At 70.0% G+C, this 56,673-nt stretch carries 47 protein-coding genes (2 of these 47 only partly in view); 27 read left to right on the top strand and 20 right to left on the bottom strand.

Annotation, left to right across the window (positions count from 1 at the left end):
• Both glnL and ntrC read left to right on the top strand, forming a co-directional pair.
• A protein-coding gene (glnL, locus tag V8Z80_RS00475; RefSeq protein ID WP_155195570.1) for a nitrogen regulation protein NR(II) crosses the window boundary here: on the top strand, positions 1–118 show its 3' portion. It extends 935 nt beyond the left edge of the window; the window shows 118 of its 1,053 coding nt (coding positions 936–1,053); its start codon lies beyond the left edge, outside the window; its stop codon occupies positions 116–118.
• Positions 115–1,587, top strand: a complete 1,473-nt coding sequence (gene ntrC, locus V8Z80_RS00470) for a nitrogen regulation protein NR(I) (protein ID WP_155195571.1) — start codon at positions 115–117, stop codon at positions 1,585–1,587. Before glnL ends, ntrC begins: the two co-directional genes overlap by 4 nt.
• A gap of 4 nt (positions 1,588–1,591) precedes the next feature.
• Here ntrC and V8Z80_RS00465 read toward each other — a convergent pair whose 3' ends face one another.
• Positions 1,592–2,512, bottom strand: coding sequence for a LysR family transcriptional regulator (locus V8Z80_RS00465; RefSeq protein ID WP_155195572.1), 921 nt, complete (start codon positions 2,510–2,512; stop codon positions 1,592–1,594).
• Between the two features lie 142 nt (positions 2,513–2,654).
• Here V8Z80_RS00465 and V8Z80_RS00460 point away from each other — a divergent pair, with 142 nt between their 5' ends.
• The gene (locus V8Z80_RS00460) at positions 2,655–3,353 is read left to right on the top strand and encodes a pirin family protein (protein ID WP_155195573.1); all 699 of its coding nucleotides are present in this window, start codon (positions 2,655–2,657) and stop codon (positions 3,351–3,353) included.
• A gap of 99 nt (positions 3,354–3,452) precedes the next feature.
• Positions 3,453–4,367, top strand: a complete 915-nt coding sequence (locus V8Z80_RS00455; RefSeq protein ID WP_336060664.1) for a pirin family protein — start codon at positions 3,453–3,455, stop codon at positions 4,365–4,367.
• A 760-nt stretch (positions 4,368–5,127) separates the two neighbouring features.
• Here V8Z80_RS00455 and V8Z80_RS00450 read toward each other — a convergent pair.
• From V8Z80_RS00450 to V8Z80_RS00440, 3 genes are all read right to left on the bottom strand, one after another.
• Complete coding sequence (locus tag V8Z80_RS00450; RefSeq protein WP_442951921.1) at positions 5,128–5,892, bottom strand: ABC transporter ATP-binding protein; 765 nt, start codon at positions 5,890–5,892, stop codon at positions 5,128–5,130.
• An 87-nt stretch (positions 5,893–5,979) separates the two neighbouring features.
• Positions 5,980–7,653 (bottom strand): ABC transporter permease, encoded by a 1,674-nt coding sequence (locus V8Z80_RS00445; protein ID WP_336060663.1) that lies wholly within the window; start codon positions 7,651–7,653, stop codon positions 5,980–5,982.
• Between the two features lie 50 nt (positions 7,654–7,703).
• Entirely contained in the window at positions 7,704–8,750 is a 1,047-nt protein-coding gene (locus V8Z80_RS00440) for a Fe(3+) ABC transporter substrate-binding protein (protein WP_336060662.1), read from the bottom strand.
• 347 nt (positions 8,751–9,097) lie between these two features.
• Between V8Z80_RS00440 and V8Z80_RS00435 the strand changes: the two genes are divergently transcribed.
• Both V8Z80_RS00435 and V8Z80_RS00430 read left to right on the top strand, forming a co-directional pair.
• Positions 9,098–9,874: a ferredoxin--NADP reductase gene (locus V8Z80_RS00435; RefSeq protein ID WP_155193779.1), complete on the top strand. Its 777-nt coding sequence runs from the start codon at positions 9,098–9,100 to the stop codon at positions 9,872–9,874.
• 165 nt (positions 9,875–10,039) lie between these two features.
• Entirely contained in the window at positions 10,040–11,185 is a 1,146-nt protein-coding gene (locus tag V8Z80_RS00430) for an iron-containing alcohol dehydrogenase (protein WP_155193778.1), read from the top strand.
• 38 nt (positions 11,186–11,223) lie between these two features.
• Here the strand turns inward: V8Z80_RS00430 and V8Z80_RS00425 are convergent, their stop codons facing one another.
• The 3 genes from V8Z80_RS00425 to V8Z80_RS00415 all read right to left on the bottom strand — a co-directional run bounded on the left by V8Z80_RS00425 (position 11,224) and on the right by V8Z80_RS00415 (position 14,020).
• Complete coding sequence (locus tag V8Z80_RS00425) at positions 11,224–12,195, bottom strand: Bug family tripartite tricarboxylate transporter substrate binding protein (RefSeq protein ID WP_336060661.1); 972 nt, start codon at positions 12,193–12,195, stop codon at positions 11,224–11,226.
• 69 nt (positions 12,196–12,264) lie between these two features.
• Positions 12,265–12,663: an AtuA-related protein gene (locus V8Z80_RS00420; protein ID WP_155193775.1), complete on the bottom strand. Its 399-nt coding sequence runs from the start codon at positions 12,661–12,663 to the stop codon at positions 12,265–12,267.
• Positions 12,664–12,673: 10 nt separating this feature from the next.
• Complete coding sequence (locus tag V8Z80_RS00415) at positions 12,674–14,020, bottom strand: acyclic terpene utilization AtuA family protein (protein ID WP_336060660.1); 1,347 nt, start codon at positions 14,018–14,020, stop codon at positions 12,674–12,676.
• Between the two features lie 122 nt (positions 14,021–14,142).
• On the opposite strand from V8Z80_RS00415, the gene V8Z80_RS00410 reads away from it, so the two are divergent.
• The 5 genes from V8Z80_RS00410 (at position 14,143) to V8Z80_RS00390 (ending at position 19,383) form a co-directional block, all read left to right on the top strand.
• Complete coding sequence (locus V8Z80_RS00410) at positions 14,143–15,042, top strand: LysR family transcriptional regulator (RefSeq protein WP_336060658.1); 900 nt, start codon at positions 14,143–14,145, stop codon at positions 15,040–15,042.
• Between the two features lie 127 nt (positions 15,043–15,169).
• Positions 15,170–15,553, top strand: coding sequence for a Rid family detoxifying hydrolase (locus V8Z80_RS00405; protein ID WP_155193769.1), 384 nt, complete (start codon positions 15,170–15,172; stop codon positions 15,551–15,553).
• A 36-nt stretch (positions 15,554–15,589) separates the two neighbouring features.
• Complete coding sequence (recG, locus tag V8Z80_RS00400; protein WP_336060657.1) at positions 15,590–17,740, top strand: ATP-dependent DNA helicase RecG; 2,151 nt, start codon at positions 15,590–15,592, stop codon at positions 17,738–17,740.
• A 41-nt stretch (positions 17,741–17,781) separates the two neighbouring features.
• Positions 17,782–18,735: a LysR substrate-binding domain-containing protein gene (locus tag V8Z80_RS00395; protein ID WP_155193766.1), complete on the top strand. Its 954-nt coding sequence runs from the start codon at positions 17,782–17,784 to the stop codon at positions 18,733–18,735.
• Between the two features lie 132 nt (positions 18,736–18,867).
• Complete coding sequence (locus V8Z80_RS00390; RefSeq protein WP_155193764.1) at positions 18,868–19,383, top strand: Dps family protein; 516 nt, start codon at positions 18,868–18,870, stop codon at positions 19,381–19,383.
• Positions 19,384–19,405: 22 nt separating this feature from the next.
• On the opposite strand, the gene V8Z80_RS00385 is transcribed toward V8Z80_RS00390, so the two are convergent.
• The 6 genes from V8Z80_RS00385 to V8Z80_RS00360 form a co-directional block, all read right to left on the bottom strand.
• Positions 19,406–20,749 carry an aminotransferase class I/II-fold pyridoxal phosphate-dependent enzyme gene (locus V8Z80_RS00385; protein WP_336060656.1) on the bottom strand — a complete coding sequence of 448 codons (1,344 nt, stop codon included), beginning with the start codon at positions 20,747–20,749 and terminating at the stop codon, positions 19,406–19,408.
• Positions 20,750–20,762: 13 nt separating this feature from the next.
• Positions 20,763–28,400 carry an SDR family NAD(P)-dependent oxidoreductase gene (locus tag V8Z80_RS00380; protein ID WP_336060655.1) on the bottom strand — a complete coding sequence of 2,546 codons (7,638 nt, stop codon included), beginning with the start codon at positions 28,398–28,400 and terminating at the stop codon, positions 20,763–20,765.
• Positions 28,401–28,763: 363 nt separating this feature from the next.
• The gene (gene cysW, locus V8Z80_RS00375) at positions 28,764–29,591 is read right to left on the bottom strand and encodes a sulfate ABC transporter permease subunit CysW (RefSeq protein WP_336060654.1); all 828 of its coding nucleotides are present in this window, start codon (positions 29,589–29,591) and stop codon (positions 28,764–28,766) included.
• Positions 29,592–29,673: 82 nt separating this feature from the next.
• On the bottom strand, positions 29,674–30,513 hold the full coding sequence (cysT, locus tag V8Z80_RS00370) for a sulfate ABC transporter permease subunit CysT (protein WP_336060653.1): 840 nt from the start codon (positions 30,511–30,513) through the stop codon (positions 29,674–29,676).
• A gap of 174 nt (positions 30,514–30,687) precedes the next feature.
• Positions 30,688–31,698, bottom strand: coding sequence for a thiosulfate ABC transporter substrate-binding protein CysP (gene cysP / locus V8Z80_RS00365; RefSeq protein WP_155193758.1), 1,011 nt, complete (start codon positions 31,696–31,698; stop codon positions 30,688–30,690).
• Between the two features lie 56 nt (positions 31,699–31,754).
• Entirely contained in the window at positions 31,755–32,351 is a 597-nt protein-coding gene (locus V8Z80_RS00360) for an RBBP9/YdeN family alpha/beta hydrolase (protein WP_155193756.1), read from the bottom strand.
• Positions 32,352–32,523: 172 nt separating this feature from the next.
• On the opposite strand from V8Z80_RS00360, the gene V8Z80_RS00355 reads away from it, so the two are divergent.
• Positions 32,524–33,639, top strand: a complete 1,116-nt coding sequence (locus tag V8Z80_RS00355) for a branched-chain amino acid ABC transporter substrate-binding protein (RefSeq protein WP_336060652.1) — start codon at positions 32,524–32,526, stop codon at positions 33,637–33,639.
• A gap of 661 nt (positions 33,640–34,300) precedes the next feature.
• Here the strand turns inward: V8Z80_RS00355 and V8Z80_RS00350 are convergent.
• The 4 genes from V8Z80_RS00350 to ugpB form a co-directional block, all read right to left on the bottom strand.
• The gene (locus tag V8Z80_RS00350; RefSeq protein WP_336060651.1) at positions 34,301–35,383 is read right to left on the bottom strand and encodes a sn-glycerol-3-phosphate import ATP-binding protein UgpC; all 1,083 of its coding nucleotides are present in this window, start codon (positions 35,381–35,383) and stop codon (positions 34,301–34,303) included.
• Positions 35,384–35,388: 5 nt separating this feature from the next.
• A complete protein-coding gene (gene ugpE, locus V8Z80_RS00345; RefSeq protein ID WP_336060650.1) occupies positions 35,389–36,240 on the bottom strand; it encodes a sn-glycerol-3-phosphate ABC transporter permease UgpE in 852 nt (283 codons plus the stop codon).
• Positions 36,241–36,310: 70 nt separating this feature from the next.
• Positions 36,311–37,192 (bottom strand): sn-glycerol-3-phosphate ABC transporter permease UgpA, encoded by an 882-nt coding sequence (gene ugpA / locus V8Z80_RS00340; RefSeq protein ID WP_155193749.1) that lies wholly within the window; start codon positions 37,190–37,192, stop codon positions 36,311–36,313.
• A gap of 10 nt (positions 37,193–37,202) precedes the next feature.
• Positions 37,203–38,540, bottom strand: a complete 1,338-nt coding sequence (gene ugpB / locus V8Z80_RS00335) for a sn-glycerol-3-phosphate ABC transporter substrate-binding protein UgpB (protein WP_155193747.1) — start codon at positions 38,538–38,540, stop codon at positions 37,203–37,205.
• A 217-nt stretch (positions 38,541–38,757) separates the two neighbouring features.
• On the opposite strand from ugpB, the gene ubiA reads away from it, so the two are divergent.
• The 8 genes from ubiA (at position 38,758) to V8Z80_RS00295 (ending at position 46,367) form a co-directional block, all read left to right on the top strand.
• On the top strand, positions 38,758–39,651 hold the full coding sequence (gene ubiA / locus V8Z80_RS00330; protein ID WP_155193746.1) for a 4-hydroxybenzoate octaprenyltransferase: 894 nt from the start codon (positions 38,758–38,760) through the stop codon (positions 39,649–39,651).
• 4 nt (positions 39,652–39,655) lie between these two features.
• On the top strand, positions 39,656–40,489 hold the full coding sequence (proC, locus tag V8Z80_RS00325) for a pyrroline-5-carboxylate reductase (protein WP_155193744.1): 834 nt from the start codon (positions 39,656–39,658) through the stop codon (positions 40,487–40,489).
• Positions 40,486–41,043, top strand: coding sequence for a VUT family protein (locus V8Z80_RS00320; RefSeq protein ID WP_155193742.1), 558 nt, complete (start codon positions 40,486–40,488; stop codon positions 41,041–41,043). Before proC ends, V8Z80_RS00320 begins: the two co-directional genes overlap by 4 nt.
• A 376-nt stretch (positions 41,044–41,419) precedes the next feature.
• On the top strand, positions 41,420–42,535 hold the full coding sequence (locus V8Z80_RS00315) for a high-affinity branched-chain amino acid ABC transporter substrate-binding protein (protein WP_336060649.1): 1,116 nt from the start codon (positions 41,420–41,422) through the stop codon (positions 42,533–42,535).
• Positions 42,536–42,740: 205 nt separating this feature from the next.
• The gene (gene livH, locus V8Z80_RS00310; protein ID WP_155193739.1) at positions 42,741–43,667 is read left to right on the top strand and encodes a high-affinity branched-chain amino acid ABC transporter permease LivH; all 927 of its coding nucleotides are present in this window, start codon (positions 42,741–42,743) and stop codon (positions 43,665–43,667) included.
• A gap of 5 nt (positions 43,668–43,672) precedes the next feature.
• Complete coding sequence (locus V8Z80_RS00305) at positions 43,673–44,902, top strand: high-affinity branched-chain amino acid ABC transporter permease LivM (RefSeq protein WP_155193737.1); 1,230 nt, start codon at positions 43,673–43,675, stop codon at positions 44,900–44,902.
• The gene (gene livG / locus V8Z80_RS00300; RefSeq protein WP_155193735.1) at positions 44,899–45,666 is read left to right on the top strand and encodes a high-affinity branched-chain amino acid ABC transporter ATP-binding protein LivG; all 768 of its coding nucleotides are present in this window, start codon (positions 44,899–44,901) and stop codon (positions 45,664–45,666) included. The genes V8Z80_RS00305 and livG overlap by 4 nt, the downstream gene beginning before the upstream one ends.
• Positions 45,666–46,367, top strand: a complete 702-nt coding sequence (locus V8Z80_RS00295; RefSeq protein WP_336060827.1) for an ABC transporter ATP-binding protein — start codon at positions 45,666–45,668, stop codon at positions 46,365–46,367. The genes livG and V8Z80_RS00295 overlap by 1 nt, the downstream gene beginning before the upstream one ends.
• A gap of 36 nt (positions 46,368–46,403) precedes the next feature.
• On the opposite strand, the gene V8Z80_RS00290 is transcribed toward V8Z80_RS00295, so the two are convergent.
• Positions 46,404–47,111 carry a glutathione S-transferase gene (locus V8Z80_RS00290; RefSeq protein ID WP_155193732.1) on the bottom strand — a complete coding sequence of 236 codons (708 nt, stop codon included), beginning with the start codon at positions 47,109–47,111 and terminating at the stop codon, positions 46,404–46,406.
• 222 nt (positions 47,112–47,333) lie between these two features.
• Here V8Z80_RS00290 and V8Z80_RS00285 point away from each other — a divergent pair, with 222 nt between their 5' ends.
• A complete protein-coding gene (locus V8Z80_RS00285; protein ID WP_336060648.1) occupies positions 47,334–48,455 on the top strand; it encodes a PQQ-dependent sugar dehydrogenase in 1,122 nt (373 codons plus the stop codon).
• 22 nt (positions 48,456–48,477) lie between these two features.
• Here V8Z80_RS00285 and V8Z80_RS00280 read toward each other — a convergent pair whose 3' ends face one another.
• Positions 48,478–49,392: a DMT family transporter gene (locus V8Z80_RS00280; RefSeq protein ID WP_336060647.1), complete on the bottom strand. Its 915-nt coding sequence runs from the start codon at positions 49,390–49,392 to the stop codon at positions 48,478–48,480.
• 189 nt (positions 49,393–49,581) lie between these two features.
• Between V8Z80_RS00280 and epsC the strand changes: the two genes are divergently transcribed.
• Positions 49,582–50,574 carry a serine O-acetyltransferase EpsC gene (epsC, locus tag V8Z80_RS00275; protein ID WP_155193727.1) on the top strand — a complete coding sequence of 331 codons (993 nt, stop codon included), beginning with the start codon at positions 49,582–49,584 and terminating at the stop codon, positions 50,572–50,574.
• Here epsC and V8Z80_RS00270 read toward each other — a convergent pair.
• On the bottom strand, positions 50,558–51,370 hold the full coding sequence (locus V8Z80_RS00270; RefSeq protein ID WP_155193725.1) for an AraC family transcriptional regulator: 813 nt from the start codon (positions 51,368–51,370) through the stop codon (positions 50,558–50,560). The two genes, epsC and V8Z80_RS00270, sit on opposite strands and share 17 nt — an antisense overlap.
• A gap of 132 nt (positions 51,371–51,502) precedes the next feature.
• Here V8Z80_RS00270 and V8Z80_RS00265 point away from each other — a divergent pair, with 132 nt between their 5' ends.
• From V8Z80_RS00265 to V8Z80_RS00245, 5 genes are all read left to right on the top strand, one after another.
• Positions 51,503–52,336: a sulfite exporter TauE/SafE family protein gene (locus V8Z80_RS00265; RefSeq protein WP_155193796.1), complete on the top strand. Its 834-nt coding sequence runs from the start codon at positions 51,503–51,505 to the stop codon at positions 52,334–52,336.
• 307 nt (positions 52,337–52,643) lie between these two features.
• The gene (gene nirB, locus V8Z80_RS00260; RefSeq protein WP_336060646.1) at positions 52,644–55,190 is read left to right on the top strand and encodes a nitrite reductase large subunit NirB; all 2,547 of its coding nucleotides are present in this window, start codon (positions 52,644–52,646) and stop codon (positions 55,188–55,190) included.
• Positions 55,190–55,609, top strand: coding sequence for a nitrite reductase small subunit NirD (gene nirD / locus V8Z80_RS00255; RefSeq protein WP_336060645.1), 420 nt, complete (start codon positions 55,190–55,192; stop codon positions 55,607–55,609). The genes nirB and nirD overlap by 1 nt, the downstream gene beginning before the upstream one ends.
• A gap of 13 nt (positions 55,610–55,622) precedes the next feature.
• Positions 55,623–56,387: a uroporphyrinogen-III C-methyltransferase gene (gene cobA, locus V8Z80_RS00250; RefSeq protein WP_155193721.1), complete on the top strand. Its 765-nt coding sequence runs from the start codon at positions 55,623–55,625 to the stop codon at positions 56,385–56,387.
• A 13-nt stretch (positions 56,388–56,400) separates the two neighbouring features.
• Positions 56,401–56,673: the 5' end (the start) of a nitrate regulatory protein gene (locus tag V8Z80_RS00245; RefSeq protein ID WP_336060644.1), read on the top strand. 1,014 nt of this gene lie beyond the right edge of the window; the window shows 273 of its 1,287 coding nt (coding positions 1–273); it begins with the start codon at positions 56,401–56,403; the stop codon falls past the right edge of the window.

The raw sequence follows: 56,673 nt of genomic DNA, 5'->3' as shown, positions 1-56,673 counted from the left end.
CGGCCTGGGCCTGAGCCTGGCGCAGGACTTCGTGCAGCAGCACGGGGGCATCATCGAATTCGAATCCCGTCCCGGGCACACCGAGTTTCGCCTGGTATTGCCCATGGAGCCCGCATGAAACCCGTATGGATAGTAGACGACGATCAAGCCATACGCTGGGTGCTGGAAAAAGCCCTGGCCCGCGCCGGCATCGCCACGCGCACCTTTTCGCAGGCCCCCGAGGTCCTGCAGGCGCTGCAAAGCGATACGCCGGCCGCGCTGGTATCGGACATCCGCATGCCAGGCGGCAACGGCCTGGAGCTGCTGCGCCAGATCAAGGAGCGCCACCCGCACCTGCCGGTGATCGTCATGACCGCGTTCGCCGATCTGGACAGCACCGTATCGGCCTTCCAGGGCGGCGCCTTCGACTACCTGGCCAAGCCTTTCGACATCAACGAGGCGGTGGCGCTGATCCAGCGCGCGGCCAGGGACACCGAGCCGCCCGAGCCCCCGGCGGCCGAGCCCGTGCCGGCCGCCGAGCGGTGGATGATGACCCAGTCGGCGTCCACCTCCATGCAGGAAGTGTTCCGCGCCATCGGCCGGCTGGCCCAGTCCAAGGTCACGGTGCTGATCACGGGCGAGTCGGGCACCGGCAAGGAGCTGGTGGCGCGGGCCCTGCACGGGCACGGCGCGCGGGCCAACGGTCCTTTCGTGGCGCTCAACGCCGCCGCCATCCCGCGCGACCTGCTGGAAGCCGAGTTGTTCGGCCATGAACGCGGCGCCTTCACCGGCGCCAGCAACCTGCGGCGCGGGCGCTTCGAGGAGGCGCATGGCGGCACGCTGTTCCTGGACGAGATCGGCGACATGCCGCTGGAGCTGCAGACCCGCCTGCTGCGCGTGCTGGCCGAGGGCAGCTTCTACCGCGTGGGCGGCGCCCAGCCCGTGCGCGTGGACGTGCGCATCGTGGCCGCCACCCACCAGCCGCTGGAGCAGCGCGTGCAGCAAGGGCTGTTTCGCGAAGACCTGTTCCATCGCCTGAACGTGATCCGCCTGCGCCTGCCGCCGCTGCGCGAACGGCGCGAGGACATCCCGGCACTGGCCAATCATTTCCTGGCCGCCAGCGCGCGCGCGCTGGGCGTGCCGGCCAAGCGTCTCACGCCCGAGGCGCTTTCCACCTTCGTGCGCTTCGATTTCCCGGGCAACGTGCGCCAGCTGGAGAACTTCTGCCACTGGCTGACCGTGATGGCGCCGGGCCAGACCATCGACCGCAGCGACCTGCCGCCCGAGATCCGCGCGCTGGACGACCCGGCCCTGGCCGCGCAGGCCGCCAGCCCCGCCGCCGGCGAAAGCGGGCAGGGCGGGGCCGGCGCGGCCCCGGCCAGCGCCCCGGCCGACTGGAGCGAGGCGCTGCTGCGCGATGCCCAGGCGCGCCTGGCGCGCGGCGAACCGGCCGTCATGGCCACCCTGACGCGCCAGTTCGAGCGCATCCTGCTGCAGACCGCGCTCGATGCCTGCCGCGGCCGGCGCGTGGAAGCGGCCACGCGCCTGGGCATCGGCCGCAACACCATCACGCGCAAGCTGCGCGAGCTGGGCATGGAAGAGGAGTAGGCGCTCAGGCTCCCAGGCCAAGCAGGCTTTCGCACAGCCTGGGCGAGCGCAGCTTCTCCAGCCACCAGGCCAGTCCCGCGCCGGGCTTGCGCGCCTGCCAGGCATACACCACGTTCTCGTCCAGCATCACGCCGGCTTCGGTGGCGCAAGCCACCAGGCTGCCTTGCGTCAGGTAGGGCGCGGCCAGCGTCAGCGGCAGGTAGCCGCAGCCCAGCCCGCGCAGCTGCGCCTGCAGCTTGCCCTGCATGTCGGGCATCACGATCATGGGCTGCTGCCTGAGCAGGCCGCGCGTGCGCGTGGGCAGCTCGCGCGAGGTATCGGCCACTACCACCGCGCAGTGCGCCGCGATGTCGGCAGCGCCCAGCGGCTGCGGCGCGCGGGCCAGGGGATGGTGGGGCGCCACGCAGAAGGCGAACTGGGTGCGTCCCATGGCCTGCGAGCGGAAGGCGCCCGCGGGCGCGCCGGCCGCGTCCGCGCCGATCACCAGGTCGGCGCGGCCCGCCGCCAGGGCATCCCACAGGCCGCTGAGCACCTCGGTGGAAAAGCGCAGCGTGGTGCCGGGCCCGGCCGCGCGGAACTCCTCGATCACCTCGTACAGCGGCTGCCAGGGCAGCACGGCGCTGACGGCGATGCGCAGCTCCACCTCCCAGCCGGTGGCCACGCGCTTGACGCGGTAGGCCAGTTCGTCCAGCGACTGCAGCAGATGGCGCCCGTCGCGCAGCAGCACCTGGCCGGCCGGCGTCAGCTGCGCGCGATGGCCGCTGCGGTCGAACAGCAGCACGTCCAGGCCATCCTCGAGCTTGCGCATCGCATAGGTCACGGCCGAGGGCACCTTGCCCAGTTCGCGTGCCGCGCGCGCAAAGCTGCCGTGGCGGGCAATGGCATCGACCATGGCCAGCAGTTCCGGGGTGATGGGCTGCGCCATGCGGGCCTCCAGTCATTCAAATAAATTGAATGATTCCATCAAAGCGGCTCAGCCACAAGCCTTCCCCCGGACCCCACAATGCATGGCATGGAAGGAATGCGTAGGCATTTGCCGGCATTCGCAAATTTCAAAGGAGTGTTCCATGATTGCTCTGCGACGCAGCGCCGAACGCGGCCACGCCAATCACGGCTGGCTCGATACCTATCACACCTTTTCCTTCGCCAGCTACTACGATCCGGCGCACATGGGCTTCGGCCCGCTGCGGGTGATCAACGACGACCGCATCGCGGCGGGCCGCGGCTTCGGCACGCACGGCCACCGCGACATGGAGATCATCACCTACGTGCTCGAGGGCGCGGTCGCCCACAAGGACAGCCTGGGCAGCGGCTCGACCATCCTGCCCGGCGACGTGCAGCGCATGAGCGCCGGGCGCGGCGTGCTGCATTCGGAGTTCAACCCCTTGCCCGACCAGGCCACGCACCTGCTGCAGATCTGGATCGAGCCGGACGTGCAGGGCATCGAACCCGAGTACGAGGAAAAGCGCTACCCCGACGCGGAAAAGCGCGGCCGGCTGCGCCTGGTGATCTCGCCCGACGGCCAGGACGGCTCGATGCGCATCCACCAGGACGCCCGGCTCTACGTGGGCTTGTTCGACGGCCAGGAATCGGCCCGGCTGGCGCTGGCGCCCGGACGCCGCGCCTGGGTGCACGTGGCGCGCGGCCAGGTCACGGTCAATGGCCAGGCCCTGTCGGGCGGGGACGCGCTTGCGCTGACGGACGAAGCGGCGGTAGAACTGTCGCAGGGCCAGGGCGCCGAGGTGCTGGTCTTCGATCTTCCGTAAACCGCGATCCGTGCCCGTTGCCGGGCACGGGCGGCCGGCGCGGCTGCGCGCTGCCCGGCCGCGTCCCGCCCGTCCTTTCCCCCGCCCCAGGAGCCTGCCATGTCCACTTTTTCCGCCGCTTCGAACCCCGGCCCCGACGGGCTGCTGCAAACGCTGGTCGTGCCCCGCAGCAGCGACATCGGCGGCTTCGAAGTCCGCCGCGCCTTGCCCTCGGCGCAACGCCGCAGCGTCGGGCCGTTCGTCTTCCTGGACGAGATGGGTCCGGCGCTGCTGCCGGCCGGCAGCGGCCTGGACGTGCGGCCGCACCCGCACATCGGCCTGGCCACCGTCACCTACCTGTTCGACGGCGCGATCGTGCACCGCGACGGCGCCGGGCACACCCAGACCATCCTGCCCGGCGAGGTCAACTGGATGACCGCCGGGCGCGGCATCGTGCATTCGGAACGCTCCTCGCCCGAAAGCCGCGCGGCGGACCAGCGCATCTGGGGCCTGCAGATGTGGGTGGGGCTGCCGCGCGCCCACGAGGAAACCGATCCGGGTTTCGTGCATTACGACCGGCATGCCCAGCCGGTGGTCGAAGGCGAGGGCGTGCGCGCGCAGGTCGTGGCCGGCTCGCTGTTCGGCCAAACCTCGTCGGTGCGCACCCTCTCGCCGCTGTTCTACGGCGACATCGTGCTGCAGCCCGGCGCCACCGTGGTGCTGCCCGCCGAGCACGAGGAGCGCGCCGCCTACCTGGCCGAAGGCAGCGTGCAAGTCGAGGGCCAGACCCACGCCGCCGGCCGGCTGCTGGTGTTCGCGCCGGGCCGGCCGGTCACGCTGGCCAATCCCGGCAGCGCGCCGGCGCGCTTCGCGGTCGTGGGCGGCGAGCCGCTGGACGGGCCGCGCTACGTATGGTGGAACTTCGTGTCCAGCAGCAGGGAACGCATCGAGCAGGCCAAGCAGGATTGGATGCGGGATCGGTTCGGGCAGACGGTGCCGGGGGATGAAACGGAGTTCATTCCGCTGCCGCAGTAGAAGGGGCGGTTGGGTTGGTGGGGGCGTAGAGACCGCTGGCTTGACGGCCGCCGTGGCCGGTGGCAGTGGCGGGCTCATGATCGCCCGCTACTGCCCCCGGCCCCGACGGCCTTCGGAGTCGTCGATCGTCCTACCGCCGAGGGGCTTGGCCGTTCTTGCATCCTTCTCCCCGCCGGGGTGAGAGAGAAAGACTCTGCAGGGCCGTTCAAGAGGGGTTGCGCAGGCAACCCCTCTTGAACATTCGACCGCCGCTTTCGAGAGGTAGGGTGGCGAGGCAGGGCCGAAGATTTCAGTGGCAGATGACCGCCGATGGCGTGGCGTAATCGGGTGCTTCAGGCCTGCGATTGGCTGTGCAACGCCTGGCCAACGCGCAGGGATAAGACCCCAAACGACACCACGCCATCCGCGGTCATCCGCCCCTGAAATCTTCGGCCCTGCTGCGCTGCCCCACCTCTCAAAAGCGGCGGTCGAATGTTCACGAGGGGTTGCCTGCGCAACCCCTCGTGAACGGCCCTGCAAAATCTTTCTCTCCCACCCCGGCGGGGCAGAAGCATGCAAGAACGACTCCGGCCGCAGCGCCGGAACACATCTAGACCCCGCAGTCCGTCGAGGCCGGGCGGGGTGGCGGGCGATTTCTGGCGCCGGGCGCGGCGCGAGCGCGCCGCACGGCGACGGCATCGCCCGACGCCCCGACCGGCCTCGACGGACGTGTCATCCCAGAGCCCCTAACATGCCCCCAAAAATGCCCCCATAAACAAACTCAAGCCCCCCGGCTATAAGCCTGCCTGCGCTGCTCCGCCAAATCCTCCCGCCGCACGAAGTCCCGCACGAAGGCATCGGCCGGCTTGTGCCGCAGGTTATAGGGCGTATCCCATTGCGCCAGCGTCCCGCCGGACATGACCCCGATGCGGTCGGCGATGGCGAAGGCCTCGGCCTGGTTGTGGGTGACCAGGATGGCGGTATGGCCGGTGGCCTTGAGGATGTCGCGCACTTCGAAGGCCAGCCGTTCGCGCGTGTCCACGTCCAGGTTGGAGAACGGCTCGTCCAGCAGGAGCAGGTCGGGCGAGGGCGCCAGGGCGCGGGCCAGCGCCACGCGCTGCTGCTGCCCGCCGGACAGTTCGTGCGGATAGCTCTCGCCCGCGCCGGCCAGGCCCACCAGTTCCAACAATTCTTCCACCCGCCGGCGCCGGGCCGCGCGATCGAGGCGGCGCAGCCCGAAGGCGATGTTGCCCGCCACGCTCAGGTGCGGAAACAGGGCGTAGTCCTGGAACATCATGCCCACGCGCCGGCGTTCGGGTTCGACCTGCTCGTGCGGCGAGGAAAGCGTCTTGCCTCCCAGGCGGATGGCGCCGGCGCGCACCGGTTCGAACCCGGCGATGGCGCGCAGCACCGTGGTCTTGCCGCAGCCCGAGGCGCCCAGCAGGCAGCCCACGCTGCCGCCCTCGAGCGCAAGGGAAAGATCCTGCACGACCGTGCGCAAGCCCTGCGGCGTGTCGTAGCCCAGCGTCAGTCCTTCGAGCGTCAGCGTCTGCTCGGCCAGGGCCGGGGCCGAAGCAGCGGCGGGCGCGGTCCGTGGCGTCAGCGGAATGGGAGAGGCGTATTCAGGCACAGCTCAATGTCCGATCTTCAGGTTCGTGCGCGCCAGCAGGATGACCGGCAGCAAGCCGGCCAGCACGATGGCCAGCGCGGCGACCGCGCCTTCCTCGTAGGTGCCGCGGGCGGCTTCGGCGTACAGCCAGGTGGCGAGCGTGTCGAAGTTCATGGGACGCAGCAGCAGCGTGGCCGGTAGCTCCTTCATGGCATCGACGAACACCAGCAGGGCGCCGGCGGCGATGGCCGGGCGCAGCAGCGGCAGGTGCACGCGCCGCAGCGTGCCGCCGGCGGTCTCGCCCAGCAGGCGCGAAGCCTGCTCCATGGAGGCGGGAATGCGCGCCAGGCCGGCTTCGACGCTGCCGGTGGAAATGGCAAGAAAACGCATGGTGTAGGCGCAGACCAGCGCCGCGCTCGAACCCATCAGCACCAGGCCCGAAAAACCGAACAGGCTGCCCAGGGCGCGGTCCAGCAGGGTCAGCGGCGCCAGCAGGCCGATGGCCAGCACGGTGCCCGGCACCGCGTAGCCCAGGCTGGCGATGCGCGCGCACAGCCGCGCCGGATTCAAGCGCGCGCTTTCGCGCACGGTGCGCCCGGCCCAGGCAACCACCAGCCCGCACAGCACGGTCACCACCGTGGCCGCCACCGCGATCCACACCGTGTTGGCCAGGCCCGACAGCAACTGCTGCGAGACGCCGCCGACCAGGTGCAGCCGCTTGTAGGTTTCGGCCACCAGGTAGGCGGCCGGGGCCACGAAACCGACCAGCACCGGGATCGCGCCCAGGCCGGCGGCCAGCCAGGCGCTCGCCCCGCGCAGGCGCTGCGGCTGCATGGGCCGCATGCGCTGCACGTTGGCAAAGCGCTGGCGCTTGCGCCCGTGGCGCTCGAGCAGGATCAGGCCCACCACCAGCAGCAGCATGGTCAGGGCGATCTGCGCGGCGCCGGCCAGGTCCGAACGCGTGACCCAGGTGGTGTAGACCGACACGGTCAGCGTCTGCACGCCCAGGAATTCGGAGGCGCCGATGTCGTTGAGCGTCTCGAGCAGCGCCAGGCTCACGCCCACGGCGATGGCCGGGCGCGCCAGGGGCAGGGCCACCCGGAAGAACACGCCGGCGCGCCCGGCGCCCAGCGTGCGGCCGGCCTCGAGCAGGCTGGCGGCCTGGGTCATGAACATGACGCGCGTGCTCAGGTATACGTAGGGATAGAGCACGAAACCCAGCACGAAGATCGCCCCCTGCAGCGAACGCAGGTCGGGCAGGCGGAACTGGCGCGGGCTGTCAAAGCCCAGCGCGGTGCGCAGCGCCGTCTGGATGGGGCCGATGGGATGCAGCAGGTCCAGGTAGGCGAAGGCGATGATATAGGTGGGCACCGCCAGCGGCAGCAGCAGGGCCCAGGTCAGCATGCGCCGGCCCGGGAAATCGTAGGCCGTGACCAGCCAGGCGCTGCCGGTGCCCAGCAGGGTCACCAGCACGCCGACCCCGGTCAGCAGCATCAGGGTATTGAGCGCGGCCTGCGGCAGGACGTTGCGGGCCAGATGGGCCCAATGGGCCAGGTCCGAGTCGAGCGCGGCGGTGGCCAGCGAAACCAGCGGCGCCAGCACGGCCAGCGCGATCAGCATGGCCGCAATGAGCCAACCCCGGCCGGCGCCGGGGTTGCGCAGCCAGGCCAGGCGCAAGGGCAGGGTAGCGGAGTGCATCGAAGGGGCGCCGCGCCCGGGGGCGGCTTACCCCCGGACAGCGGACGGGCTCAGTTGTCGAAGCCCACCTTGTCGACCAGCTCGCTGGCCTGCTTGCGGTGCTTGGCGATCTCGGTCAGGGGCAGCGGATCGACCTTGAGCGGGCCGAAGCTCTCGACCACGGCATCGAGCTTGACGCCGCTGCGCACCGGATACTCGTAGTTGGCGCGGGCGTAAAGCGCCTGGGCCTGTTCGGACACCAGGTATTCGAGCAGCTTGACGGCATTGTCCTTGTTGGGCGCATGGGCGGCCACCGCGGCGCCGCTCACGTTCACGTGCGTGCCGCCGCTTTTCTCGCTGGCGAAGGTGGGCCGGATGACCTTGATGGCGTCGCCCCACTTGCGTGCGTCGGTGCCCGGCTCGGCGTTCTTCATGTGGCCCACGTAGTAGGCGTTGGCGATGCCGATGTCGCAGATGCCGCCCAGGATGTCGCGCGCCACGTCGCGATCGCCGCCGGCGGCCTTGCGGGCCTGGTTGGCCTTGACGCCGCGCAGCCACTTCTCGGCGGCCTCGGGGCCGTCATGAGCGATCAGCGCGGCCACCAGCGCGGTGTTGTAGGGGTGCTGGCCCGAGCGGATGCAGACCTTGCCCTTCCATTTGGGATCGGCCAGCTCCTCGTAGGTGAACTGCTCGATCGGCAGGTCCTTTTCCGCGTACAGCACGCGGTCGCGCAGCGACAGGGCATACCAGTGGCCGTCGCTGCCGCGCAGGTTGGCCGGGATGACCGCTTCGAGCGTCTCGGACTTGATCGGCTGGGTCACGCCGGCGCCGACCAGGTCGATCAGGTTGCCGATGTCCACCGTCATCAGCACGTCGGCCGGCGATTTGTCGCCTTCGGCGCGCACCCGCTCGAGCAGCCCGTCCTTGACGAACACCGTGTTGACCTTGATGCCGCTGTCCTTGGTGAAGGCCTCGAGCAGGGGCTGGATGAGCTTGGGCTCGCGGGTGGTGTAGAGGCTGACCTCGCCGGCGGCGAAGGCCTGGGCCGAGAAGGCGGCGGCGCCGGCCAGGGCCAGCGTGCGCAGCAGGGGCAGGACAGAGGAAGGCTTGGCAATCATGATGGGCTCCAACCTTGGACGGCGGGCGCGGCAGTCGGGGGCGGGCCGCGCCTGACTGACAACGCCAGCGGTTCTTGTTACGCTAACGAAAACCATTATCAAATGAGCGGCGAGCATAACAGGGGTGCGCCTTACATTCAACTGAAACACGAGACGCGGCCAGGGGCATTGCGCACCAGGGGTATTGCGGGCAGCTCATGGCTGGCCTTATGGCAGGGCGCAATAAGGTTATGCGGTTTTAATGAGAACATTTATCAACAAGGGCGCTAGAATAATGGGTTTGACCCGCAACAGCCGGGTTGCCCATCAACCGGCGCTGCGCGCCGCAACATCTACCCGCGAACCCGATGGCTGCTTTTAACACCGAGCGCGTGCTGAGCGTTCACCACTGGAACGACACGCTGTTCTCCTTCAAGACCACCCGCGACGCGGGGCTGCGCTTTCACAACGGCCACTTCGTGATGATAGGCCTGGAGGTCGACGGCAAGCCGCTGATGCGCGCCTACAGCATCGCCAGCGCCAACTACGAGGAAAACCTCGAATTCCTGAGCATCAAGGTGCAGGACGGCCCGCTGACCTCGCGGCTGCAGCACCTGAAAGAGGGCGACGCCATCCTGGTGAGCAAAAAGCCCGTGGGCACGCTGGTGGTGGACGACCTCACGCCGGGCAAGCACCTGTACCTGTTCGGCACGGGCACGGGCCTGGCGCCGTTCATGAGCATCATCAAGGACCCCGAGGTCTACGAGCGCTTCGAGAAGGTCGTGCTGCTGCACGGCGTGCGCTGGGTCAGCGAACTGGCCTATGCCGACTACATCCAGAACGAGCTGCCCGCCAACGAGCATTTCGGCGACCTGGTGCGCGAGAAGCTGATCTACTATCCCACGGTCACGCGCGAGCCTTTCCGCAACCAGGGGCGCATCACCGAGCTGGTCGAAAGCGGCAAGCTGTTCGCCGACATCGGGCTGCCGCCGCTCGATCCCGAGACCGACCGGGCCATGATCTGCGGCAGCCCCCACATGCTGGCCGACATCAGCGCCATGCTGGACGCGCGCGGCTTCGTGGTCTCGCCCGGCACCGGGCAGCCCGGCCATTACGTGGTCGAGCGCGCCTTCGTCGAAAAATAGGCGCGCGGGGCCGCGGGCCCCGCCCTGCGGGACGATGACGGAAACTTATTGCCCGATGCGGCACTGTCATTGTTCCTGCCCTGCGCTTTTCCGTAGATTAGCGTCTGGGCCGGCACGCAATCCGGCGTGCCCGGCGCAGCACGATAACCAGGAAAGGAGACACGCATGGCATTGATCCAATACCTGACGCAGGTGCAGTTCGGCTATGGAGCCCTGCAGACGCTGGGCCAGGAGCTCGAGCGCCTGGGCATCGGCCGTCCGCTGGTGGTCACCGACACGGGCGTGCGCCGCGCCGGGCTGCTGCAGGCCTTGCACGAGGCCCTGCCGCAGGCGGATCCGGCCGCGGTCTTCGACGCCACTCCGCCCAACCCCAACGAGCAGGCGGTACGCCTGGCCGAGCGCCAGTACCGCGAGGGCGGCCACGACGGCATCGTGGCGCTGGGCGGCGGCTCTTCCATAGACCTGGCCAAGGGGCTGGCCGTGTGCGCCACCCACGAAGGGCCGCTCAAGTCCTTTGCCGCCATCGAAGGCGGGCAGGCCCGCATCACGGCCGCCACCGCGCCCGTGGTCGCCATCCCCACCACCGCCGGCACCGGCAGCGAAGTCGGCCGAGGCGCGATCCTGATCCTGGACGACGGCCGCAAGGTGGGCGTGCTGTCGCCGCACCTCATTCCCAAGGCGGCGATCTGCGATCCGGCGCTTACGCTGGGCCTGCCGCCCATGCTGACGGCGGCGACCGGGATGGACGCCATCGCGCATTGCATGGAAACCTTCATGTCGCCGGCCTTCAACCCGCCGGCCGACGGCATCGCCCTGGACGGCCTGCGGCGCGCCTGGGCGCACATCGGCACGGCCACGGCGCAGCCGCAGGACCGCCAGGCCCGGCTCAACATGATGAGCGCCTCGATGCAGGGCGCCATGGCTTTCCAGAAGGGCCTGGGTTGCGTGCACAGCCTGAGCCACGCCCTGGGCGGGCTGGACCCGCGCCTGCATCACGGCACGCTCAATGCGATCCTGCTGCCGGCGGTGATCGCCTTCAACGCCCAGGCGCCCAGCATGCGCGAGGAGGACAAGCTGGCCCGCATGGCGCAGGCCATGGCGCTGCCGGACGCAGGCGCCGGCGCGCTGGCCCAGGCGGTGCGGGCGCGCACCGCCGAACTGGGGCTGCCCACCCGGCTGAGCGAAGTGGGCGTGACCGAGGACATGTTCGCCGACATCGTGCGCGGGGCGCTGGCCGACCATAGCCACCGGACCAATCCGCGCCAGGCCAGCGCCCAGGACTACCTGGATATGCTGGCCCGTTCGCTATAGGCATTGCGCATGCGGCTGCACGGCCGCATGCGGCCCGCTTACTCGGGTTGGATGCCGGCCGACTTGATGATCCGCCCCCACTTCTTGGATTCCTCGGCCTGGAAGGCTGCCAGTTCCTGCGGCGTGGAGGTTTCCTTGGCGGTACCGGTCTGCCGGTAGAACGACTCGGCGGCCTTGGAGTCGGCGGCCTTGCGCAGCAGCTCATGCAGGCGTGCCACCACCGGCTCGGGCGTGCCGGCCGGCGCATAGGCGGCGAACCAGTAGCCCATCTCGTAGCCCGGCACCCCGGCTTCGGCGATGGTGGGAATCTCTGGCGCCAGGGCAGAGCGCTCGCTGCCGGTGACGCCCAGCGCGCGCAGCTTGCCGGCGCTCACCTGCGGCAGGCCGGTGGCCGTGTCGGTGATCATGGTGTCGATCTGGCCGCCCAGCAGGTCGGTAATGCCCAGCGGATTGCTCTTGTAGGGCACGTGCAACAACTCGATGCCCGCCATCTGCTGCAGCAGTTCGCCGGCGATGCGGCTGCTGGAGCTGCCGCTGCCGAAGCTGAGCCTGCCCGGCTGCTTCCTGGCCTGCTCGATGAATTCGCCCACCGTCTTGGCCGGCGCGTCGGGGTGCACCACCATGATCTGGCCGCCCTTGCCCAGCAGGGTGATGGGCGCGAAGTCCTTGACCGGGTCGTAGGCCAGGGACTTGTACAGGTGCTCGTTGGCCGCGTGCGTGGTGTTGGTCGTGATCAGCACCGTATAGCCGTCGGGCGCGGCGCGGGCGGCGGTCTGCGCGCCGATCATCGCGCTGGCCCCGGGCCGGTTCTCGATCACCACGGGCTGGCCGGTCTGCTCGGTCACGCCCTGGCCGATCGCGCGCCCGATCTGGTCGGTGGCGCTGCCGGCGGCAAAGGGCACGATGAAGGTAATGGGTTTGTTGGGGAAATCCTGCGCCAGGGCAGGGGCGCACAGCGCGGCGCCCAGCGTCAGGGCGGCGAACAGGCGGGTGCGGGAAAACAGGGGCATGGCAGTCTCCTTTGTTGGTTTGCCGCCGGGCAAGCCCGCGGCGTTTGGCTTGCAGGGGATAAGGTCGTTTCAGCCCGGGGCCGGGGCCAGATCGGGCAGGCGGCCGGCCAGCTCCGGCCGGACCGGCACCGTCATCTCCAGCAGGTGGAAAGACAGGGCCTTGCCGTGGGCATCCAGGTTCAGCGCGTCGTTCACGCCGCCGTCCAGGGCCCGCTCGATCACCAGGTTCATGGCCTGCAGGCCGGGCAGCAGGTAGCGCGTCACGCGGCTGGGCGCGCGATAGGCGAACCAGCTGGCCACGCGCGCCTCGGTGACCTCGCGCACCAGCACCTCGTAGGCCTCGGGGCTCCAGGCGACCAGGCTCATGTTCGATACGTCGCCCTTGTCGCCGGTGCGGCTGTGCGCCAGGCGCCAGAGCGGCACCTGCACGGCCGCATCGGCCGGCTTGTCCGGGGAGATCTCTTGCATCGGCGACTCCTCAATCCAGCATCGTCCAGCGGGCCGGCACGGCCTCGCGGGCGATGGTGCAGGAAACCATGTTCAGCCGCGGCCGCAGCGCCGTGCGCACGCCGCCGCCGCCGGCCGGACCGCAGGTGTACAGGGCGGTGACCTCGCGCAGCACCCGTTCGGCCAGCGCGCGATCGGCGTGGCTGGCGGCCACGCGCAGCCGCACGTCGCGCGCATCGCCCGGCCCGCGCGCGGCGGCCAGGCTGCCGGCATCGTCGTCGAGCACGCTGGTCACGCCGATCAGGTCCAGCCGCAGCGCCAGCGCCGGGCCGATGCGCTTGCGCACGATCTCGCCGGCCAGGCGTGCCCGCGCCTCGGCCTGCAGCCCCGCATAGGAGATCTCGGCCTCGGCCAGCCAGCCGCCGCGATGGCACAGGTTGACCTTGAGTTCATCGGGACGGGGGTGCCCGCGCACGCCGTGCACCTGCACGCGGTCCGGGCCGGTCTGCACGGCGCGGGCCTGGCTCAGGTCCGCCACCACGTCCGGGGTCAGGTAGCGGGCCGGGTCGTGCACCTCGTAAAGCAGCTGCTCCTTGACGGTGCGCAGGTCCACGCAGCCGCCCGTGCCGTCGGCCTTGCCGATCTCCATGGCGCCGTCGGCCTGCAGCGAGAGAACCGGATACCCGGCGGCATGCAGGTCCGGCACTTCCTTCAGGCCCGGCACGCAGAAATAGCCGCCGGTCACCTGCAGGCCGCATTCGAGCAGGTGGCCGGCGATGGTGGCCCGGCCCAGCCTGTCCCAGTCGTCCAGCGACCAGCCGAAATGGGCCAGGGCAGGGCCCACGGCCAGCGAGGGATCGGCCACGCGGCCGGCCACGACGATCTGCGCGCCGGCCTGCAGGGCCTGGGCGATCTGCCCGGCGCCCAGGTAGGCGGTGGCGCTGACGATATCCAGGCTGTCGTAGAACGACGCTCCCAGCCGTTCACGCAGCAGGGCGCGCTGGTGCGGCGCATCCAGCGCATCGCCCTCTATCACCGCGATGCGCGGCGCCGGCAGGCCCTGCTCGCGGGCCAGCTGCGCGATGCGCCGTGCCGCGCCGGCCGGATTGGCCGCGCCGAAATTGCTGACGATGCGGATGCCGTGCGCCACGCAGCGCCCCAGCACCGGTCCCACCAGCTCGTCCAGCAGCGGCTCGTAGCCGGCCTGGGGATCGCGATCGCGCGCCAGCTGCGCCAGCGCGAGCGTGCGCTCGGCCAGCGTCTCGAAGATCAGGGTGCCGCCGCCGCGGGCGATCAGGGTATCGACCACGGCGCTGGCGCCGTCGGTACGGTCCCCCGAGAAACCCGCGGCGCAGCCGATATGCAGGGCAGTCTGCATGACTTGCTTGCGTCTCCGTCGTTATAGGGCGGCCCGCCGGGCGGGCCTGTTGCGACGGACTATAGGGGGCGGCGCAATGATAAGTAAAATAGAAATAAAAGATGGATTGATAGAAAACCAGGATGAATCTATCCACCCGCCAACTGCGCGCCTTCATCGCCCTGGCCGACGAGCGCCACTTCACGCGCGCGGCCCGGCGCTGCCATTTGACCCAGCCGGCCTTCAGCGCCTTGATCCGCGGCATCGAGGAGGAGGCGGGCGTGCGGCTTTTTCATCGCAGCACCCGGCACGTGGAGCTCACCCCCGAAGGCCAGGTGCTCGATGCCTCGGCACGCCGGCTGCTGGCCGATTTCGACCTGGTCGCCGAAGACCTGCAGGACTACGCCGCCAAGCGGCGCGGCCACGTGGCGGTGGCGGCGCTGCCGTCGCTGGCGGCCGGCTGGCTGCCGGCCATCCTGGCCGACTTCCGCAGCCGGCATCCGGGCATCGCCATGCAGTTGCGCGACGCGCTGCTGGACGCCTGCCTGGACATGGTGCAGCAGGGCACCGTCGACTTCGCGGTGGCCGCCCGGCGCGCCGACATGACCGGCCTGGACAGCCAGTTCCTGCAGGCCGACCGCTATCACCTGGTCTGCCCGCAGGACCACCCGCTGGCGCGGGCCCGGCGCCTGCGGCTGCAGGACGTGCTGGACCATCCCATGATCCAGCTGGCGCGCAGTAGCAGCGTGCGGCAGGTGCTCGAGCAAGCCGCCGGCGCGCCGCTGCCCGCGCCGGTCCTCGAGGTCGAGCACCTGGCCACCGTCACGGGACTGGTGCAGGCCGGCCTGGGCGTGAGCGTGGTGCCGGCCATGACGCTGTTCCATTTCCGCCGTCCCGGGCTGGCCATCCGGCCCTTGGGCGGCAAGGGGCTGGCCCGGCCGCTGTACCTGGTCAAGCGGCGCGGCCGCACGCTCTCGGTGGCCGCCCAGGCGCTGTACGACGAACTGCTGCGCCGGCGCGCGGAACTGGAGGCCGCGGCATAAGGACACCGCCCGGGCGGCGGGCCTGCCCCGGCCGCACCGCCCGGGCGCGGCAAGGCTTTCTCTATGGGCTATTGCTGATTACACTTCGATAGTCGTTTCTAAACCGCAGGAAACCAGGACTACGCCCATGAGCAAAAAGATCATCCACACCGACGCCGCTCCCGCCGCCGTCGGCCCCTATTCGCAAGCGGTGGCCGCCAGCGGCCAGACGGTGTTCCTTTCGGGCCAGATCGGCCTGGAGCCGGGCACCGGCGAGCTGGTTTCCGAGAACTTCGACGCGCAGGTGCGCCAGGCCTTCGCCAACATGCAGGCCGTCATCGCGGCGGCCGGCGGCACCACCGCCAACATCGTCAAGCTGACCCTGTTCCTGACCGACCTGTCCAAGTTCGCCGCGGCCAACGCCATCATGGCCGAGGTGATTCCCGAGCCATACCCGGCGCGCTCGACCATCGGGGTGGCCAGCCTGCCCAAGGGCGCCCAGTTCGAGGTCGAAGCGGTCCTGGTGCTCTAGCGCTTGCGTAGCGCGTCCGGCCGGATCCGCCCGTCCATGTCTGCCACGGCCGCCGGCCGCAAGCCCCGCGCCCCCGCCGGCACGTCCGCCGCGGGCACGTCCGAGGCCGCCGCCAAACCCGGGGCGGCCGGCAAGTCCGCCGCGGCTGGCAAGTCCCAGGCCGCGGCCGGCCACGAACGGCGCCTGAAGGCGCTGGGGCTGGAGACGCCCATGGATTTCGTGCTGCACCTGCCCTTGCGCTACGAGGACGAGACGCGGGTGGTGCCCATCGGCCAGCTGCATCCGGGCATGAGCGCCCAGGTGCAGGGCGAGATCCTGCGCAGCGAGGTGCTGTACCGCCCGCGCCGGCAGCTGACCGCCGTGCTGGCCGACGAAACCGGCGAGCTGCAGCTGCGCTGGCTCAATTTCTATCCCAGCCAGCAAAAGCAGGTCAGCCCGGGCGCGCGGCTGCGCGCCCGCGGCGAGGTGCGCGGCGGCCTGTTCGGCCGCGAAATGGTGCATCCGCGCCTGAGCCGCGCCGACGCGCCGCTGGCTACCTCTCTGACGCCCGTCTACCCCAGCACCGAGGGCCTGCCCCAGCCGGTGCTGCGGCGCGCCGTGGCCCAGGCCCTGGCGCAGGTGGCCTGGGACGACACCTTGCCCGAAGCGCTGCGCCAGCGCTATGGCCTGATGGATTTCGAGCAGGCCTTGCGGACCCTGCATACCCCGCCCGCCGCGGTGTCGGGCTACACGCTGGGCGAGGCGGATCATCCGGCCTGGAACCGCATCAAGTTCGACGAGCTGCTGGCCCAGCAGCTCTCGCTGGCCGCCGCGCGGGCGGCGCGCCGGCGCAAGCGCGCCGAGCCGCTGCCGCCCGATGACAGCGAGCAGGGGCTGGTGCGGCGCCTGTACCGGGCCCTGCCTTTTGCGCTGACCGGTGCGCAGGCGCGCGTGGTCCAGGAGATCTCCCAGGACCTGGGGCGCGACTTTCCCATGCATCGCCTGCTGCAAGGCGACGTGGGCAGCGGCAAGACGGTGGTGGCCGCCCTGGCCGCCGCACAGGCCGTGGCCAACGGTGCGCAAGTGGCGCTGATGGCGCCCACCGAGATCCTGGCCGAGCAGCATTTCCGCAAGCTGGGCGACTGGCTCGAGCCGCTGGGCGTGCAGGTGGCCTGGCTGACGGGCAGCCTGTCGGCCCGGGCGCGCAAGGCCGCGCTGGCCGCGGCCCAGGACGGCGGCGCCCAGCTGGTGGTGGGCACGCAGGCGGTGATCCAGGAACACGTGCGGTTTCACCGGCTCGGGCTGGTCATCGTCGACGAGCAGCATCGTTTCGGCGTGGGCCAGCGCCTGGCCCTGAGCAAGAAGGGCGAAGGCCAGGACGAGCACGTGCCGCACCAGTTGAACATGAGCGCCACGCCCATCCCGCGCACGCTGGCCATGACCTTCTTTGCCGACCTGGACGTGTCGGTGATCGACGAACTGCCGCCGGGCCGCACGCCGGTGGTCACCAAGCTGGCCGAGGACGGCCGGCGCGGCGAAGTCATCGCGCTGGTGGCCCAGGAAGTGCGGCGCGGGCGCCAGGCCTACTGGGTCTGTCCGCTGGTCGAGGAAAGCGAGGCGCTGCAGCTGCAGACGGCCGTCGATACCTGGGAGGCGCTGCGCCAGAGCCTGCCGGACCTGCGCATCGGCCTGGTGCACGGGCGCCTGCCGCAAGCGGACAAGGCCCAGGTGATGCAGTCCTTTCGCGACGGCGCGCTGGACCTGCTGGTGGCCACCACCGTCATCGAGGTCGGGGTGGACGTGCCCAACGCCTCGATGATGGTCATCGAGCACGCCGAACGCTTCGGCCTGGCGCAGCTGCACCAGTTGCGCGGCCGGGTGGGGCGCGGCAGCGCCGCCTCGTTCTGCGTGCTGCTCTACCAGACCCCGCTCTCGCCCCTGGCGCGCGAGCGCCTGCGGGCCATGTTCGAGACGGCGGACGGCTTCGAGATCGCCCGCCGCGACCTGGCCCAGCGCGGCCCCGGCGAATTCCTGGGCACGCGCCAGTCCGGCATGGCGCTGCTGCGATTCGCCGACCCCGAGGCCGACGCGGCGCTGGCCGAGCAGGCGCGCGAGGCCGCCGACTGGCTGCGCAGCCACGACCGCCAGGCGGCCCAGGCCCACCTGGCGCGCTGGATGCGCGGCCGCGAAGAATTCCTCAGGACCTAGCCGCGCCGGCCCCGGCCGCCGCACTGCACGGAAGACATGCCATGACGCTCACCGAACTGAAATACATCGTCGCCGTCGCCCGCGAACGGCACTTCGGCCGCGCGGCCGAAGCCTGTTTCGTCAGCCAGCCCACCTTGTCGGTGGCCATCCGCAAGCTCGAGGACGAACTGGGCGTGACGCTGTTCGAGCGCGGCGGCACCGAAGTGGGCGTCACCCCCATCGGCCAGCGCGTGGTCGCGCAGGCGCAAAAGGTGCTGGAGGAAAGCGCCAATCTCAAGGAGATCGCGCGCCAGGGCCACGACCCGTTGGCCGGCCCCTTGCGCGTGGGCGTGATCCACACCATCGGGCCCTACCTGCTGCCGCGCCTGGTGCCCACGCAGATCGCCCGCACGCCGCAGATGCCGCTGCTGCTGCAGGAGAACTTCACCGTGCGCCTGGTCGAGCTGCTGCGCCAGGGCGAGATCGACTGCGCCATCATGGCGCTGCCGCTGCCCGAGGCCGGGCTGGTCACGCGGCCGCTGTACGACGAACCCTTCATGGTGGCGGTGCCGCGCGAGCATCCCTGGGCCGCCCAGAAGGAGATCGATGCGCAGGCGCTCAAGCAGGAGACCATGCTGCTGCTGGGCAGCGGCCATTGCTTTCGCGACCAGGTGCTGGAGGTCTGTCCGGAGCTCTCGCGCTTTTCGGCGGCCAGCGACGGCATCCAGCGCACCTTCGAAGGCTCGTCGCTGGAGACCATCCGCCACATGGTGGCCGCGGGCATCGGCGTGACCGTCATGCCCGTGACCTCGGTGCCCCGCGAGCCCGGGAAAGATCCTTTGCTCAAGTACATTCCCTTCGCCAGCCCGGTGCCCGACCGGCGCGTGGTGCTGGCCTGGCGCAAGAGCTTTCCGCGGCTGGCGGCCATCGAGGCGCTGTCGGCCGCGGTGTTCGCCTGCGGCCTGGAAGGCGTGCGCATGCTGGCCGAGGAAAAAGTGGCCTTGCAAAGCGATTGAAGCGGGCGGACCTGGCAGGCGGGCGGCTTGATATGGAACAATCCTATCGTCCGGCTGGCCTTCCGGCGTGGCCGCGCCGTCCCGGCACGGTGTATTCTTATCCCACGCTGTTTTCCTCACAGGAGAAAAAACATGGCCAAAGCCTCCAAGTCCAAGGCCCCCAAGAGCGACCAGTCGGTGCCGCGCATCAACATCGGCATTCCCGAGGCCGCCCGCGCCGCCATCGCGGCCGAGCTGTCCAAGACCCTGGCCGATTCGTACACCTTGTACCTGATGACGCACAATTTCCACTGGAACGTGACGGGCCCGCTGTTCAACACGCTGCATGCCATGTTCATGACGCAGTACACCGAGGAATGGAACGCGCTGGACGACATCGCCGAGCGCATCCGCGCGCTGGGCCACTACGCGCCGGGCACCTACCGCGAGTACGCGCAGCTCTCGTCCATCGCCGAGCCCGAGGGCATTCCCGACGCGCTCGAGATGGTGCGCCTGCTGGTCAAGGGCAACGAAGCCGTGGCCCAGACCGCGCGCAACGCCTTCACCAAGGCCGACGAAGCCAACGACCAGCCCACCGCCGACCTGCTGACGCAGCGGCTGGACGTGCACGAAAAGAACGCCTGGATGCTGCGCAGCCTGCTGCAATGATCCCCTGGGCGGCGCCGGGCCCTCAGGCCAGCGCCGCCTTCAGGCAGGCCAGCGTCTGGTCGAACTGCGCCGGTTCGTGCTCGCACGAAATAAAAAAGCGCAGGCGCGCCGAGTTCTCCGGCACGGCGGGGTACAGGATGGGCTGCACGTTGATGCCCTGGTCGAACAGCGCGGCCGACAGCCGCGCGGCCCGGGCCGAGCCGCCGACAATCGCCGGAACCACGGCATGGCCGGTGCTGGCGCCGGTATCGATGCCCAGCGCCCGGGCCTTGTCCAGAAAGCTGCGGCCCAGCGCCTGCAGCCGCGCCACGCGCTCGGGCAGGGCCTGCATCCGGCGCAGCGCCGCCAGCGAGGCGGCCGCAACGGGCGGGGGCATGCCCACGCTGTACAGAAACCCCGGCGCCAGGCATTTCAGGTGCTCGACCAGCACGCTCGGGCCGGCGATGTAGCCGCCGCAGCCGGCCAGCGCCTTGCTCAGCGTTCCCATCCAGATATCGACGTCGCTGCCGGCCAGCCCAAAATGCTCGCGGATGCCGTAGCCGCGCCGGCCCATCACGCCCAGCGAATGCGCCTCGTCCACCATCAGCAAGGCCTGGTGGCGCCGCTTGACCTCGATGAAGCGGGGCAGGTCGGGATAGTCGCCGTCCATGCTGTAGATGCCCTCGAGCACGATCAGCACGCGCTGGAACTGGCCGCGCCGCTCGCGCAGCAGCTGGTCCAGCGCCTGCCAGTCGTTGTGCGCAAAGGACAGGCGGTGCGCGCCCGACAGCTGCACGCCCTGCAGCACGCTGTTGTGGATCAGCTCGTCGTGCACGACTAGGTCGCGGCTGCCAAACAGGTAGCCGATGGTCGATACGTTGGTGGCATGCCCGCTGACGAAGGTGACGGCGTCCTCGACCTCGTAGAGCTCGGCCAGCGCGCGCTCCAGTTCGCGGTGCACCGGCCGTTCGCCCGAGACCAGGCGGCTGGCCGATACCGAGGTGCCGTAGCGGTCGATGGCGTCCTTGGCCGCCTGCGCCACCACCGGATCGCCCGACATGCCCAGGTAGTTGTAGCTGGCGTAGTTGATGTACCGCCGCTGGCCGATCTGCGTGCCGGCGCCGGCCGTGCCCTCGTGCAGCTTGAAAAACGGGCTGGGCACGCCCAGGCGCGCCGCGCCCTCGTTCAGGATGCGCAGCTGCTGGTAGCCCGGGTGCGTATCGAAGCGGGTGTACTCCTCGGGCACCCGGCCGCCCGCCTGCGCGGCCGGCGCCAGCGCGGGCGCAGGGGCCTCGGCCTGCCTGAGCTTGCGGGCCAGGGCCTGCTGGATCAGCTTTTGCTTCAGGCCCGCGCTCAGGCCGGGCAGGCCGCTTTTCTTGTCGTTCACGATAGGGGGCAACTCAATCCGAAATCAGGCGCCGCCCGTTGCCGTTGCGTTCCTGGGCGGCCAGTTCGCTGGCCATCTCCTCGGCGGGCAGCGCCGGGTCCTCTTGCACGCCGTGGCGCTGCATCATGTCCTGGACCTGCGCGGCCAGCGGCTCGTCGGCCTGCGCCGCGTCGCCGCGCAGCAGCCGCAACAGGCGCAGCGACAGCTTGGCGATGTTCGCGTCCTCGTTCAAGGCCATCACCGGCAGCCGCACGCCGAAGCGGTTCTCCAGCGCCACCACCAGCTCCACGCCCATCAGCGAGTCCAGGCCCATGTCGTAGACCGATTGCTCGCGGTCTATGCGCTCGGGCGGCACGCGCAGGATCTCGCCGATCTCGGCGCACAGCATGTCCTGCAGCACCGGCAGCAAGGCCTCGTCGTCCAGCTCGGCCAGCATGCGGGCCAGGTCCTGGCCGCCGTCGTCCGGGCCGCCCGCATCGCCCGCGCGCGCGGCCACGGCCGAGAACTTGGGCGTGTCGGCGGTGGGCAGGAAGCGGGCGAGCGCGCGCCAATCCAGCTCCATCACCCCCATGCCGCCGTCGCCGGCCCGCAGCATGTCCTCGAGCGCCTGCAAGGCCACCGCCGAGGCCAGCGGGGCGCCGCCCATGCGGCTTTGCAGGGCCTCCTTGACGGCCGTGTTGCGCGCCAGGTAGCCCACGTCGTCGATGGCGCCCCAACGCACGCAGGTGGCCGGCAGGCCGCGCGCGCGCCGCGCCTGGGCCAGGCGCTCGAGCCAGGCGTTGGCGGCCACGTAGCTGGCCTGGCCCGGATTGCCGAACAGCGTGGTGGCCGACGAATACAGCACGAAGAAGTCCAGCGCCAGCCCCGCGCATGCCCGGTCCAGGTGCAGGGCGCCCAGCACCTTGGGCGCGAGCACGCGCGAGATCTGCGCGGCGTCGGCATGCTGGGCCAGGCCGTCGTCGATCACCATGGCGGCATGCACGACGCCCTTTAGCGCAGGCAGGCTGCTTGCGATCTGCTCGAACAGCTCGGCCACGGCCGCGCCGTCGGTGATGTCGCAGGCAGCCGCGTGCACGCGCACGCCGCGCGCCTGCAATTGTCCGATGGCCTGGCGGGCCTCTTCGGAAACCGGGCCGCTACGGCTGACCAGCACCAGGTGGCGTGCGCCCCGCTCGGCCAGCCACATCGCGGTACGCAGGCCGAAACCGCCCAGCCCGCCCGTGACCAGGTAGCAAGCCTGGGCCGACAGGGACAGCGGCTGGGCCGGACGCGGCAGGGCCTTGCGCGCATGGATGCCTTGCTCGTAGGTGACCACGATCTTGCCGATCTGGCGGGCCTGCTGCATGTGGCGGAAAGCCTCGACCACGTCGTTGGCATCGAAGCTGCGGTAGGGCAGGGGATGCAGCACCCCTTGCTCGAACAGCGCCATCATCTCGCCGAACAGCCGGCGCGTCAGGTCGGGGCGCTCGCGCATCAGCTGGTCGGCGTCGATGCCGAAATAGCTGATGTTGTTGCGGAAAGGCCGCAGGCCGATGCGGGTGTTCTCGTAGAAATCGCGCTTGCCCAGCTCCAGGAAGCGGCCGAAGGGCCGCAGCACGCGCAGGTTGCGGTTGATGGCTTCGCCAGCCAGCGAATTGAGCACCACGTCCACGCCCTGGCCGTCGGTGCAGGCCAGGATCTCGTCGGCAAAGGAAAGCGAACGCGAATCGAAGATGTGCTGCACGCCCATCAGGCGCAGGTAGTCGCGCTTTTCGTCCGAGCCGGCGGTGGCGTAGATCTGCGCGCCCAGGTATTGGGCCATCTGGATGGCCGCGATGCCCACCCCGCCGGCCGCGCCGTGGATCAGGATGCGCTCGCCGGGCGCCAGCCGCGCCAGGTGGTGCAGGGCGTAGTACACCGTGAAGAAGGTGCTGGGGATGGTGGCCGCCGCCTCGAAGCCGCAGCCGCGCGGCAGGTGCGCCACCGCCTCGGTGCCCACCTGCACGCGGTCGCTGAAGCTGGCCGGGCCAAAACCCACCACCGCATCGCCCGGCGCGTAGCCGTGCACCCGCGCGCCGGTGCGCAGCACCACGCCGGAGAACTCCAGCCCCAGCGTCGGGCCGGCGTAGCCGTTCTCGATGGCTTCGTCCGAAAGCAGGCCCAGGGCGTACATGACGTCGCGGAAATTCAGGCCCGTGGCCTGCACGCGCACTTCGATCTGGTCCTCGCCCAGCGTGCCCGCCGGCTGCTCCATCCACTGCAGGTTGCGCAGCTGGCCGGGAAAATCGAAGCCCAGACGCAGGCAGGTGTCGGCCTGCGGCCCGGCCGGCGCCGCTTGCGGGCGGGGCAGCACGGCCAGCCGCGGGGCATGCCGCGCCCCATCGGGATCCAGCAGGATTTCCTGTTCGGCATCGGGCGCCAGCAGCTCGCGCACCAAGGCCTGCAGGGCCTGCGCATGAGGCTGCCCGGGCACCTCGGCCAGCCTGACGGCATGGCCCGACGCCTCGTTCATGAGGGTGCGGCCAAAGCCCCACAGCGCCGCGTCATTGGCGGGGTGGGCGTCCTGCGCGTCGCGGGGCTGACCGGCCTGGCCGCCCGGCCATGCGCCGGCCGTCAGCAGCCACAGGTCGGGCGCCGGCGCCTGCTGCACGCAGGCGCGCGCCAGCGCGGCGGCCAGCGCGCAGCGGCGCACCTGCACCGCCAGGCGCGCGGGCGGATCGGCATCCTGCCCGGGGCCGCCGGCCAGGCCGTCCAGGTGGATCACCCCCTCGAGCGTACCGAGCTCGGCGCGCGCCTGCGCAAGCAGGCCGGCCAGTCCATCGGGATCGGCCTGTTCGTGCAGCGCCACGCGCTGGCCCGCGGCCCGCAAGGCCTGCGCCAGCGCCTGGGCCCAGCGTGCGCCCGGGCCGGCGGCGTCGGCCAGCAGCAGCCAGCCCGCCTGGGCGGCCGGCACCGGCTCGGCCGGCGCCGCTGCCGCGGGGCAACGGGCGGCCAGCAGATAGGGGCCGCTTTGCGCCTGGCCGGCGTAGTCGTATTGGCGCACGTCCTCCAGCCCTTGCTGCGACAGCGCCGCCTGCCAGTAGCTGGCCGCGCGCTGGCTGGAAGCCTTGCCGGCATCGACGGTGTCTATCCACCAGTCGGGCGCCGCACCGAATACGAAATCGGCCCAGGCCGCCGGATGGGTGCCGCGCAGCACCAGCATGCCGCCGGGCTTGAGGCGCCGGCAGGCGATGCGCAGCGCCGCCAGGCCGTCCTGCAAGGCGTCGAAATCGGCGTGCAGCAGCACCAGGTCGGCGGGCGTGCCCTGGTCGGCCTGGGGATCGGCCAGGTCCTCGATGCGGGCATCGGGATAACGTTCGCGCACCGTGCCCGCCGCTTCCTGTGCCGCCTGGCCAAAGGTCGCGTAGCTGTAGTCCGCGACGTGAAAATCCAGCACGGCGCAGCAGGCCGGCGCGGCCAGCGGCGGCAGCGCGCCGATTTCGAGCACGGCCAGGCGCCGGCCGGCAGGCAGGCGCTGCTGGCTTTCGCGCAGCAGGCCGGCCAGGGCGCTTGCCAGGCCCCGCAGCGCGCCATCGCCCCAGCTGCACAGGCCCAGCGCCGCCGCGCTGGCCGCGCGCGGCAGCACCTGCGCCAGGGCAAGCTGGCCGCCCAGCAAGGCCGGCGCATGCATGCCCAGCCGGCCGGCCGCATGGGCCAGGGGAAAGCTTTGGGGATATTCGCGCGCCAGGGCGTTCCAGATATCCGTGGCGCCCGGCGCATCGTCCGGATCCGGAACCAGGCGCCAGCCGTGCGGCGCGGGCACCAGGCAGCCCGCCGCCTGGGCCCGCGCGGCCAGGTGGGCCACCCACGGCTGCAAAGCGGGCGCCACGCCGTCGAGCACGGCCTGCGGCAAGTCCTGGGCATCATTGCACAGCGCGCGCAGGGCCGCCGCCGCGTAGCGGTCGCACAGCGTCTCGAGCAGCGGCTCGATCTCGCCCAGCTGGACGCTGTGCAGGCCTTGTTCCTGCGCCTGGCGCACGGCGTCCTGCAAAACGCCGTGCACGGCCTCGGGCGCCACGGTGGCGGGCGGACGGCCGACGGGCCGCGGGGTGCTCGCGTAATCCAGGAAATCCAGCGCATCGGCCGGCGCGCGGTGCAGGCGCACCGCCCGAAAGCGCGCTTCGTGCACGGCGGCCACCTGCCGGCCCTGGCCGTCGAACAGCTCGATGGCCAGCGTCAGCGAATGCGGGGAACGGCGGCACAGGCGCACGCGGGCGGCCTGGGGGGCGCCGGCATCCAGGCGCAGGGCCAGGCGGCCCAGCCTGGCCGGCACGAAGGCCAGACCGGCCGCCGCGGCCTGCCGGACCTCGTGCAGCAGCGGCACGGCCAGCTGGAAGGCGTTATCGAGCAGGGCCGGATGCAGCAGGGCGGCCTGCAGCTCGGCCGGGGGCGCCACGTCCGGGCGCAACTGGGCCACGACCGTATGCGCATCCTCGCGCCAGCCCTGCACGATGGCCTGGAATGCCGGCCCGTAAGCCAGGCCGGCCGCGGCGCAGGCGGCATAATGCGCGGCCCCGTCGAAATCGGCCGGCCGCGCCGGCCACTGTGGCGCCGTCCCGCCCAGCAGGCTGGCGCCGGGCTCGCGCAGCAGGCGGCCGGCCGCATAGTTCGTCCAGCCCTGGGCGCTGCCCGCGTCCTTGGCCTTGATGTAAAAACGCCCGTCGGCCGGATCCAGGGTCAGCCGGCTGATCTTGCTGGGCTGGGCGGCAAGCAGCAAGGGCGCAAGGATCTCGAGTTCCTCGATTTCCAGGCACTGGGCCTGCGGCTGCCATTGCCGGCCGGCGGCCAGGCCCATCTCGGCATAGCCGGCGCCGGGAAAGACGACGGCCCCGCCCACCACATGATCGGCCAGCAGCGGCTGCAGATGCGTATCGAGATGGTTCTCCCAGCAATGCTCGATGTGGCCCAGCGGATAGCCCAGCAGCGGATGCACCTTGCGGCGCTCGAGCATGCCCATCGAATCGCCGGTGACCGGATGCCAGTGGCGTTCGCGCTGCCACGGATAGCCGGGCAGGTCCAGGTGCCGGCCGGGCTGCGGCAGCAGCGCCTGCCAGTCGAAGGCCGCACCGCTGAGCGCCACCTGGCCGGCGGCGTGATCGATCCGCGCCGGCGCGTCGTCCTCGCGCACCGCGCAGGCCAGCACGCGGCCCTGGCATCCGGCCGTCTTGAAGGCCTCGCTGACGTAGCCGCGCAGCACGGTGTGCGGGCCGACCTCGACGAACACGTTGTGCCCGGCCTGCACGAGGGCCTGCACGGCGCCTTCGAACTGCACCGGCAGGCGCACGTTGCGCCACCAATATCCGGCATCGAGCTGCGCGCCATCGAGCCGGGCGCCGGTCACGGTGGAGTAGTAGGGCAGCCGGCCCGGCTGCGGGCGCAGGCCTTCGAGCGCCTGCAGCAGCTCGTCCTTGATCGGGTCCATGGCCGGGCTGTGGAACGCGTAGTCCAGGTCCAGGCGGCGCTGGAACACCCGGCGCGCCTCCAGCGCCTGCTCGACTTGCGCCAGCGCCTGCGGATCGCCGGCCAGGGTGGCGCCGCGCCGGCTGTTCAATCCCGCCACGCAGACCGCGTGCGCCAGGCCCGATTCGGCCAGCAGCGCCTCGGCCTGGGCGCCGTCCAGGCCCACCGCGCTCATCGCGCCCACGCCCTTGGTGCGGCCTTGCAGCCGGCTGCGATGGAAAATGACCTTGACCGCATCGGGCAGCGACAGGGCGCCGCAGGCCCACGCCGCGGCGATCTCGCCCACGCTGTGCCCGGCCACGGCGGCCGGCACGATGCCGCGCTGCGCCAGCATGCGGGTCATGCCCAGCTGCACGGCGAACAGGGCAGGCTGGGCATGCTCGGTGCGCACATACTGGCCGGCCTGGGGCTCGGCTTGCAGCAGGTCCAGCAGGCGCCAGCCCGCCAGGGGCTCGAACAGCGCGTCGACCTCGCGCACGGCGGCCAGGAACACCGGGTCGGCCAGCAGCGCGCGGCCCATGCCGGGCCACTGCGAACCGTTGCCCGAATAGACAAAAACCGGGCCCTGCGCCTGCTGCAGCGCCGTGCCGCAGGCCAGGGCGCGAGGCAGCGCCTGCTCGCCGGCGCCCAGGGGCGCCAGCAGGGCCGCGGCCTCTTGCGGCGTGCGGGCGTAGGCCAGCGCGCGATGCTCGTGCCATTCGCGCCGCCGCAGGCTTTGCCAGGCGGCATCGTAAAGGCGGTCCGGCGCCAGCCCCGCCAGCGCGGCCGCCATCTGCGCGGCCGCCGCCTGCAGGGCCTGCGCGCTCTTGCCCGACACCAGCACGGGCAGGGCGGGATCGGCGCCGTGCGCCTGGTCCTGCCGGGGCGCGGGGGCCGGCGCCGGCGCGCCGGGCGGCTCATGGGATTGAAGGATGACGTGCGCGTTGGCGCCGCCAAAGCCGAAGGAATTGACCCCCACCGTCAGCACGCCCTCGGGCCGCAGCGGGCGGTTTTCGGTCACCACCTGCAGGTTCAGGCCCTGGAAATCGATATTGGGATTGAGCGTCTTGATGCCGATGGTGGCCGGCACGGTGCGGTGCTGCAAGGCATGGATGGCCTTGACCAGGCCGGCCACGCCCGAGGCGGCCTCCAGGTGGCCCATATTGCTCTTGACCGAGCCGATGGGCAGGGGCTGGCCCGGGGCGCGGCGCTGGCCCAGGGCCTGTCCGATGGCGCGGGTCTCGATAGGATCGCCCACGGCGGTGCCCGTGCCGTGCGCCTCCAGGTAGTCCAGCTGCGCCGGGTCGATGCCGGCCTGTGCATAGGCGCGCTGCATCAGCGCGCACTGCGCCTGGGCGCTGGGCACGGTCAGGCCGTTCTTGCGCCCGTCGGTATTGACCGCCGAGCCGGCCACCACGGCCAGGATGCGGTCGCCGTCGGCGACCGCGCGGTCGTAGTCCTTGAGCAGGAACAAGCCGCCGCCCTCGGCGCGCACGTAGCCGTCGCCGGACGCATCGAACACGTTGCAGCGCCCGCGCGGCGAGAGCATGGACGCCTTGGAAAAAATAATGAAGCCGAACGGATGCAGGTGCAGGCTGATGCCGCCGGCCAGGGCCTGGCTGATCTCGCCCGAGGCGATCGCCTGGCAGGCCTGGTGAAACGCCACCAGCGAGGACGAGCAGGCCGTGTCGATGGCCAGGCTGGGGCCGTGCAGGTCGAACAGGTAGGAGATGCGGTTGGCCGCCACGCTCAGCGTGTTGCCGGTGGCGATGGAAGCGTCGATGGCCCCCAGGTCGTCGGAGAACCGGTGCGAGTATTCGGTGCCGGCCACGCCCAGGTATACGCCGCAATCGCTGCCGCGCAGCGCCGAGGGCGGCACGCCGGCATGCTCCAGGGTTTCCCAGGCGAGTTCGAGCAGCACGCGCTGCTGCGGGTCCATGAGCGCGGCCTCGCGCGGCGAGATGCCGAAAAAGCCGGCGTCGAAACCGGACACGTCGCCGATCGAGCCCGCCGCGAAGGTGTAGCTCGTGCCGGGATGGGCCTTCTCGGGGTGCAGATAGGCATCTTGCGCCCAGCGCTCGGCCTGGACCTCGGTGACCAGATCACGGCCTTGCAGCAGGTCGGTCCAATAGCGGGCCTTGCTGGTGCCGGGAAATCGGAAGGCCAATCCGACGACTGCTACACGTACTGCCATGCATTCATTCCTTCTTTAGCGCGACGGGATGGAGGTTACTGCGATTCATCGGGATCGCTCTAAAGCGCTGGCGAAATATTGCAAATACAAGTCGAAGCAAGACACGAACGCATAAAAGCTAAAACAGCCCGACAGTTTATTGAGGGCACCGGCGCACTGTTGCGAGTCAAGGTGTTCAAATGTTTCAAAATACGCAAGGCTTGCGATAAGCGCGCCGTACGGATATGCCAATGTGTGGGGCATATGGCTCGACCCACCGCCCATCACCCAGGCAAACGGCTAAATTTTATCCGGGTTTAACATGGCCGGCCGGCTTGGGCAAGGCGGCCCGCGCCGCCGGTCCGCCCCCCGGGTGGGACCGGCTCAATGCGACGGGCGCGTCAACAGGCCTTCCTGGCGCCGCTCCATCACGGTCTTGACCACCAGCGTCAGCAGCGCCATGCAGGCCAGCAGTGCGGCGGCGGTGAACGCGGCAACGGCCTTGTTGTCGTCGTTGAGCTGCTCGATCAGCAAGGGCAGGGTAAGCGTCTGCCCGCGTATGGCGCCGGCCACGACCGAGACCGCGCCGAACTCGCCCACCGCGCGGGCATTGGTGATGACCACGCCGTACAGCAGGCCCCACTTGATATTGGGCAGGGTGATCAGGCGGAAGATCTGCCAGCCGTTGGCGCCCAGCGTCAGGGCGGCGTGTTCCTCTTCGCTGCCCTGCACCTGCATGAGCGGGATCAGGATGCGCGCCACGAAGGGCGAGGTCACGAAGATCGTCACCATGACGATGCCCGGCCAGGCGAACATCAGCTGGATGTCCCGTTCGTAGAGCCAGCCGCCGAAGGCGCTTTCCATGCCGTAGACCACCAGGTAGCACAGGCCGGCGACCACCGGCGAGGTGGCGTAGGGGATATCGATCAGGGTGATCAGCAGCTTGCGGCCGCGAAACGCGTAGCGGGTCACGCACCAGGCCAGCAGGACGCCAAAGACCACGTTGACCGGCACCGTCAGCGCCGCGGCCAGCAGCGTCAGGCCGATGGCATGCCGCATCTCGCCGTCGGCCAGGTTAGCGGCCAGCATTTCCCAGCCGCCGGACAGCGCGCGCACGAAGATCAGGCTCAGCGGCAGCACCAGCAGCAGCAAGGCCAGCAGCACCGCCGCGCCGACCAGAGTCCATTGCTTCCAGTTGGAGGGTTTTTTCATTGCCGGGCCGTCCCAAAATGAAAAAGCGGCCCCCCCGGGGGGCAGCAAGCCGAAGGCGCAGCGTGGGGGGATTTCTTCACGTTCAGCCTCCGGTGCGTTGCCAGGGCAGCAAGCGCCCCTGCAGCACCTGCAGCAGGAACAGCAGCAGCAGCGAGGCTATCAGCACCACGCTGGCGATCGCCGAAGCGGCGGGATAGTCGTATTCGTTCAGGCGGGTAAAGATCATCAGCGAGGTGATCTCGGTCTGGTAGGGAATGTTGCCGGCGATCATGACCACGGCGCCGAACTCGCCCAGGCTGCGGATGAAGGACTGCGAGGCGCCCGTGGTCAGCGCCGGCACCAGGGCCGGCAGCAGTACCCGCCAGAGCGTCTGCCAGTCGTTGGCGCCTAGCGTATGGGCCGCTTCTTCGTACTCGGGCCCGAGCTCGGCCAGCACCGGTTGCACCGAACGGACCACGAAAGGCAGGCTGGTGAACACCATGGCCACCACCAGGCCGGGATAGGCATAGGCCACTTTCCAGCCCAGCGGCGCGAGAAACTGGCCGACCCAGCCGCCTGGCGAGAGCAGCACCGACAGCGTCAGGCCGGCCACGGCCGTGGGCAGGGCAAAAGGCAGGTCCACCAGCGCATCGAGCAGGCGGCGCCCGGGAAACTCGTAGCGCACCAGCACCCAGGCCAGCAGCAGGCCGATGAGCGTGGCCAGCAAGGTGGCCCACGCCGCGCCGCTCAGGGTCACGCGGTAGCTGGCCACCACGCGCGGATCGCTGATCGCGCGCCAGTACTGCGCCCAGCTCATGTCGCTGACGTAAAGGAACAAGGCGGTGATCGGCAGCAGAATCACCAGCGAGATATAGAGAACGCTGACACCGAAGCTCAAGCCGAAGCCGGGCAGAGTCGGATGGCGGGTGAAGAAATTCGGCATGGGCGGGAGGATACATTATTCGCCACGCCCGAACGCCGCGGCCCCAGGGGGCGGCGCCGGCGGCCCGGCCCCTGGCCGGGCGCCAGCCCGCGCCCGGCCGTCCGGCCGGCCGGACCGGGCCGCGCCGCAGGAGGGGGCCGCGCCGCCGGAGAGGGCCCGAGGCGCGCGGGATGCCTAGCGGCCCTTGGCCAGCAGCTCGTCCAACACGCCGCCCGAGGCGAAGTGGGTCTTGGTGATGTCGGCCCAGCTGCCCAGTTTTTCGGTGGGGTTGATCAGGCGGACTTCGGGAAAGCGGCTGGCGTTGGCCTTGACCACCTCGGGATCGTGCACGCGGTAGTTAAAGCCCGCCAGCAGCGCCTGGATCTCGGGCGTGTACTGGAACTTCAGGTACTCCTCGGCCAGCTTGCGGGTTTTCTTTTCGTCGGCCACCCGGTCGACCACGGCCACGGGGAACTCGGCCAGCACGCTGACCGGCGGCACCACGATCTCGAAGCCCTGGGCCTTGAACTCGTCGCTGTTGGCGATGTTATTGACTTCCGACTCGAAGGTCAGCACCGCGTCGCCCTGGTTGTTCTGGGCGAAGGCGACCGTCGCGCCGCGCCCGCCGGTGGGGAAGCTCTCGACGTTGGCAAGCAGCTTGCCCACGAATTCGCGCACCTTGGCCTGGTCGCCGCCGAATTTCTCGTCGGCGTACAGCCATGCGCCCAGATAGGTGTAGCGCGCGTTGCCCGAGGTCTTGGGATTGGGGAAGACCACCTTCACGTCATCGCGCACCAGGTCGTCCCAGGTCTTGATGTTCTTGGGATTGCCCTTGCGCACCAGGAAGGCGATGGTGCTGTAGTAGGGCGAGCTGTTGTTCGGAAAGCGCTGCTGCCAGTCCTTGCCCACCAGGCCGCGGTTGGCCAGGATCTCGACGTCGGGCACCTGGTTGAAGGTGACCGTGTCGGCCTTCAGGCCCTGCAGGATGGCCTGGGCCTGCCTGGAAGTGCCGCCGAAGGACTGGTCGATCTTGATCGTCTCGCCGGTGGTCTGCTTCCAGTGCTCGACGAACTTGGGATTGATCTCGGTGAACAGCTCGCGGGCGATGTCGTAGGAGGTGTTCAACAAGGTCTGCTGGGCGTGCGCGGGCGCGGCGGCGCCGGCGGCGAGCAGGGCGGTGAGGGCGAAAAGACGCTGGAGCTTCATGGTGGATTCCGTAAGGTCGGGACTGGAAGAAAAACCTGCAAAGATATCAAGGAGGGTCAGCTGCCCGCCGCCCCGGGCACCGGCGGGATGCGCGGGCCGGGCGGCGACACGCGCCAGACCGCGCGCCGGCGCAGCGCCGCCAGCAGCTTCAGGCCTTCAGGCCAGGAGCCGTGCCCTGATTCGGCGTTGATGTGGCCGGCCTGCTGCAGCACCACCAGCCGGCTGCCCCAATCATGGGCAAAAACGCGCGCGCGCTCGAGGCGGCAGCAGGGATCGTCGTCGCTGGCGACCACCACGCTTTGAAAGCCCAGCGGCTGGTCGGGCACGGGCGCAAAGCCGCGCAGGGCGGCCGGGGCGTCCGTGCGTTCGACATCGGCCGGGGCCACCAGCAATGCGCCGGCCACCCGATGGCGCAGGGCCACCGGCAGGCGCGCCACCGCCAGGCAGCCCAGGCTGTGGGCGATCAGCAGGGCGGGGCAGCTTGCCGCATCGACGGCCTGGGCCACGCCAGCGGTCCAGCGCACCGGGTCGGGCTGCTCCCAGTCGTGCTGCTGGACCCGCACGGCGTTGGGCAAGCGGTCCATCCAGAGGCTTTGCCAATGGTCCGGTCCGGAATTGCGCCAGCCAGGGACGATGATCGGTTGAAATCGCATGCGAGGATGATGCCGCCGGCCTTACCTAACTCAAAATAATAATTTTCCGTTTGCATATACGAATTCGGATATATAAAACCCGCTGGGCCAAGGCGGCGCATCGTGTATCCTTGGCTCGCATCCGGGGCTCGCACGCACCCGGTCCACGAACAATCCCCCCAAGGAGCGAACTATGAAACTGGCAACCCCCCTGGCCCCGCTCGCCGTGGCCCTTGGCATGGCCCTGGCCCCCGCCGCCCAGGCAGAAAGCATCAAGATCGCCATCGTCGGCCCGATGACCGGTGCCCTGACGCAGTATGGCGACATGGTCAAGGAAGGGGTCCACACCGCGGTCGAGCGCATCAACGCCGCCGGCGGCGTGCAGGGCAAGCAGCTCGAAGTGGTCACCATCGACGACGGCTGCGAGCCCAAGCAGGGCCCGGTCGCCGCCAACCGCGTGGTCAACCAGAACATCGGCTTCGTGGTCGGCCACGTGTGCTCGGGCGCCACCATCGCGGCGGCCGACATCTACAACAACGAAGGCGTGGTCATGGTGACGCCTTCGGCCACCTCGCCGGCCCTGACCGACGGCAAGAACTACGAGTTCATCTTCCGCACCATCGGCCGCGACGACCAGCAGGGCCCGGCCGCCGCCGCCTTCATCGCCGAGAAGATCAAGCCCGCCAAGGTCGGCGTGCTGCACGACAAGCAGTCCTACGGCCAGGGCATCGCCAGCGCCGTGCGCCAGGGCCTGCTGGACGCCAAGATCGAGGTGCCGGTGTTCGAGGGCATCAACGCCGGCGATACCGACTACTCGGCCATCATCACCAAGCTCAAGTCCTCGGGCGTGGATTTCGTGTACTACGGCGGCTATCACCCCGAAATGGGCCTGCTGCTGCGCCAGGGCGCCGAACAGGGCCTGAAGGTGCGCTTCATGGGCCCCGAAGGCACGGGCAACCCCGACATCAACGCCATCGCCGGCGACGCGGTCGAAGGCATGCTGGTGACCCTGCCGGCCGACTTCGCCGCCGATCCGGACAACGCCGACATCGTCAAGGCCTTTACCGACAAGGGCCGCAACCCCTCGGGCGCGTTCCAGATGACCGCCTACACGGCCACCCAGGTGATCGTGGACGCGATCAAGGGCAGCGGCAGCACCGACCCCACCAAGGTGGCGGCCTACCTGCACGCCAACAGCTTCGAGACGCCGCTGGGCAAGGTCTCGTGGAACGAGCAGGGCGACCTGGAGAACTTCGAGTTCGACGTGTTCACCTGGCACAAGGATGGGAGCAAGACGGCGGTGAAGTGAGGGTTGTTGGGCGGTGGCTTGACGGTTGGGCCGCTCTCCTGACGGCCGCCGTGGCCGGTGGCAGCGGCGGGCTCATGATCGCCCGCCACTGCCCCCGGCCCCGCCAGCCTTCGGAGTCGTTGATTGTCCTACCGCCGGGGGGCTTGGCCGTTCTTGCATCCTTCTCCCCGCCGGGGTGAGAGAGAAAGACTTTGCAGGGCCGAAGATTTCAGGGGCGAGAGACCCGTATGGCGTGGCGTCGTTCGGGGCCGCGTCCTGCCACCCCGCCACGCCCCTCACAACTGCCACGCCCCTGAAGTCTTCCAACTTGCCCCGCCGCCCCTACCTCTCAAAAGTGGCGGTCGAATGCGAAAGAAGGGGCGCCTGCGCGCCCCGCTTGAGCGGCCCCGCAAGATCTTTCTCTTTCAAGTGGTGTGGGGCAAGCAGGCAAGAACGACTCCGCCCCCAGCACCGGACCAAGCCCAGACTCCGCAGTCCGTCGAGGCCGGGCGGGGTGGCGGGCGATTTCTGGCGCCGGGCGCGGCGCAACCGCGCCGCACGGCGACGGCATCGCCCGACGCCCCGCCCGGCCTCGGCGGACGTGTTCAAACGGACATGTGACGTGTTCAAACGGACATGTCACGTGTTCAAACGAACGTACGACGTGTCCAAGCGGCCATGTTCAAGCCTCAACCCTACGCCCCGACACCTCGAACCAATGCAGGGCATGCCGCCCATCCGGCCCCGCCGACACCACATCCCCCACCTGCACGGCCCCGTGGCCGGCCACCCGGGTGGCGCAGCGCACCACCACCGCGTGCTCGCCCAGGTGGCCATGCACCAGCTGTTCGGCGCCCAGTGTCTCGACCATCTCGACCTTGAGTTTGCAGCCCGGCGCATTGAGCAGCATGTGTTCCGGCCGCATGCCCAGGATCACCTTGCGGCCCCGCACCTCGGGCGGCACCTGGGCCGAGGGGATGTCCACCGGCTGGCCGTCCTCGGTGCGCAAGGCACCCTCCAGGCCGGCGTGCACGGTGAGCAGGTTCATGGGCGGCGAGCCGATGAACCCGGCCACGAAGGTGGTGGCGGGTTTTTCGAAAACCTCGATGGGCGTGCCGATCTGCTCGGCCAGGCCCTTGTTCATGACGACCATGCGCTGGGCCAGCGTCATGGCCTCGACCTGGTCGTGGGTGACGTACAGGCTGGTGGTGCGCAGCGTGCGGTGCAGCTTCTGGATCTCCAGGCGCATTTGCACGCGCAGCTTGGCATCCAGGTTGGACAAGGGCTCGTCGAACAGGAAGACCTTGGGCTCGCGCACGATGGCCCGGCCCATGGCCACGCGCTGGCGCTGGCCGCCCGAGAGCTGGCGCGGCCGCCGCTCCAGCAGCGCCTCGAGCTCCAGGATGCGGGCGGCCGCCTGCACCCGGCGCCGGATTTCCTCCTTGCCCTGCTTGCGGATCTTCAGCCCATAGGCCATGTTGTCGAACACCGACATGTGCGGATAGAGCGCGTAGTTCTGGAACACCATGGCGATGTCGCGCTCGGCGGGCTCGAGCTGGTTGACCTCGCGCCCGTCGATCAGGATCTGGCCGCCGGTCACGCTCTCTAGCCCGGCCACCATGCGCAGCAGCGTGGACTTGCCGCAGCCGCTGGGTCCGACGATGACGATGAACTCGCCGTCGGCCGCCTCCAGGTCCACGCCGTGGATGACGGCCGCGCCGCCGGGATAAGTCTTGGTGACCTTGCTCAGGCTCAGTGTCGCCATCGTTGCTATTTCTCGCTGTCTACCAGGCCCTTGACGAACCATTTCTGCATCAGCACCACGACCAGGCCCGGCGGCAGCATGGCCAGGATGGCCGTGGCCATGACGATGTTCCATTCGGTGACGCTGTCGCCGCCGCTGATCATGCGGCGGATGCCGATCACCACGGGATACATGTCCTCCTGCGTGGTGACCAGCAGCGGCCACAGGTACTGGTTCCAGCCGTAGATGAACTGGATCACGAACAGGGCGGCGATGCTGGTGCGCGACAGCGGCAGCAGGATGTCCTTGAAAAAGCGCATGGGGCCGGCGCCGTCGATGCGGGCGGCCTCGACCAGCTCGTCCGGCACCGTCATGAAGAACTGGCGGAACAGGAAGGTGGCCGTGGCCGAGGCGATCAGCGGCAGGGTCAGGCCGGCGTAGCTGTTGAGCAGTCCCAGGTCGGCCACCACCTTGTAGGTGGGCGCGATGCGCACCTCGACCGGCAGCATCAGCGTCACGAAGATCATCCAGAAAAAGAACATGCGCAGCGGAAAACGGAAATACACCACCGCGAAGGCCGACAGCAGCGAGATCGCGATCTTGCCCAGCGCGATGCCCAGGGCCATCACCAGGCTGACCCACATCATCCGGCCCACCGGCGGCGCATAGCCCCCGCCGCCCGCCCCGGCGAACAGCGCGCGCGTGTAGTTATCGACGAAGTGCGAGCCCGGCAGCAGCGACATCGGCGCGGCCGCGACCTCCTGGGCGGTCTGGGTGGAGGCCACGAAAGTGACGTAGAGCGGGAAGGCCACCAGGAGCAGGCCCAGCAGCAGCACCGCGTGGGCCAGCACGTCCAGCCAGGGGCGGCGCTCTACCATGGCGCCGTCTCCGGGACGGCCTGGGCGGGCGGGGCGGCGCGGGGCATGGGCGTGGCTCCTGGTCGGGAATCTAGTAGTTGACCTTGCGGTCGATGTAGCGGAACTGCGCCACGGTCAGCGCGATCACGACCAGCATCAGGATGACCGACTGCGCCGCCGAGCTGCCCAGGTTCAGGCCGCGAAAGCCGTCGCTGTAGACCTTGTAGACCAGTATGGCGGTGGAGGTGCCGGGCCCGCCCTGGGTGGTGGTGTCGATGACCGCGAAGGTGTCGAAGAAGGCGTAGATGACGTTGACCACCAGCAGGAAGAAGGTGGTGGGCGAGAGCAGGGGAAAGACGATGGTCCAGAAGCGCCGCGCCGGGCCGGCGCCGTCGATGGCGGCCGCCTCGATCAGCGAGCGGGGGATCGATTGCAGGCCGGCCAGGAAGAACAGGAAGTTGTACGAGATCTGCTTCCAGACCGCGGCGATGATCACCAGGGCCATGGCCTGGTTGCCGTTGAGCCGCGGGTTCCAGGCGTAGCCGGCCTCGCGCAGGGCCACGGCCAGCACCCCCACCGAGGGCGAGAAAAGAAACAGCCAAAGCACGCCCACCACGGCCGGGGCCACGGCGTAGGGCCAGATCAGCAGCGTCTTGTACAGGCCGGCGCCGCGCACCACGCGATCGGCCATGACCGCCAGCAGCAGCGAGACGGCCAGGCCGCAGAAGGCCACCAGCACTGAGAACACCGCGGTGACGCGAAAGGAATCCAGGTAGTCCTGGTTGCGGAACAGGTCCTGGAAGTTGGCCAGCCCCACGAATTGCGAGGACAGGCCAAAGACGTCTTCGAGCCTGAAGGACTGCCACAGGGCCTGGCCGGCCGGCAGGAAAAAGAACACCACCGTCACGGCCAGTTGCGGAAGCAGCAGCAGGTAAGGCAGGGTCTTGTGCCCGAAGACCACCCGTTTTTCCATGGCAGGATGCCTAGCGCGCGCTCTTCTCGAAACGCTCGAGCAGTTCGTTGCCGCGGTTGACGACGTTCTCCAGGCCCGCCTTGGCCTGCACCTTGCCCGAGAAGATGCGCTCCATCTCGGCTTCCTCGATCTCGCGGATCTGCGGCAGGTAGCCCAGGCGGATGCCGCGCGACTGGGCGGTGGTCTCCACGTCCAGCTGCTGCACGGCCACGTCGGTGCCGGGATTCTGCTCGTAGTAGCCCGACTTGCGGGTCGCCTCGTAGGCGGCCTTGGTGACGGGCACGTAGCCGGTCTGCTGGTGCCACTTGGCGGCGATCTCGGGGCTGGCCAGGAACTTGAAGAACTGCGTCACGCCCTTGTAGACCTCGGGCGACTTGTCGGCAAAGACCCACAGCGAGGCGCCGCCAATGATGGTGTTCTGCGGCGCGCCCTGCACGTCGCCGTAATAGGGCAGGGTGGAGATGCCGAACTCGAACTTGGCGTTCTTCAGGAAGTTGGCGCGGCTGCCGCTCGAGCCGGTGAACATGCCGCAGCGACCCGAGACGAACAGCCCGTTGGGCTCGTCGCCGCGCCCGCCATAGGTGAACACGCCTTCCTTGGCGAGTTCGGCCAGCGTCGACAGGTGGCGCACATGCAGCTCGCTGTTGATCGCCAGGCGCGCGTCCAGGCCCTCGAAGCCGTTGGCGCGGGTCGCATAGGGCACGTTGTGCCAGGCCGAGAAGGTCTCGAGCTGCACCCAGGAGGGCCAGCCGGTGGTGTAGCCGCACTCGAGCCCGGCCTGGCGCAGCTTGCGGCCGGCCTCGGCCACTTCCTCCCAGGTCTTGGGCGGTTTTTCCGGATCCAGCCCGGCCTGCTTGAAGGCGTCCTTGTTGTAGTAGAACACCGGGGTGGAGCTGTTAAAGGGCATGGAGACGAGCTTGCCCTCGGGCGAGGAGTAATAGCCCGCCACCGCGCCGATGAAGATCGACGGGTCGATGGGATCGCCCACTTCCTCGGACATCTGCTGCACCGGCTTGATGGCGCCCTTGGCGTACATCATGGTGGCGGTGCCGACCTCGAAGACCTGCAGGATGTCCGGCGCGTTGCCGGCGCGAAAGGCGGCAATGCCGGCGTTCATGGATTCGCCGTAGTTGCCCTTGTAGACGGGCACGACCCGGTAGCTGGACTGGCGCTTGTTGAACTCGGCCGCCAGTTCGTTGACGCGCTCGCCCAGCGCGCCTTCCATCGAATGCCAGAACTGGATCTGGGTTGCCGCCTCGGCCGCCGCCTGTGCGGCCGCAGCCTGGGAGCCGGCCAAGGCAAAAAGCAACGCGGCGGCCGGGCCGGCGATGCGGGGAAGGGTGCGCATGATTCCTCCGTGGTCTCTCTGAAACTCGGGCACGCGCCGGGGATGGCGCGAGGCCAAGCGATGGAGCTTATGTCTTGTTTGTGACTGCCCTGTGACGACTGACTGTCGCATCGCCGCGCCCGCCTGTCAAATAATGGCAGCACGCTGGCCCGCGCAGCGGCGGCAGCCTGGGCCGGCGCAGGCGGGGCAGGCGCGGCCGCTGTTATGCTTGGCGCCCATGAACAGCACTTCCCCCGCTCAGCCTCCCGTTTGCTGGCGACAACGCCTGCAACTGTATCTGCGCCTGGTCCGGGCCGACAAGCCCATCGGCATCCTGCTGCTGCTCTGGCCCACGCTGTGGGCCATGTGGGCGGCCGGGCAGGGCAGCCCCACCTGGTGGGTGGTGGCGATCTTCGTGGCGGGCACGGCGCTGATGCGCTCGGCCGGCTGCGCCATCAACGACTATTTCGACCGCGACGTCGACCTGCACGTGGCGCGCACCCGGGCGCGCGTGCTGACCACCGGCCAGATCCGCCCCGGCGAGGCGCTGGCCGTGGCCGCCGCGCTGGCGCTGGTGTCCTTCCTGCTGGTGCTGCCCCTGAACGCGCTGACCATCAAGCTGGCCTTCGTGGGCGCCTTCCTGGCCGCCTCGTATCCGCTGATGAAGCGCTTTTTCGCCATCCCGCAAGCCTACCTGGGCATCGCCTTCGGCTTTGGCATCCCCATGGGCTTTGCCGCGCTGCAAGGGCAGATTCCGGCGGCCGGCTGGGTCATGCTGGCGGCCAACGTGCTGTGGGCGATCGCCTACGACACCGAATACGCCATGGTGGACCGGCCCGACGACCTCAAGCTCGGGCTCAAGACCTCGGCCATCACCTTCGGCCGCTGGGACGTGGCCATGGTGGCGCTGTGCTATGCCGGCACGCTGGCGCTGCTGGGCTGGGCGGGCGCGCTGCTGGGCTACGGCTGGCCCCATGCGCTGGGGCTGGCGGCGGCCGGCGCCATCGCGCTGCGCCACCTGTGGTGGATCCGCGACCGGCAGCCCCAGGCGTGCTTTCGCGCCTTCCTGCACAATACCTGGTTCGGCTTTGCCGTTTTTGCGGGCATCTTCGTCCAGACCACCTTCTTCTAGCCCTATGCAAGCCTCTCCACGTATCGCCTTCATCGGCGGCGGCAACATGGCCGCCGCGCTGGCCCAGGGACTGGCCGGCCGGATCTGCCCGGCCGGACACATCCATGTGCTGGAAATCAACGAGGCCGCCCACCCGTCCTGGCGCGCGCGCGGCATGCAAGTGTCGGCCCGGCCCGACCCGGCCCTGTCGCGCTGCACGGTATGGATCTATGCCGTCAAGCCGCAGAACATGCGCGAGGCGGTGGCCGCCACGCGCGCGCTATTGCAGCCCGATACGCTGGTGCTGAGCGTGGCCGCGGGCATCCGCGCCGACACCCTGGCCGGCTGGCTGGGCGGCCCCGGCCAGCCGTGGACCCGCCTGGTGCGCTGCATGCCCAACACGCCAGCCCTGGTGGGCGCCGGCGCCACCGGCCTGGCCGCCTTGCCCGGGGTCTCGGCGCAAGACCGCCAGCTGGTGCAGGCCATGCTCGAATCCGTGGGCCAGGTGGCCTGGGTCCAGGACGATGCCGCGCTGGACGCGGTCACGGCGCTCTCGGGCAGCGGTCCGGCCTACGTGTTCCTGTTCATCGAATCGCTGATCGCCGGCGGGCAGGCGCTGGGCCTGCCGGCCGAACAGGCCCGCCAGCTGGCCCTGGCCACCGTGGCCGGCGCCACGCGACTGGCCGCCGAATCCGAGGAAACGCCCGCGGTGCTGCGCGAACGCGTGACCTCCAAGGGCGGCACCACCGCCGCGGCCCTGGCGGTTTTCGAGCAGGCCGGCCTGGGCGAGACGGTGGCGCGCGCCATGCGGGCCGCGGCCGAGCGCGGCCGCGAACTGGGCGAGGAATCCGGGCGATGAGCCAGGCGCGTTTCGAAGTCCCGGGCCCGCGCGCCTTTGCGCTGGCCGTGGCGGCCATGGCCGCGGTGGTGGCCGGTTCCAATTACCTGGTGCAGTTCCCCATCAACGATTGGCTGACGTGGGGGGCGCTCAGCTACCCGGTGGCCTTTCTGGTGACCGACCTGCTGAACCGGCGCTACGGGCCGGCGGCCGCGCGCAAGGTGGCCTGGGTGGGCTTTGCCATCGCCGTGCTGGCCTCGCTGTTCGTGGCCACCCCGCGCATCGCGCTGGCCTCGGGCACCGCCTTCCTGTGCGCGCAGATGCTGGACATCCATGTGTTCGACCGGCTGCGCGCCGGGCGCTGGTGGCGCGCGCCGCTGATCTCGGGCGCATGCGCCGCCGCGCTGGACACCGTGCTGTTCTTCGCGCTGGCCTTCGGCGGCACCGGCGCACCCTGGCCCACCTGGGTGGCGGGCGACCTGCTGGTCAAGCTGGCGGTCAACGCCGGCCTGCTTGCGCCGTTCCGGGCCTTGATGTGGAACCTCGGCCGGCCGCTGCCGGCCTCGCGCGGCTAGCGCAGGCCCCACCCCACGCCGGTACCGGCGGCCCTGCGCCGCCGCCCGGCCTCCAACCGTCCCTGTTTATGCCCCGATGGCAGGCGCCCGGCACGCCGGCGGTGCCCGCTCGCGCCGCCGATGCGCCAGGTTGGTGCCTGGCCCCGCGGCGCGGCCCGGCCACAGGGGCGCGACGGCTATGGCACGCTTTTTGCAAAAGCGGCAGGTATTGGGGAATCCACCCAGTGACACTATTTCAATCCGCTTACAGAATACGCGCCTGTTTGTGCCCATCCCGCAACGGCGATCCCGATGCGCAGGCTGCGGGCGCGAGATGCATACCGACCCCCGGGGCAAAGATCCCTACGTCCTTTTCCCTCTGCTGGAGATCCCAAGCATGAACCTGCTGCAGCGTCTGTCGCCCCTGACCTTCGCCCTCGGTGCCCTGGCACTGGCCGGCGCGGCCCATGCCGCCGAAACCATCAAGATCGGCATCCCTCAACCCATGACAGGGCCCAATACGCAGTACGGCACCCAGATCCAGGCCGGTGCGCTGACTGCCATCGAAACCCTGAACGCGCGCGGCGGGGTCAGGGGCAAGCAGCTCGAACCCATCCTGATCGACGACGGCTGCGAGCCCAAGCAGGCCGTGCCGGCCGCCAACCGGGTGGTCAACTCCGGCGCCAAGTTCGCCGTGGCGCACGCCTGCTCGGGCGTGACCGTGCCGGCCGTGAACGTCTACGAATCCGAAGGCATCGTGGCCATCACGCCGGGGGCCACCTCGCCGCTGGTGACCGACACGACCAAGCCGCACTTCTTCTTCCGCACCATCGGCCGCGACGACCAGCAGGGGCCCTTTGCCGCCGGCTACATCGCCAAGACGCTCAAGCCCGGCAAAGTGGCCATCCTGCACGACAAGCAGACCTACGGCTCGGGCGTGGCCACCCAGGTGCGCGACTCGCTCAGGAACGAAGGCGTGGACGTGGCCATCTTCGAGGGCATCAACGTCGGCGACAGCGACTACTCGGCGGTGATCACCAAGCTCAAGTCCGCCGGCGTGGACCTGGTGTATTTCGGCGGCTACCACCCCGAGCTGGGCCTGCTGCTGCGCCAGTCGCGCGAGCAGGGACTGGACGTGCAATACATGGGCCCGGAAGGCACGGCCAACCAGGACCTGGTGGCCATCGCCGGCCCGGCCATCGATGGGCTGCTGGTCACGCTGCCGGCCGACTTCACCAAGCTGCCCGGCAACGAAGGCATCGTCAAGGCCTTTCGCGACGCCAAGCGCGATCCGGACGGCGCCTTCCAGATGCCGGCCTACGCGGCCGTGCAACTGATCGCCGCGGGCATCGAGGCCGTCGGCGAGGATCCCGAGAAGGTGGCCGACTACCTGCACGCCAACAGCTTCGACACGGCCATCGGCAAGGTAGAATTCGACGCCAAGGGTGACCTGAAGGACTTCGAGTTCGCTGTCTACAAGTGGGACAAGGCGGGCAACAAGACCCAGCTGTAACCTGTCTCGCGGCCCGTGCAGCGCACGGGCCGTCCCCGAATTTCCCTGGTTTCCGGCTCCGGAAAATAGCCACCCATGCCGCCCCGCGGGCAGGCGCCGCCAGGCTGCCGCCGCGGCATGCCGGCCATCCCGCAAGGGATCGCGCCCGGCTCGGCGGCGCCGGCGGCAAGCCATCCTGGAGCCGGTTCCATTTGGAGCCCGGCCCATGTCCGACCTCATCCCCCAGTTGACCCAGCAGCTGTTCAACGGCCTGTCGCTGGGCGCCATCTATGCGCTGATCGCCATCGGCTACACCATGGTGTACGGCATCATCGGCATGATCAACTTCGCCCACGGCGAGATCTACATGATCGGCGCCTACGTCGGCCTGGTCACGCTGACGGCCATCGGCACGCAAAGCGGCCTGCCGCTGCCGCTGGTCATCGCCGCGATGATCGTGGTGGCCATGGCCGTGACCGGCGCCTACGGCTTTTCCGTCGAGCGCGTGGCCTACCGCCCGGTACGCAACAGCCCGCGGCTGGTGGCGCTGATCTCGGCCATCGGCATGTCCATCTTCCTGCAGAACTGGGTCGCGCTGGGGCAGGGCGCGCGCGACATGGCCGTGCCCTCGCTGATCTCCGGCGCCATGCAGTTCGACATGGGCACGGACTTCCATGTCACGGTGCCGTACTCGCGCGTGCTCATCATCGTGGTGACGGTGGCGCTGATGATCGCGCTCACGCTGTTCATCAAGTATTCGCGCATGGGCCGGGCCTCGCGGGCCTGCTCGCAGGACATGCGCATGGCCAACCTGCTTGGCATCGACACCAACCGCGTCATCTCCTTCACCTTCGTGCTGGGCGCGGTCATGGCGGCCGTGGGCGGGGTGCTGATCGCCATCACCATCGGCAAGCTCAACCCCTTCATCGGCTTTATCGCCGGCATCAAGGCCTTTACCGCGGCGGTGCTGGGCGGCATCGGCAGCATCCCCGGCGCCATGCTCGGCGGCGTGCTGCTGGGCCTGGCCGAGACCTTCGCGGCGGCCTACATCTCCTCGCAGTACAAGGACATCGTGGCCTTCAGCCTGCTGGTGCTGATCCTGCTGTTTCGCCCCACCGGCCTGCTGGGCAAACCCGAAGTCGAGAAGGTCTGAGTCCCATGATGGCCAATACTGTCAAGAACGCATTCATCGCCGCGGTGCTGACCGGCGTGCTGGTCGCGCCCATCTTCGGCCTGCAATTGCTGCGCGTGGGCGCCATGACCGAGCTGCAGCCGCGCTGGGACATGATCGGCCTGGCCTGCGCCGTGGTCTTCGTGTTCCAGCTGGTGCGCCCCTGGCTGGCGCGCGGCCTGTCGGCCGTGCGGCTGCCGACCCTGCCGGCCTCGCCCACGCGCGGGCGCAAGCCGCTGATGATCCTGCTGCTGCTCGGGCTGGTGATCTGGCCCTTCTTCAGCGGCCGCAGCAACGTGGACATCGCCACGCTGGTGCTGATCTACGTCATGCTGGGGCTGGGGCTGAACATCGTGGTGGGCTTTGCCGGCCTGCTGGACCTGGGCTTCGTGGGCTTTTACGCAGTGGGCGCCTATACCTACGCGCTGCTGTATCACTGGGCCGACTGGAGCTTCTGGCAGGCCCTGCCGCTGTCCGGCGCCATGGCCGCGCTGTTCGGCTTCCTGCTGGGCTTTCCGGTGCTGCGCCTGCGCGGCGACTACCTGGCCATCGTGACGCTGGGCTTTGGCGAGATCATCCGCCTGCTGCTGATCAACCTGAACCAATGGACCGGCGGCCCGGACGGCATCTCGGGCATCCCCAAGCCCACCGTGCTGGGCCTGGAAATGGCGCGCCGGCCCAGCGAGCCGGGCGGCACCACCTTCCACGACATGCTGGGGCTGACCTTCAGCAACCAGCACATGGTCATCTACCTGTACCTGATGGCGCTGCTGCTGGCGCTGATCACGCTGTTCGTGTCCACGCGCCTGATCCGCATGCCGGTGGGCCGCGCCTGGGAGGCGCTGCGCGAGGACGAGATCGCCTGCCGCTCGCTGGGCCTGAATCCCACCCGCATCAAGCTCTCGGCGTTCACGCTGGGCGCCATGTTCGCCGGCTTCGGCGGCGCGTTCTTCGCGGCGCGCCAGGGGCTGGTCAATCCCGAATCCTTCACCTTCATCGAATCGGCGCTGATCCTGGCCATCGTGGTGCTGGGCGGCATGGGCTCGCAGGTGGGCGTGATCCTGGCGGCCATCGTGCTGACGGTGCTGCCCGAGCTGGCGCGCGAATTCGCCGAATACCGCATGCTGCTGTTCGGCCTGGTGATGGTGTTGATGATGATGTGGAGACCGCAAGGCCTGCTGCCGATGAAACGTCCCCATGTGGAGCTGCGCAAATGAGCGACACGCTGCTCGAGGTTTCCGCCCTGTCTATGCGCTTTGGCGGCCTGCTGGCCGTCGATGCGGTCGAGTTCGAGGTCAAGCGCGACGAGGTGTTCGCCATCATCGGCCCCAACGGGGCCGGCAAGACCACCGTGTTCAACTGCGTGGGCGGCTTCTACAAGCCCACCGCCGGACTGGTGCTGATGGATGGCAAGCCCATCCACGGCCTGCCCAGCCACAAGGTGGCCCGGCACGGGCTGGTGCGCACCTTCCAGAACGTGCGGCTGTTCAAGCAGCTGACCGTGCTGGAGAACCTGCTGGTGGCCCAGCACACCCAGGTCGAGAACCGCCTGCTGCCGGGCCTGCTCAAGCTCAAGTCCTATCGGCAGTCCGAGGCCGACGCGCTGGACCGCGCCGCGCAATGGCTCGATTTCATGGGCCTGCGCGAGTTCGCCAACCGCGAGGCCGGCAACCTGGCCTATGGACACCAGCGCCGCCTGGAGATCGCCCGCTGCATGATCACCAAGCCGCGCCTGCTGATGCTGGACGAGCCGGCCGCGGGCCTGAACCCCCAGGAAAAGCGCGACCTGCAGGCGCTGATCGACCGGCTGCGGCGCGAGTTCGGCGTGGCCGTGCTGCTGATCGAGCATGACATGAGCCTGGTCATGGGCATCTCCGACCGCATCCTGGTGATGGAGCACGGCAAGCCCATCGCCACCGGCACGCCCCAGGCCGTGCGCAACGACCCCCGTGTCATCAAGGCCTACCTGGGGGAGCAATGATGCTCAAGCTAGAAAACGTCAATACCCATTACGGCGCCATCCAGGCCCTGCACGACGTGTCGGTCCAGGTCAACGAAGGCGAGATCGTCACCCTGATCGGCGCCAACGGCGCGGGCAAGACCACGCTGCTGATGACCGTGTGCGGCACCCCGCGCGCCAGCAGCGGTCGCATCAGCTTCCTGGGCCAGGACATCACCGGCAAGCCCACCCACGAGATCATGCGCGGAGGCATCGCCATCTCGCCCGAGGGGCGGCGGGTGTTTCCCGACCTGACGGTCACCGAGAACCTGATGATGGGCGGCTTCTTCTCGGACAAGCACGCCATGCAGGCCGGGCTGGACCATGTCTACGGGCTGTTCCCGCGGCTCAAGGAGCGCGCGGGCCAGCGCGCCGGCACCATGTCCGGCGGCGAGCAGCAGATGCTGGCCATCGGCCGCGCGCTCATGACCCGGCCCAGGCTGCTGCTGCTGGACGAGCCCACGCTGGGCCTGGCTCCGCTGATCATCGCGCAGATCTTCGAGATCATCCGCACCATCCGCGCCGAGGGCGTGACGGTGTTCCTGGTCGAGCAGAACGCCAACAAGGCGCTGGGCGTGGCCGACCGCGGCTACGTGCTGGAGACGGGCAGGGTGGTGATGGCCGATACCGGCGCCAACCTGCTGGCCAACCCCGACGTGCGGCGCGCCTACCTGGGGGCGTAAGCGCCGTGTGCGCGGCAGGCGCGCGCCTGCCGCGCTTCAGTCCGCGTCCAGCTCGGGGTAGTGGCGGAAGATGCCGTTGCCAAAGGGCAGGCACCGTTCGCTGCCGAAGTAATCCTGCAAGGCGGGCAGCGCGGCGACCCGCTCGTGCAGGCGCATCAGCTTCGGATACTTGCCCGACAGGCGGGCCATGCGCTTGGGAAAGGCGTATTTCAGGCCCGCCACCAGCTGATAGAGCGACAGGTCGGCATAGGTCCAGTCCCCTTCGGTGAGCCAGCCGCTGTCGGGACGGATCACGCTTTCGAAATAGCCCAGGAACTTGGGCATGCGCGCGGCGCGGAAATCCTCGGCCCGCTTGGCCGCCTCCTTTTTCTGTTCCTCGTAGTACCGGCCCGCCGCGATGGGGTGGTGCACGTCGTGCGCCTCGGCCACCATGTCGGCGATGGTCAGCTGGACCTGGTGTATCCACAGCCTGCCGGCCAGGTCCGACGGCGCCAGGCCGTGCTTTTCACCCAGGAACAGCAGGATGTTGGCGGTCTGGCCGATGGTCATGCCGTCGGCCACCAGGTAGGGCGGCGCAAAGGGCGGGTCGGCCCGCTGGCGCTGGATGTCGTCCACCAGGTTGGCCGAATCGCCGCCGCTCTCGCGTGCGCGGTCCACATAGGGAATCTTGCCGGCCTCCAGCGCCAGCCTGACGAATTCGCCGCGTCCGGGAATGCCGTCCCAGTACCAAAAGTCGTATGCCATGCGCCTGCCCCCGCCTGAATGGAGTCGTCCCTGGCCTGTTTTAGCGCACCTTGCGCCCCGGCCGCTTTACCCGATGTATCCAAGGCGGGCCGCCCGTGCGGGGGCCGCCCGTCGCGCGCCTAGGCGGCCCGGGCATGGCAGGGCCGGACTGCCGTCCGGGAACCCCAGGGCCCGATTGCCGCTCCCATGGCTGCACAACAACCCTCGCAGGGAGTCACAAGCATGAACATTTCCACGCAATGGAAGCGCCGCGCCGGCGCCTATGCCGTCTGGGCGGCGCTGACCTGGACCGGCGCGGCGGCCCAGGCCCAGCAGGTGCAGGAGCTGGCCACCGGCCTGCAGCACCCCTGGGGCATGGCCTTCCTGCCCGACGGGCAGGGCATCCTCATCACCGAGCGCACCGGCGCGCTGCGGCTGTGGCAGGCCGACGGCAAGCTGTCCGGGCCGCTGGCCGGCACGCCGCAGGTGCTGGCCCGCTCGCAAGGCGGCCTGCTGGACGTGGCGCTGTCCCCGCAGTTCGCCCAGGACCGGCTGGTGTACCTGTCCTATGCCGAGGACGGCGACGGCGGCTCGGGCACCGCGGTGGGCCGGGGCCGGCTGGCCCAGGACAACAGCGGCCTGGAAGGCTTCGAGGTGATCTTTCGCCAGGAGCCCAAGCTTTCTTCGGGCCAGCACTACGGCTCGCGCCTGGCCTTCGACCGCGACGGCATGCTGTTCGTCACCCTGGGCGACAACAACCAGCGGCCCACCGCCCAGGACCTGGACAAGCTGCAGGGCAAGACCGTGCGCCTGAACCCGGACGGCAGCGTGCCCCAGGACAATCCTTTCGTGGGCAGGCAGGGCGCGCGGCCCGAGATCTGGTCCTATGGGCACCGCAATGCGCAGGGCATGGCCGTGCATCCCCAGACCGGCGCGATCTGGCAGAACGAGCACGGCGCGCAAGGCGGCGATGAGCTGAACATCGTGCAGGCCGGCAGGAACTACGGCTGGCCGCTGGCCACGCATGGCGTGAACTACGGCGGCGCGCCCATTCCCGAGGCCCGGGGCCAGGAAGTGGAAGGCACCGAGCCGCCGCACCACGTCTGGACCCCGTCGCCGGCCTTCAGCGGCATGGCGTTCTATACCAGCGAGCGCCATCCCCAATGGCAGGGCTCGCTGTTCATGGGCGCGCTCAGGGACCAGAGCCTGCTGCGCCTGACGCTGGACGGCGACAAGGTCGCCGGCGAGGAACGCCTGCTGCGCGATCGCGGCGAACGCATCCGCGACGTGCGGGTCTCGCCCGATGGCCAGGTCTATGTGCTGACGGATTCGCGCCAGGGCAAGCTGTTGCGGGTGAGCCCCTAGGGCGCGGGCGCGCGGGGGGCGCCTACCCCCTGCGCCGGCTTGCGCCGCGCCTTTTCAAGCCCTGGCGCATCGCGATGTACAAGCCGCTGCCCACGATCAGCGCCGCCCCGGTATACGCCCAGGCATCGGGCACCTCGTCCCAGAACAGCCAGCCGATCAGCGCCGCCCAGATCAGGCCGGTGTAGTCAAAGGGCGCCACCACCGAGGCCGGGGCGATGCGAAAGCCCTGGGTGATCAGGCCCAGGCCCAGCGTGCTGAACAGGGCGATGCCGGCAATGCCCAGCGCATGCTGGCTTTGCACCGGCTGCCAGAACCAGGGCTGGGCCGCGGCGCTGACCAGCACCTGGCCCAGCGCGATGTAGAACATGGTGGTCAGCATGCCTTCCTCGGGGCCGATGCGGCGCGCGCTGACCATCATCACCGCGTAGCCCACCGCGGTCGCCAAGGGCAGCAGGGCGGCGGGCTGGAAACCCGCCATGCCCGGCCGCACGACGATGAGCACCCCGACAAAGCCGATCAGCACCGCCGCCCAGGCCCGCGCATCGACCCGCTCGCCGAAGGCGATCACCGACAGCGCCGTGACGCACAGCGGCGCGGCGAAGGCGATGGCGGTGGTCTCGGCCAGCGGCAGCATGGTCAGGCCCAGGTAGAAACAGCTGGCCGAAGCCACGTTGACCGCCCCGCGCAGCAAGTGGGTGCCCAGATAGCGGGTGCGCAGGGCGCGCCTGCCGCCCCAGGCCAGCACCAGGACGGTGACCACGGGCAGCGCCAGCGCCCCGCGCATGAACAGCAGCTGGATCGGCGCGTAGAACTGGCCCAGCCACTTGGCCAGGCTGTCGCTCAGGGTCAGGAAGAAGATGCCGGCCATGATGCAGGCGATGCCTGCCGGGATGGCGGCTTCGCGCTGGGCGTCGGACAAGGGGGCGGGGCTGGGCATGGTGCAGGGTCGGGGCAGGCGGCAAGCCGCGGCGGGGAACCGGTCGCGGCCCGCGCGGGCCTGCTAGCCTACCAGAATCGCGCAACGCCCAGGCGGGGCGGCCAAAACCGCCCGGGCCGCAGGGGTATTGGGCCGGCGCAAGCCGGTAATATGGAATGCTTTGACGCTGCCATGAAGTAGGAGCAGTCCATGAACCCATCCATCGCCCTTCCCGAGACCGGCCTGGGCCTGTCGGACATCGTCGCCGACCTGCGCGAGGCGCGCCTGCAATGGCGCAGCCAGAGCGGCCGGGTCCGTTCCTCGGGCGAACGCGAGTTCCCCTCCGTCGAAGAAATCCGCGCTATCGTCGAGCTGCTGTGCGGGGCCTTGTTTCCCATGCGCCTGGGCCCGCCCGACCTGCGCGAGGAAAACGAAGACGCCTATGTGCAGCTGACCCTGTCCAACGCGCTGAACCGGCTGGCGCGCCAGCTGCGCCTGGAACTGGGCTACGGGGCGCGCGGCAATCCCGAAAGCAAGGCCGGCATCGCCGGACGCGCCCACGAGCTGGTGCGCCGCTTTGCCGCGTCCTTGCCGCGCGTGCGGCGCGTGCTGGACACGGATGTCATCGCCGCCTACCAGGGCGATCCGGCCGCGCGCAGCGTGGACGAGGTGCTGCTGTGCTATCCGGGCGTGATCGCCGTGATCCACCACAGGCTGGCCCACGAGCTGTACAAGCTGGGCGCACCGCTGGTGGCGCGCATCGTGGCCGAAATCGCACACGCCGACACCGGCATCGACATCCACCCGGGCGCCACCATCGGCCCCAGTTTCTTCATCGACCACGGCACCGGCGTGGTCATCGGCGAGACCACGGTCATCGGCGAGCGGGTCCGCCTGTACCAGGCCGTCACGCTGGGCGCCAAGCGGTTTCCGGCCAGCGAGAACGGCGAGCTCAAGAAGGGCCTGCCGCGCCATCCCATCCTGGAGGACGACGTGGTGGTCTACGCCGGCGCCACCATCCTGGGGCGCATCACGATCGGGCGCGCCTCGGTCATCGGCGGCAACGTGTGGCTGACGCATTCGGTACCGCCCTCGAGCAACGTCACCCAGGCCACCCTGGTCAACGATTGCCCGGGCTCGGCCGCGGGAGCGCCCGCCGCGGGTACGCCCGCCGCCGGGGCGCCGGCTAGCGCCAGGGGCTGAGCGGTGTCGCGCCGTCCGCCAGGGCGGGCGCCTGGCCGCGCGCATAGCGGGCGGGCGAGGCGCCCAGCAGGCGGCGGAACATCGCGCCGAAGGCGCCCGGGCTGTCGTAGCCCATGTCCAGCGCGATGGCCGTCACCGGCTGCCCGGCCGCCAGGCGGGGCAGGGCGCCCAGCACGCAGGCCCGCTGTCGCCAGGCCTGGAAACCCAGGCCCGTTTCCTTGCGAAACAGCCGCGCGAAGGTGCGCAGGCTGACGTTCAAGGCGCCTGCCCATTGCTCGGGCGTCTGGGCCAGCGTGGGCGCGGCCAGGAAATCCCGGCAGAGCCGGCGCAATCCCGCATGGGCCGGCAAGGGCAGGTGCAGCGGCAGGTCCGGCAAGCCGGCCAGCTCGGCCAGCAGCAAGGCCATCAGCAGGCCGTCGCGGCCGGCCTGGTCGTATTCGGCAGGCAGGTCCACGGCCGCCAGCAGCAGTTCGCGCACCAGCGGCGTGACGGCCACGACCCGGCAGCGCGGCGCCATCGCCGCGCAGGCCTGCGGCTCGATGTACAGGCTGCGGGTGCGCACGCCCAGCATGCGCACCGCATGCGCCGTGCCGGCCGGGATCCAGACCGCGCGCTGGGGCGGCACCGTCCAGCTGCCCTGGGCCGTATCGACCTGCATCAGTCCCGTGGCGCCGTACAGCAGTTGCGCGCGCCGATGGCTGTGCCAATCCAGCTGGTGGTCGGGCGGATAGTCGCGGGCGACCGCGACCACCGGCCGCGCCACCGCGTCGAAGACGGCTTCGCTGACGTTATGCATGGCGGACGGGCATGCGGCCCGGGCAAGATTGGCCGAAACGAATCATTGCTTGGCAGTATCGCGCAAGCAGGCCAGCAGCGCCAGGCCTACGCTGCAGCCCTGTCTGTTTTTCCTCAGGGCGGTTCCATCATGATGCTTTACCTGGTGCTCGCGGTCTTCGGCTGCCTGAGCGGCGTGACGGCGGTGTTGTTCGGCTTTGGCGGCGGCTTCATCGTCGTGCCGGTCCTGTACCGGTGCCTGAAGGCCTTCCACGAGACAGGCGCATCGCCAGCCGCCGGCTCGCCCGCCGCCGACTCCGCCATGCTGATCGCCGTGGCCACTTCCACCTGCGTGATGATCGTCAACGCCGCGGCGGCCACGCGGCGCCACCATGCCGCCGGCAACGTGCCCTGGGCGCACCTGTTCCCGCTGTTCTGGTATGTGGCCCTGGGCGCGGCGCTGGGCGCGCTGTCGGGCACCCAGGTGCCGGACCAGGTGCTGCGCTGGGCCTTCGCCGCCTACGTGGCGGCCACCCTGGCCGATTGCCTGCTGCGCCAGGGCTTCATGACGCTGCGCCCCGATGCGCCCGCGCCGCAGCCGTTGCGCCATCCGCAGCAGGCCGCCGCCGGTACCGTCATCGGCACGCTGGCCACCTTTCTCGGGGTGGGCGGCAGCGTCATGACCGTGCCCTTGCTGCGCCGTCGCGGCCTGCCGATGCGACAGGCCGTGGCCGCCGCCAATCCCCTGAGCCTGCCGGTGGCGGTGGTCGGCACGCTGGGCTATGCGGCGCTGGGCCAGCAGGCGGACGGGCTGGGCGCCTGGCACCTGGGCTACATCGACCTGGCCGCCTTCGCCGTGCTGTCGGCCAGCGCATGGCTGGGCGTGCGGCTGGGCGCGCCCTGGCTGGCGCGCATCAGCGACCGCCTGCATACGCGGGGCTACGTGGCGCTGCTGTTCGGGGTGCTGCTGGCCATGCTTTTCGAGTAGCGTGCCTCGTTCCCTGCGCTGGTGCGCGGTCCGGTGCACGGGCACCAGCGCGGTGCGGGCATCGGGCGCCGCCGGGCCCGGGCCAGGCCGCGCGCCTGGGCGCCAGGGAGGCGGCCGCATCTGGCACGGCACTTGCTTAGGAGAGGCCGAAGGCCGCGCAAGGCGCGCGGTCCAGGACAATGCGTGCAGTACCGGCAAAGGCGCCATGAACCCCAGCGGTTCGTGGCGCTTTTTTGTTTTGCCGCCGGGCCGCGCGCAGGCAAGCGGCGGCCGCTTCCGGCCGCGGGCTGCCGAGCAAGGAGTACCCATGAACGATGCAACCCTTGGCGCCGCGCGCACCCTCGTGGTCGTGGGCAACGGCATGGTCGGCCATCATTTCGTCGAGCAGATGCTGGCGCTGGGCGCCTTGCCGCGCTGGCGCATCCACGTCTACGGCGAAGAGCCGCAGCGGGCCTATGACCGGGTCCACCTGTCCGAATACTTCGCCGGACGCGACGCCGGCTCGCTGGCGCTGGGCGAGCCGGACCTGTACCGCCGCGACGGCCTGACGCTGCACCTGGGGCAGACGGTGCTGGGAATCGACCGCCAGCGCAAGCGCGTGCACACCGGCTCGGGCAGCCAACCCTACGACATGCTGGTGCTGGCGACCGGCTCCTATCCCTTCGTGCCGAACATCGAAGGGGCGCAGGGCAACGCCCGGCTGGTCTATCGCACCTTGCAGGACCTGGACCGCATCCGCGAGGCGGCCCGCGGCGCGCGGCGCGGCGTGGTGGTCGGCGGCGGATTGCTTGGCCTGGAGGCGGCCAACGCCCTCAAGTCGCTGGGCCTGCGGGCCGAGGTGGTCGAATTCGCGCCGCGGCTCATGCCGGTGCAGCTGGACGAACTGGGCGGCGAGGCGCTCAAGGCCCGCGTGCAGGCGCTGGGCGTGGGCGTGCACCTGTCGCGCAGCACCCAGTCGATCACCGCCGGGCAGGACTATCGCTACCGCATGAATTTCAGCGACGGCCAATACCTGGAGACGGACCTGGTGGTGTTCTCGGCCGGCATCCGCGCGCAGGACAGCCTGGCGCGCAGCGGCGGCCTGGCCATCGGCCCGCGCGGCGGCGTGCAGGTGGACGACGATTGCCGCAGCAGCGACCCGCACATCCACGCCATCGGCGAATGCGCCAGCTGGCAAGGCAGCTGCTTCGGCCTGGTGGCGCCCGGCTACCAGATGGCCCGGCGCGTGGCCGCGCTGCTGTGCGATGCGCCCGGCGAGCCGTTCACCGGCGCGGACCTGTCCACCAAGCTCAAGCTGCTGGGCGTGGACGTGGGCTCGATCGGCGATGCGCACGGCGCCACGCGCGGGGCGCGCAGCTACCGCTACATCGACGAGGCGGGCGCAAGCTACCGCAAGCTGGTGGTTTCCGAGGACGGCAAGCGGGTGCTGGGCGCCGTGCTGGTGGGCGACAACAGCTATTACGACACGCTGCTGCAATACGTGCAGAACGGCCTGGAGGCGCCGCGGGATCCGGCCTCGCTGATCCTGCCCGCGGCGGGCGCGGCCCCCAGGCTGGGCGTGCAGGCGCTGCCGGCCGGCGCCACCATCTGCTCGTGCCACAACGTCAGCAAGGCGGCCATCGCCCAGGCCATCGACGGCGGCTGTACGGACCTGGGCGCCGTCAAGGCCTGCACCAAGGCGGCCACCGGCTGCGGCGGCTGCGCGGCGCTGCTCAAGCAGGTGGTCGAGCATGCGCTGGCCGAGCGCGGCGTGGCGGTGGACAAAAGCCTGTGCGAACACTTCGCGCACACCCGGCGCGAGCTCTACGACATCGTGCGCGTGCAGGGCATCGAGGACTTCGGCACGCTGCTGGCGCGCCACGGACGCGGCACCGTGGGCTGCGACATCTGCAAGCCCACCGTGGCCTCCATCCTGGCCTCGTGCTGGGCGCGGCCCATCCAGGACCCGGCGCTGGTGCCGCTGCAGGACACCAACGACACCTTCATGGCCAACATGCAGAAGGACGGCACCTACTCGGTGGTGCCGCGCATCCCCGCCGGCGAAATCACGCCCGACGGCTTGCTGGCCATCGGGGCGGTGGCCAAGAAATACAAGCTTTACACCAAGATCACCGGCGGGCAGCGCATCGACCTGTTCGGCGCCCAGCTGCACGAGCTGCCGCTGATCTGGGGCGAGCTGATCGAGGCCGGCTTCGAGACGGGCCATGCCTATGGCAAGTCCACCCGCACGGTCAAGTCCTGCGTGGGCAGCACCTGGTGCCGCTACGGCGTGCAGGACAGCGTGCAGATGGCGCTGCGCCTGGAGCACCGCTACAAGGGCCTGCGCGCGCCGCACAAGCTCAAGTTCGCGGTCTCGGGCTGCACGCGCGAATGCGCCGAGGCGCAGAGCAAGGACGTGGGCGTGATCGCCACCGAGAAGGGCTGGAACCTGTACGTGTGCGGCAATGGCGGCATGCGCCCGCGCCATGCCGAACTGTTCGCCACCGACCTGGACGACGCCACGCTGCTGCGCTATATCGACCGCTTCCTGATGTTCTACATCCGCACGGCCGACAAGCTGCAGCGCACGGCCGCCTGGCGCGAATCGCTCGAAGGGGGGCTGGACTACCTCAGGCAGGTGGTCATCGAGGACAGCCTGGGCCTGGCCGCCGAACTGGAGGCGCAGATGCAGCAGGTGGTGGCGCGCTACGAATGCGAATGGGCCAACGCGCTGGCCGATCCCGAGAAACGCAAGCGGTTCCGCACCTTCGTGAACGACGGGCGAGGCGACCCGGATATCCGCATGGTGCCCGAGCGCGGGCAGCCCAGGCCGGCGGCACGCCCCGAGGCGGCCGTGGCCGAGGAGGCGCTGTGATGGCCCCCAACCATCCCGTCCAGGCCGGCTGGGTGCCGGTGTGCCGCCGCGCCGACCTGGTGGCGCATTCGGGCGTGGTGGCGCTGCTCGAAGGCGTACAGGTGGCGCTGTTCTACCTGCCGGAGGCGGCGCAAGCGGTCCATGCCATCGCCAACCGCGACCCGTTCTCGGGCGCCAACGTCATCGGCCGCGGCCTGCTCGGCCGGCTGGGCGGCGAGCTGGTGGTGGCTTCGCCCCTGTACAAGCAGCACTTCCGGCTGCGCGACGGCGTATGCCTGGAAGACCCGAACCAGCGGCTGGCGGTCTGGCCGGCGCGCCTGCATGAGGACACCGTCCTGCTGGGCCCGGTCCGCCCCACGGCGCAGGCCGGGATGGCCCGGGCCGAAACGGCCCAGGCCCGGAGCGCCGCGGCCGGCTAAGGAGGAAGCAGCGATGCATACACAGGTATGGCTGGTGGGCGCCGGCCCCGGCGACCCCGAGCTGCTCACGCTCAAGGCCGTGCGCGTGCTGTCGCAGGCGCAGGTGGTGCTGGTCGATGACCTGGTCGCCCCGCAGATCCTGGCGCATTGCGCGGCGGCGCGGGTGCTGCGGGTGGGCAAGCGCGGCGGCTGCCGCTCCACGCCGCAGGATTTCATCCAGCGGCTGATGCTGCGCTATGCGCGGCAGGGCTTGCGGGTGGTGCGCCTGAAGGGCGGCGACCCGTGCATCTTCGGGCGCGCCGGCGAAGAGTTGGCCTGGCTGCAAGCCCGCGGCGTGCGCTGCGAGATCGTCAATGGCGTGACGGCCGGCCTGGCGGGCGCCAGTTCGGTAGGCGTGCCCCTGACCCTGCGCGGCGTGGCCCGGGGCGTGACCTTGCTGACCGCGCATACCGAGGATGGCAGCGAGCCGCCCTGGCAGGCGCTGGCGCGCAGCGGCACCACGCTGGTAGTCTACATGGGGGTGGCCACGCTGGCCGCCACGCGCCAGGGCCTGCTGGCCGGCGGCATGGACCCGGCCACGCCGGTGGCCATGATCGAATCGGCCAGCCTGCCGGCACAGCGGCATTGCCGCTCGACGCTGGCCCGGCTGGAGACGGACGCCGCATGTTTCGCGCTGCGCAGCCCGGCCGTGCTGGTGATCGGGCAGGTCGCGGCGCAGGCACAGCCCGCGGCCCTGGACCCGCACATCCGGCAGGCGGTGGCCATGGGGCAGAACTGAACAAGGAAGCATCATGACCGAAGCCGCCATGCCAGCCGCCTTGCGCCTGCTGCTCGCGGCCCGGCGCAAGGAACTGCAGGACCTGCGCGACCTGCTGCCCACCTGCGAGCTGGTCGCCCGCCTGGCCCAGGCCATCCATGCCCTGCAAAAGGAACGCGGCTATTCCAACCTGCACCTGCAAGGCCTGGCCGAGTCCGAGCGCGCCGGCCCCTTGCCGCTGGACGAGCGCCACGCGCAATCGGACGCCTTCCTGGCGCGCGCGCTGCAGGCGCTGGCCCGGCTCGAA

The sequence above is a fragment of the Orrella sp. JC864 genome (genome assembly GCF_037026685.1).
Taxonomy (GTDB): Bacteria; Pseudomonadota; Gammaproteobacteria; order Burkholderiales; family Burkholderiaceae_B; genus Orrella.
Note: the sequence above shows the minus strand (reverse complement) of the source record. Positions and strands in the feature narration are given on the sequence as shown.

Excerpts from the sequence above, each read along its gene's own strand:
- ntrC (WP_155195571.1), top strand. The coding sequence starts at position 115 with ATGAAACCCGTATGGATAGTAGACGACGATCAAGCCATACGCTGGGTG.
- V8Z80_RS00465 (WP_155195572.1), bottom strand. The coding sequence starts at position 2,512 with ATGGCGCAGCCCATCACCCCGGAACTGCTGGCCATGGTCGATGCCATT.
- V8Z80_RS00460 (WP_155195573.1), top strand. The coding sequence starts at position 2,655 with ATGATTGCTCTGCGACGCAGCGCCGAACGCGGCCACGCCAATCACGGC.
- V8Z80_RS00455 (WP_336060664.1), top strand. The coding sequence starts at position 3,453 with ATGTCCACTTTTTCCGCCGCTTCGAACCCCGGCCCCGACGGGCTGCTG.
- V8Z80_RS00445 (WP_336060663.1), bottom strand. The coding sequence starts at position 7,653 with ATGCACTCCGCTACCCTGCCCTTGCGCCTGGCCTGGCTGCGCAACCCC.
- V8Z80_RS00440 (WP_336060662.1), bottom strand. The coding sequence starts at position 8,750 with ATGATTGCCAAGCCTTCCTCTGTCCTGCCCCTGCTGCGCACGCTGGCC.
- V8Z80_RS00435 (WP_155193779.1), top strand. The coding sequence starts at position 9,098 with ATGGCTGCTTTTAACACCGAGCGCGTGCTGAGCGTTCACCACTGGAAC.
- V8Z80_RS00430 (WP_155193778.1), top strand. The coding sequence starts at position 10,040 with ATGGCATTGATCCAATACCTGACGCAGGTGCAGTTCGGCTATGGAGCC.
- V8Z80_RS00425 (WP_336060661.1), bottom strand. The coding sequence starts at position 12,195 with ATGCCCCTGTTTTCCCGCACCCGCCTGTTCGCCGCCCTGACGCTGGGC.
- V8Z80_RS00420 (WP_155193775.1), bottom strand. The coding sequence starts at position 12,663 with ATGCAAGAGATCTCCCCGGACAAGCCGGCCGATGCGGCCGTGCAGGTG.
- V8Z80_RS00415 (WP_336060660.1), bottom strand. The coding sequence starts at position 14,020 with ATGCAGACTGCCCTGCATATCGGCTGCGCCGCGGGTTTCTCGGGGGAC.
- V8Z80_RS00410 (WP_336060658.1), top strand. The coding sequence starts at position 14,143 with ATGAATCTATCCACCCGCCAACTGCGCGCCTTCATCGCCCTGGCCGAC.
- V8Z80_RS00405 (WP_155193769.1), top strand. The coding sequence starts at position 15,170 with ATGAGCAAAAAGATCATCCACACCGACGCCGCTCCCGCCGCCGTCGGC.
- recG (WP_336060657.1), top strand. The coding sequence starts at position 15,590 with ATGTCTGCCACGGCCGCCGGCCGCAAGCCCCGCGCCCCCGCCGGCACG.
- V8Z80_RS00395 (WP_155193766.1), top strand. The coding sequence starts at position 17,782 with ATGACGCTCACCGAACTGAAATACATCGTCGCCGTCGCCCGCGAACGG.
- V8Z80_RS00390 (WP_155193764.1), top strand. The coding sequence starts at position 18,868 with ATGGCCAAAGCCTCCAAGTCCAAGGCCCCCAAGAGCGACCAGTCGGTG.
- V8Z80_RS00380 (WP_336060655.1), bottom strand. The coding sequence starts at position 28,400 with ATGGCAGTACGTGTAGCAGTCGTCGGATTGGCCTTCCGATTTCCCGGC.
- cysW (WP_336060654.1), bottom strand. The coding sequence starts at position 29,591 with ATGAAAAAACCCTCCAACTGGAAGCAATGGACTCTGGTCGGCGCGGCG.
- cysT (WP_336060653.1), bottom strand. The coding sequence starts at position 30,513 with ATGCCGAATTTCTTCACCCGCCATCCGACTCTGCCCGGCTTCGGCTTG.
- cysP (WP_155193758.1), bottom strand. The coding sequence starts at position 31,698 with ATGAAGCTCCAGCGTCTTTTCGCCCTCACCGCCCTGCTCGCCGCCGGC.
- V8Z80_RS00360 (WP_155193756.1), bottom strand. The coding sequence starts at position 32,351 with ATGCGATTTCAACCGATCATCGTCCCTGGCTGGCGCAATTCCGGACCG.
- V8Z80_RS00355 (WP_336060652.1), top strand. The coding sequence starts at position 32,524 with ATGAAACTGGCAACCCCCCTGGCCCCGCTCGCCGTGGCCCTTGGCATG.
- V8Z80_RS00350 (WP_336060651.1), bottom strand. The coding sequence starts at position 35,383 with ATGGCGACACTGAGCCTGAGCAAGGTCACCAAGACTTATCCCGGCGGC.
- ugpE (WP_336060650.1), bottom strand. The coding sequence starts at position 36,240 with ATGGTAGAGCGCCGCCCCTGGCTGGACGTGCTGGCCCACGCGGTGCTG.
- ugpA (WP_155193749.1), bottom strand. The coding sequence starts at position 37,192 with ATGGAAAAACGGGTGGTCTTCGGGCACAAGACCCTGCCTTACCTGCTG.
- ugpB (WP_155193747.1), bottom strand. The coding sequence starts at position 38,540 with ATGCGCACCCTTCCCCGCATCGCCGGCCCGGCCGCCGCGTTGCTTTTT.
- ubiA (WP_155193746.1), top strand. The coding sequence starts at position 38,758 with ATGAACAGCACTTCCCCCGCTCAGCCTCCCGTTTGCTGGCGACAACGC.
- proC (WP_155193744.1), top strand. The coding sequence starts at position 39,656 with ATGCAAGCCTCTCCACGTATCGCCTTCATCGGCGGCGGCAACATGGCC.
- V8Z80_RS00320 (WP_155193742.1), top strand. The coding sequence starts at position 40,486 with ATGAGCCAGGCGCGTTTCGAAGTCCCGGGCCCGCGCGCCTTTGCGCTG.
- V8Z80_RS00315 (WP_336060649.1), top strand. The coding sequence starts at position 41,420 with ATGAACCTGCTGCAGCGTCTGTCGCCCCTGACCTTCGCCCTCGGTGCC.
- livH (WP_155193739.1), top strand. The coding sequence starts at position 42,741 with ATGTCCGACCTCATCCCCCAGTTGACCCAGCAGCTGTTCAACGGCCTG.
- V8Z80_RS00305 (WP_155193737.1), top strand. The coding sequence starts at position 43,673 with ATGATGGCCAATACTGTCAAGAACGCATTCATCGCCGCGGTGCTGACC.
- livG (WP_155193735.1), top strand. The coding sequence starts at position 44,899 with ATGAGCGACACGCTGCTCGAGGTTTCCGCCCTGTCTATGCGCTTTGGC.
- V8Z80_RS00295 (WP_336060827.1), top strand. The coding sequence starts at position 45,666 with ATGCTCAAGCTAGAAAACGTCAATACCCATTACGGCGCCATCCAGGCC.
- V8Z80_RS00290 (WP_155193732.1), bottom strand. The coding sequence starts at position 47,111 with ATGGCATACGACTTTTGGTACTGGGACGGCATTCCCGGACGCGGCGAA.
- V8Z80_RS00285 (WP_336060648.1), top strand. The coding sequence starts at position 47,334 with ATGAACATTTCCACGCAATGGAAGCGCCGCGCCGGCGCCTATGCCGTC.
- V8Z80_RS00280 (WP_336060647.1), bottom strand. The coding sequence starts at position 49,392 with ATGCCCAGCCCCGCCCCCTTGTCCGACGCCCAGCGCGAAGCCGCCATC.
- epsC (WP_155193727.1), top strand. The coding sequence starts at position 49,582 with ATGAACCCATCCATCGCCCTTCCCGAGACCGGCCTGGGCCTGTCGGAC.
- V8Z80_RS00270 (WP_155193725.1), bottom strand. The coding sequence starts at position 51,370 with ATGCATAACGTCAGCGAAGCCGTCTTCGACGCGGTGGCGCGGCCGGTG.
- V8Z80_RS00265 (WP_155193796.1), top strand. The coding sequence starts at position 51,503 with ATGCTTTACCTGGTGCTCGCGGTCTTCGGCTGCCTGAGCGGCGTGACG.
- nirB (WP_336060646.1), top strand. The coding sequence starts at position 52,644 with ATGAACGATGCAACCCTTGGCGCCGCGCGCACCCTCGTGGTCGTGGGC.
- nirD (WP_336060645.1), top strand. The coding sequence starts at position 55,190 with ATGGCCCCCAACCATCCCGTCCAGGCCGGCTGGGTGCCGGTGTGCCGC.
- cobA (WP_155193721.1), top strand. The coding sequence starts at position 55,623 with ATGCATACACAGGTATGGCTGGTGGGCGCCGGCCCCGGCGACCCCGAG.